The 55,857-nt window shown below is 60.1% G+C and carries 55 protein-coding genes, 2 tRNA genes and 1 riboswitch (2 of these 58 only partly in view); of the genes, 23 read left to right on the top strand and 34 right to left on the bottom strand.

Features of this window, described 5'->3' with window-relative positions; all coding sequences use genetic code 11:
* Window positions 1-44, bottom strand: the start of a protein-coding gene (gene hisC / locus AC2CHD_RS19915; protein ID WP_229449943.1) for a histidinol-phosphate transaminase. 1,057 nt of this gene lie to the left of the window's left edge; the window shows 44 of its 1,101 coding nt (coding positions 1-44); it begins with the start codon at window positions 42-44; its stop codon lies off the left edge, out of view.
* 117 nt (window positions 45-161) lie between these two features.
* Window positions 162-239, top strand: a riboswitch (SAM riboswitch).
* A gap of 53 nt (window positions 240-292) precedes the next feature.
* Here hisC and metA point away from each other — a divergent pair.
* Window positions 293-1,213: a homoserine O-acetyltransferase MetA gene (gene metA / locus AC2CHD_RS19910; protein WP_484555038.1), complete on the top strand. Its 921-nt coding sequence runs from the start codon at window positions 293-295 to the stop codon at window positions 1,211-1,213.
* Between the two features lie 187 nt (window positions 1,214-1,400).
* A complete protein-coding gene (locus AC2CHD_RS19905) occupies window positions 1,401-2,366 on the top strand; it encodes an omptin family outer membrane protease (RefSeq protein ID WP_484555037.1) in 966 nt (321 codons plus the stop codon).
* 22 nt (window positions 2,367-2,388) lie between these two features.
* Here the strand turns inward: AC2CHD_RS19905 and AC2CHD_RS19900 are convergent, their stop codons facing one another.
* From AC2CHD_RS19900 to AC2CHD_RS19890, 3 genes are all read right to left on the bottom strand, one after another.
* Window positions 2,389-2,724: a DUF1330 domain-containing protein gene (locus AC2CHD_RS19900; protein ID WP_484555036.1), complete on the bottom strand. Its 336-nt coding sequence runs from the start codon at window positions 2,722-2,724 to the stop codon at window positions 2,389-2,391.
* Window positions 2,725-2,787: 63 nt separating this feature from the next.
* Window positions 2,788-3,873, bottom strand: coding sequence for an NAD(P)H-dependent flavin oxidoreductase (locus tag AC2CHD_RS19895; protein ID WP_484555035.1), 1,086 nt, complete (start codon window positions 3,871-3,873; stop codon window positions 2,788-2,790).
* Window positions 3,874-3,876: 3 nt separating this feature from the next.
* Window positions 3,877-4,641: a class I SAM-dependent methyltransferase gene (locus AC2CHD_RS19890; protein ID WP_484555091.1), complete on the bottom strand. Its 765-nt coding sequence runs from the start codon at window positions 4,639-4,641 to the stop codon at window positions 3,877-3,879.
* 104 nt (window positions 4,642-4,745) lie between these two features.
* Between AC2CHD_RS19890 and gloB the strand changes: the two genes are divergently transcribed.
* Window positions 4,746-5,513 (top strand): hydroxyacylglutathione hydrolase, encoded by a 768-nt coding sequence (gene gloB / locus AC2CHD_RS19885; RefSeq protein WP_229449938.1) that lies wholly within the window; start codon window positions 4,746-4,748, stop codon window positions 5,511-5,513.
* Window positions 5,514-5,515: 2 nt separating this feature from the next.
* On the opposite strand, the gene yddG is transcribed toward gloB, so the two are convergent.
* Entirely contained in the window at window positions 5,516-6,406 is an 891-nt protein-coding gene (gene yddG / locus AC2CHD_RS19880) for an aromatic amino acid exporter YddG (protein ID WP_229449937.1), read from the bottom strand.
* A 22-nt stretch (window positions 6,407-6,428) separates the two neighbouring features.
* Window positions 6,429-7,196: a DUF3108 domain-containing protein gene (locus tag AC2CHD_RS19875; protein WP_229450100.1), complete on the bottom strand. Its 768-nt coding sequence runs from the start codon at window positions 7,194-7,196 to the stop codon at window positions 6,429-6,431.
* 254 nt (window positions 7,197-7,450) lie between these two features.
* Between AC2CHD_RS19875 and rpmB the strand changes: the two genes are divergently transcribed.
* Window positions 7,451-7,747 carry a 50S ribosomal protein L28 gene (rpmB, locus tag AC2CHD_RS19870; protein WP_007010112.1) on the top strand — a complete coding sequence of 99 codons (297 nt, stop codon included), beginning with the start codon at window positions 7,451-7,453 and terminating at the stop codon, window positions 7,745-7,747.
* Between the two features lie 139 nt (window positions 7,748-7,886).
* The gene (locus tag AC2CHD_RS19865; protein ID WP_484555034.1) at window positions 7,887-8,519 is read left to right on the top strand and encodes a queuosine precursor transporter; all 633 of its coding nucleotides are present in this window, start codon (window positions 7,887-7,889) and stop codon (window positions 8,517-8,519) included.
* Window positions 8,520-8,522: 3 nt separating this feature from the next.
* Here the strand turns inward: AC2CHD_RS19865 and AC2CHD_RS19860 are convergent, their stop codons facing one another.
* Genes AC2CHD_RS19860 through AC2CHD_RS19835 form a run of 6 tightly spaced genes read right to left on the bottom strand, consistent with a single transcriptional unit; the run spans window position 8,523 to window position 15,581 of the window.
* Entirely contained in the window at window positions 8,523-8,987 is a 465-nt protein-coding gene (locus AC2CHD_RS19860; RefSeq protein WP_229449935.1) for a MarR family winged helix-turn-helix transcriptional regulator, read from the bottom strand.
* Complete coding sequence (locus AC2CHD_RS19855; RefSeq protein WP_484555033.1) at window positions 8,984-9,568, bottom strand: amino acid synthesis family protein; 585 nt, start codon at window positions 9,566-9,568, stop codon at window positions 8,984-8,986. Before AC2CHD_RS19855 ends, AC2CHD_RS19860 begins: the two co-directional genes overlap by 4 nt.
* Window positions 9,561-10,463, bottom strand: a complete 903-nt coding sequence (locus AC2CHD_RS19850; RefSeq protein WP_484555032.1) for a UPF0280 family protein — start codon at window positions 10,461-10,463, stop codon at window positions 9,561-9,563. Before AC2CHD_RS19850 ends, AC2CHD_RS19855 begins: the two co-directional genes overlap by 8 nt.
* Window positions 10,460-11,986 (bottom strand): 6-hydroxynicotinate reductase, encoded by a 1,527-nt coding sequence (locus AC2CHD_RS19845; RefSeq protein ID WP_322340450.1) that lies wholly within the window; start codon window positions 11,984-11,986, stop codon window positions 10,460-10,462. Before AC2CHD_RS19845 ends, AC2CHD_RS19850 begins: the two co-directional genes overlap by 4 nt.
* Window positions 11,986-14,730, bottom strand: a complete 2,745-nt coding sequence (locus AC2CHD_RS19840; RefSeq protein WP_484555031.1) for a molybdopterin-dependent oxidoreductase — start codon at window positions 14,728-14,730, stop codon at window positions 11,986-11,988. Before AC2CHD_RS19840 ends, AC2CHD_RS19845 begins: the two co-directional genes overlap by 1 nt.
* Window positions 14,727-15,581, bottom strand: coding sequence for an FAD binding domain-containing protein (locus AC2CHD_RS19835; RefSeq protein WP_484555030.1), 855 nt, complete (start codon window positions 15,579-15,581; stop codon window positions 14,727-14,729). The genes AC2CHD_RS19840 and AC2CHD_RS19835 overlap by 4 nt, the downstream gene beginning before the upstream one ends.
* A 166-nt stretch (window positions 15,582-15,747) precedes the next feature.
* Here AC2CHD_RS19835 and pncA point away from each other — a divergent pair, with 166 nt between their 5' ends.
* Window positions 15,748-16,347 (top strand): bifunctional nicotinamidase/pyrazinamidase, encoded by a 600-nt coding sequence (pncA, locus tag AC2CHD_RS19830; protein ID WP_484555029.1) that lies wholly within the window; start codon window positions 15,748-15,750, stop codon window positions 16,345-16,347.
* Between the two features lie 183 nt (window positions 16,348-16,530).
* On the opposite strand, the gene AC2CHD_RS19825 is transcribed toward pncA, so the two are convergent.
* From AC2CHD_RS19825 to AC2CHD_RS19795, 7 genes are all read right to left on the bottom strand, one after another.
* The gene (locus AC2CHD_RS19825) at window positions 16,531-17,238 is read right to left on the bottom strand and encodes an ABC transporter ATP-binding protein (RefSeq protein WP_484555028.1); all 708 of its coding nucleotides are present in this window, start codon (window positions 17,236-17,238) and stop codon (window positions 16,531-16,533) included.
* 1 nt (window position 17,239) lies between these two features.
* The gene (locus tag AC2CHD_RS19820; protein WP_484555027.1) at window positions 17,240-17,980 is read right to left on the bottom strand and encodes an ABC transporter ATP-binding protein; all 741 of its coding nucleotides are present in this window, start codon (window positions 17,978-17,980) and stop codon (window positions 17,240-17,242) included.
* Entirely contained in the window at window positions 17,968-18,933 is a 966-nt protein-coding gene (locus AC2CHD_RS19815; protein ID WP_484555026.1) for a branched-chain amino acid ABC transporter permease, read from the bottom strand. Before AC2CHD_RS19815 ends, AC2CHD_RS19820 begins: the two co-directional genes overlap by 13 nt.
* The gene (locus AC2CHD_RS19810) at window positions 18,930-19,811 is read right to left on the bottom strand and encodes a branched-chain amino acid ABC transporter permease (RefSeq protein ID WP_484555025.1); all 882 of its coding nucleotides are present in this window, start codon (window positions 19,809-19,811) and stop codon (window positions 18,930-18,932) included. The genes AC2CHD_RS19815 and AC2CHD_RS19810 overlap by 4 nt, the downstream gene beginning before the upstream one ends.
* A gap of 140 nt (window positions 19,812-19,951) precedes the next feature.
* Window positions 19,952-21,256 (bottom strand): ABC transporter substrate-binding protein, encoded by a 1,305-nt coding sequence (locus AC2CHD_RS19805; RefSeq protein WP_484555024.1) that lies wholly within the window; start codon window positions 21,254-21,256, stop codon window positions 19,952-19,954.
* A gap of 296 nt (window positions 21,257-21,552) precedes the next feature.
* A complete protein-coding gene (locus tag AC2CHD_RS19800) occupies window positions 21,553-22,962 on the bottom strand; it encodes a hypothetical protein (RefSeq protein ID WP_484555023.1) in 1,410 nt (469 codons plus the stop codon).
* Window positions 22,959-23,714 carry a GntR family transcriptional regulator gene (locus AC2CHD_RS19795; protein WP_484555090.1) on the bottom strand — a complete coding sequence of 252 codons (756 nt, stop codon included), beginning with the start codon at window positions 23,712-23,714 and terminating at the stop codon, window positions 22,959-22,961. Before AC2CHD_RS19795 ends, AC2CHD_RS19800 begins: the two co-directional genes overlap by 4 nt.
* A 238-nt stretch (window positions 23,715-23,952) precedes the next feature.
* Here AC2CHD_RS19795 and AC2CHD_RS19790 point away from each other — a divergent pair, with 238 nt between their 5' ends.
* The 3 genes from AC2CHD_RS19790 to AC2CHD_RS19780 all read left to right on the top strand — a co-directional run bounded on the left by AC2CHD_RS19790 (window position 23,953) and on the right by AC2CHD_RS19780 (window position 26,718).
* Window positions 23,953-24,939: an ABC transporter substrate-binding protein gene (locus AC2CHD_RS19790; RefSeq protein WP_484555022.1), complete on the top strand. Its 987-nt coding sequence runs from the start codon at window positions 23,953-23,955 to the stop codon at window positions 24,937-24,939.
* Window positions 24,940-25,002: 63 nt separating this feature from the next.
* The gene (locus AC2CHD_RS19785) at window positions 25,003-25,782 is read left to right on the top strand and encodes an ABC transporter ATP-binding protein (RefSeq protein ID WP_484555021.1); all 780 of its coding nucleotides are present in this window, start codon (window positions 25,003-25,005) and stop codon (window positions 25,780-25,782) included.
* Window positions 25,783-25,785: 3 nt separating this feature from the next.
* Window positions 25,786-26,718: an ABC transporter permease gene (locus AC2CHD_RS19780; protein ID WP_484555020.1), complete on the top strand. Its 933-nt coding sequence runs from the start codon at window positions 25,786-25,788 to the stop codon at window positions 26,716-26,718.
* Between the two features lie 18 nt (window positions 26,719-26,736).
* Here AC2CHD_RS19780 and AC2CHD_RS19775 read toward each other — a convergent pair whose 3' ends face one another.
* The 4 genes from AC2CHD_RS19775 to AC2CHD_RS19760 all read right to left on the bottom strand — a co-directional run bounded on the left by AC2CHD_RS19775 (window position 26,737) and on the right by AC2CHD_RS19760 (window position 29,345).
* The gene (locus tag AC2CHD_RS19775) at window positions 26,737-26,937 is read right to left on the bottom strand and encodes a Trm112 family protein (RefSeq protein WP_484555019.1); all 201 of its coding nucleotides are present in this window, start codon (window positions 26,935-26,937) and stop codon (window positions 26,737-26,739) included.
* Window positions 26,938-26,971: 34 nt separating this feature from the next.
* On the bottom strand, window positions 26,972-27,643 hold the full coding sequence (locus AC2CHD_RS19770; RefSeq protein ID WP_223021691.1) for an LON peptidase substrate-binding domain-containing protein: 672 nt from the start codon (window positions 27,641-27,643) through the stop codon (window positions 26,972-26,974).
* A gap of 66 nt (window positions 27,644-27,709) precedes the next feature.
* Entirely contained in the window at window positions 27,710-28,741 is a 1,032-nt protein-coding gene (trxA, locus tag AC2CHD_RS19765) for a thioredoxin (RefSeq protein WP_484555018.1), read from the bottom strand.
* Window positions 28,742-28,832: 91 nt separating this feature from the next.
* Window positions 28,833-29,345, bottom strand: coding sequence for a prolyl-tRNA synthetase associated domain-containing protein (locus AC2CHD_RS19760; protein WP_229449918.1), 513 nt, complete (start codon window positions 29,343-29,345; stop codon window positions 28,833-28,835).
* Between the two features lie 199 nt (window positions 29,346-29,544).
* Between AC2CHD_RS19760 and AC2CHD_RS19755 the strand changes: the two genes are divergently transcribed.
* Window positions 29,545-29,619: transfer RNA gene (locus AC2CHD_RS19755), tRNA-Gly, on the top strand.
* A gap of 210 nt (window positions 29,620-29,829) precedes the next feature.
* On the opposite strand, the gene AC2CHD_RS19750 is transcribed toward AC2CHD_RS19755, so the two are convergent.
* Window positions 29,830-30,225, bottom strand: coding sequence for a VOC family protein (locus tag AC2CHD_RS19750; protein ID WP_229449917.1), 396 nt, complete (start codon window positions 30,223-30,225; stop codon window positions 29,830-29,832).
* A gap of 194 nt (window positions 30,226-30,419) precedes the next feature.
* Here AC2CHD_RS19750 and AC2CHD_RS19745 point away from each other — a divergent pair, with 194 nt between their 5' ends.
* The 5 genes from AC2CHD_RS19745 to AC2CHD_RS19725 all read left to right on the top strand — a co-directional run bounded on the left by AC2CHD_RS19745 (window position 30,420) and on the right by AC2CHD_RS19725 (window position 38,202).
* Complete coding sequence (locus tag AC2CHD_RS19745; protein WP_370633395.1) at window positions 30,420-31,430, top strand: TAXI family TRAP transporter solute-binding subunit; 1,011 nt, start codon at window positions 30,420-30,422, stop codon at window positions 31,428-31,430.
* 114 nt (window positions 31,431-31,544) lie between these two features.
* Window positions 31,545-33,623, top strand: a complete 2,079-nt coding sequence (locus tag AC2CHD_RS19740) for a TRAP transporter permease (RefSeq protein ID WP_484555017.1) — start codon at window positions 31,545-31,547, stop codon at window positions 33,621-33,623.
* Window positions 33,624-33,721: 98 nt separating this feature from the next.
* On the top strand, window positions 33,722-34,690 hold the full coding sequence (locus AC2CHD_RS19735; RefSeq protein ID WP_484555016.1) for a helix-turn-helix domain-containing protein: 969 nt from the start codon (window positions 33,722-33,724) through the stop codon (window positions 34,688-34,690).
* Window positions 34,691-34,772: 82 nt separating this feature from the next.
* Window positions 34,773-36,188 (top strand): aldehyde dehydrogenase family protein, encoded by a 1,416-nt coding sequence (locus tag AC2CHD_RS19730; RefSeq protein WP_484555015.1) that lies wholly within the window; start codon window positions 34,773-34,775, stop codon window positions 36,186-36,188.
* 28 nt (window positions 36,189-36,216) lie between these two features.
* Window positions 36,217-38,202 (top strand): copper amine oxidase, encoded by a 1,986-nt coding sequence (locus tag AC2CHD_RS19725; protein ID WP_484555014.1) that lies wholly within the window; start codon window positions 36,217-36,219, stop codon window positions 38,200-38,202.
* A gap of 72 nt (window positions 38,203-38,274) precedes the next feature.
* Here the strand turns inward: AC2CHD_RS19725 and AC2CHD_RS19720 are convergent, their stop codons facing one another.
* From AC2CHD_RS19720 to AC2CHD_RS19705, 4 genes are all read right to left on the bottom strand, one after another.
* Window positions 38,275-38,757 (bottom strand): GlcG/HbpS family heme-binding protein, encoded by a 483-nt coding sequence (locus AC2CHD_RS19720; RefSeq protein WP_484555013.1) that lies wholly within the window; start codon window positions 38,755-38,757, stop codon window positions 38,275-38,277.
* An 87-nt stretch (window positions 38,758-38,844) separates the two neighbouring features.
* Window positions 38,845-39,453: a response regulator transcription factor gene (locus tag AC2CHD_RS19715; RefSeq protein ID WP_484555012.1), complete on the bottom strand. Its 609-nt coding sequence runs from the start codon at window positions 39,451-39,453 to the stop codon at window positions 38,845-38,847.
* Window positions 39,450-41,003 (bottom strand): sensor histidine kinase, encoded by a 1,554-nt coding sequence (locus AC2CHD_RS19710; RefSeq protein WP_484555011.1) that lies wholly within the window; start codon window positions 41,001-41,003, stop codon window positions 39,450-39,452. The genes AC2CHD_RS19715 and AC2CHD_RS19710 overlap by 4 nt, the downstream gene beginning before the upstream one ends.
* A gap of 31 nt (window positions 41,004-41,034) precedes the next feature.
* Window positions 41,035-41,952 (bottom strand): LysR family transcriptional regulator, encoded by a 918-nt coding sequence (locus AC2CHD_RS19705; protein WP_484555010.1) that lies wholly within the window; start codon window positions 41,950-41,952, stop codon window positions 41,035-41,037.
* 108 nt (window positions 41,953-42,060) lie between these two features.
* On the opposite strand from AC2CHD_RS19705, the gene ilvD reads away from it, so the two are divergent.
* The 4 genes from ilvD to AC2CHD_RS19685 all read left to right on the top strand — a co-directional run bounded on the left by ilvD (window position 42,061) and on the right by AC2CHD_RS19685 (window position 46,824).
* Window positions 42,061-43,734, top strand: coding sequence for a dihydroxy-acid dehydratase (gene ilvD / locus AC2CHD_RS19700; RefSeq protein ID WP_484555009.1), 1,674 nt, complete (start codon window positions 42,061-42,063; stop codon window positions 43,732-43,734).
* 72 nt (window positions 43,735-43,806) lie between these two features.
* Window positions 43,807-44,805 carry a TRAP transporter substrate-binding protein gene (locus AC2CHD_RS19695; protein WP_484555008.1) on the top strand — a complete coding sequence of 333 codons (999 nt, stop codon included), beginning with the start codon at window positions 43,807-43,809 and terminating at the stop codon, window positions 44,803-44,805.
* Between the two features lie 184 nt (window positions 44,806-44,989).
* Window positions 44,990-45,535, top strand: a complete 546-nt coding sequence (locus AC2CHD_RS19690; RefSeq protein WP_229449906.1) for a TRAP transporter small permease — start codon at window positions 44,990-44,992, stop codon at window positions 45,533-45,535.
* Between the two features lie 5 nt (window positions 45,536-45,540).
* On the top strand, window positions 45,541-46,824 hold the full coding sequence (locus AC2CHD_RS19685; RefSeq protein WP_484555007.1) for a TRAP transporter large permease: 1,284 nt from the start codon (window positions 45,541-45,543) through the stop codon (window positions 46,822-46,824).
* 17 nt (window positions 46,825-46,841) lie between these two features.
* On the opposite strand, the gene AC2CHD_RS19680 is transcribed toward AC2CHD_RS19685, so the two are convergent.
* The gene (locus tag AC2CHD_RS19680; RefSeq protein ID WP_484555006.1) at window positions 46,842-47,720 is read right to left on the bottom strand and encodes an SMP-30/gluconolactonase/LRE family protein; all 879 of its coding nucleotides are present in this window, start codon (window positions 47,718-47,720) and stop codon (window positions 46,842-46,844) included.
* A 215-nt stretch (window positions 47,721-47,935) separates the two neighbouring features.
* Here AC2CHD_RS19680 and AC2CHD_RS19675 point away from each other — a divergent pair, with 215 nt between their 5' ends.
* A complete protein-coding gene (locus AC2CHD_RS19675) occupies window positions 47,936-48,709 on the top strand; it encodes a helix-turn-helix domain-containing protein (protein WP_484555005.1) in 774 nt (257 codons plus the stop codon).
* A 42-nt stretch (window positions 48,710-48,751) separates the two neighbouring features.
* Here AC2CHD_RS19675 and AC2CHD_RS19670 read toward each other — a convergent pair whose 3' ends face one another.
* Window positions 48,752-49,549: an IclR family transcriptional regulator gene (locus tag AC2CHD_RS19670; protein WP_484555004.1), complete on the bottom strand. Its 798-nt coding sequence runs from the start codon at window positions 49,547-49,549 to the stop codon at window positions 48,752-48,754.
* Window positions 49,550-49,776: 227 nt separating this feature from the next.
* Between AC2CHD_RS19670 and AC2CHD_RS19665 the strand changes: the two genes are divergently transcribed.
* Window positions 49,777-50,472, top strand: coding sequence for an MOSC domain-containing protein (locus AC2CHD_RS19665; RefSeq protein WP_484555089.1), 696 nt, complete (start codon window positions 49,777-49,779; stop codon window positions 50,470-50,472).
* Window positions 50,473-50,547: 75 nt separating this feature from the next.
* Here AC2CHD_RS19665 and AC2CHD_RS19660 read toward each other — a convergent pair.
* Window positions 50,548-50,623 (bottom strand) — tRNA-Thr (locus AC2CHD_RS19660).
* A gap of 642 nt (window positions 50,624-51,265) precedes the next feature.
* On the opposite strand from AC2CHD_RS19660, the gene AC2CHD_RS19655 reads away from it, so the two are divergent.
* Both AC2CHD_RS19655 and AC2CHD_RS19650 read left to right on the top strand, forming a co-directional pair.
* The gene (locus tag AC2CHD_RS19655) at window positions 51,266-51,754 is read left to right on the top strand and encodes a (2Fe-2S)-binding protein (RefSeq protein WP_484555003.1); all 489 of its coding nucleotides are present in this window, start codon (window positions 51,266-51,268) and stop codon (window positions 51,752-51,754) included.
* A gap of 15 nt (window positions 51,755-51,769) precedes the next feature.
* Complete coding sequence (locus tag AC2CHD_RS19650; protein ID WP_484555002.1) at window positions 51,770-52,570, top strand: FAD binding domain-containing protein; 801 nt, start codon at window positions 51,770-51,772, stop codon at window positions 52,568-52,570.
* Window positions 52,571-52,675: 105 nt separating this feature from the next.
* On the opposite strand, the gene dgcN is transcribed toward AC2CHD_RS19650, so the two are convergent.
* The 3 genes from dgcN to AC2CHD_RS19635 all read right to left on the bottom strand — a co-directional run.
* Window positions 52,676-53,671, bottom strand: coding sequence for an N-acetyltransferase DgcN (gene dgcN, locus AC2CHD_RS19645; protein ID WP_484555001.1), 996 nt, complete (start codon window positions 53,669-53,671; stop codon window positions 52,676-52,678).
* 135 nt (window positions 53,672-53,806) lie between these two features.
* On the bottom strand, window positions 53,807-55,357 hold the full coding sequence (locus tag AC2CHD_RS19640) for a TRAP transporter large permease (RefSeq protein WP_484555000.1): 1,551 nt from the start codon (window positions 55,355-55,357) through the stop codon (window positions 53,807-53,809).
* Window positions 55,354-55,857: the 3' portion of a TRAP transporter small permease subunit gene (locus AC2CHD_RS19635; RefSeq protein WP_229449899.1), read on the bottom strand. 6 nt of this gene lie beyond the right edge of the window; only the last 504 of its 510 coding nucleotides appear in the window; the start codon falls outside the window, past its right edge — the gene reads right to left on this strand; the stop codon is at window positions 55,354-55,356. The genes AC2CHD_RS19640 and AC2CHD_RS19635 overlap by 4 nt, the downstream gene beginning before the upstream one ends.

The raw sequence follows: 55,857 nt of genomic DNA, 5'->3' as shown, positions 1-55,857 counted from the left end.
TCCATGACACCGGGCTTCGGTTCGGGACGGACGGACGTGCTCATTGAATGGTCCTGTTTTGAAAAACGGTTGAACGGATCCTCAACCCTTCGGAGAAAATCCGTCCGTTGCTTTAGACCATGACGGCGATTGACGCAAAGAAAACACCATCCTAAATAAAGGCCTCTCTTCGTGGTGATTTGGCCGGTCGGCTTGCAGCCACGTAAAACAATTCGCTAAAAGGCCGTGCGAAGCAGAATTTGCTGAGACCGGTCGCGATTTCGCCGCCGGTCTTTTTTGTTGGAGCAAAACGATGCCGATCAAGATACCCGACCAGCTTCCCGCCCGCGACGTTCTCGTGCGTGAAGGTGTGTCCGTGATGGACGAGCAGACAGCGCTGCGGCAGGACGTCCGCCCTCTGCAGATCGGTCTCCTCAATCTTATGCCCAACAAAATCCGGACCGAAACCCAGTTCGCCCGCCTGATTGGCGCCTCACCTCTGCAGGTGGAATTGACCCTCGTGCGCATCGGCAACCATCGCGCAAAGAACACACCGGAAGAACACCTCATTTCCTTCTACCAGACGTGGGAGGAAGTGCGTGACCGCAAGTTCGACGGCTTCATCATTACCGGTGCGCCCATCGAGCTTTTGCCCTTCGAAGAAGTTACCTACTGGAGGGAGCTCGAGGAGATTTTGGATTGGACTCTAACCAACGTCCACTCTTCATTTTTTATTTGCTGGGGAGCCATGGCGGCTGCCTGGCATTTCCATCGCATTCCCAAATACACACTGGAGAAGAAGGCTTTTGGCGTCTTCCGGCACCGCAACAACGCGCCCGCCTCACCTTTCCTCGCCGGTTTCTCCGATGATTTTGCAATTCCCGTTTCACGGTGGACCGAAGTCCGCTCTTCAGACATCCCTGCTGATCGCGGCCTTCAGGTGCTCATGGAATCGGACGTCACCGGCCCGTGCCTCCTGACAGAAGAAACCGGCAATCGGCTCTATATGTTCAATCACATCGAATACGATTCCACCTCGCTCAAGGAGGAATATGACCGCGATGTTGCAACAGGAACCGAGATAGCCGTCCCGCATGGGTATTACCCGGACGACGATCCGAGCCGTCCGCCGCTCAACCGCTGGCGCTCACACGCGCACCTGCTCTTCGGCAACTGGATTAATCAGGTTTATCAGTCGACGCCTTATGAGCTTGAACAGATCGGTCAGCGCTAGTAAACGCACACCGCTCCTTTCGTCCTATAGGTTGCCAGACGCGCGATAAAAACAGCGGGTCGAGAAGGAGCGACTACTCGAAATACAACTTATTATTGCATACTATAATAATACACTAAAAAATTTAAGACAGTGATTTGATTGAGCTTTTTCAGCAGCTCTTGATTTCGACAATGGATAGCAACCGATGCACAAGTTTTTCATTTCTACAGCTTTTTTAATTTCCGTTCTGCCGACATCGGCACCTGCGGCCGATCTAGCAATCCCCGACAGGCTAGAGGTGACCTCGCAGGACCGTGCAATCACCTTCATCGGAGGCGTAGGCTACACGTTCCTCGAGGCTGAAGAGATCGTCTACGATTCTGTCGGAAATCGCATCAGCGCGCTTTTCTGGGAGAGTGAAGCGCCTGTGCTGACCGGGGGCTTACGTGCGCGCCTTGCAGGCCCATGGACATTGGCGGCCAATGCGACAGTAGGGTTATCCGGGAACAGCCGAATGGAGGATTACGATTGGCTCGATGCGTCGCCAAGCTATGCCTTCAACGACTGGAGCGATCGCTCCGTTCACCCTGATACGGATCTGGACCATTATTTCACCGGTGATATCGCACTCGGGCGGGATTTCGAGATCCGGGATTCAGTCACTCTTAATCTGCATGGCGGCTTCAAATATACGGATGTCAAATGGACCACTTTCGGTGGATCGTTTGTCTACAGCGAAGAAGGTTTCCGTGACGAACAGGGCGACTTCCGCGACGGTGAACGCGGCATCTCTTACCAACAGAAGTTTCCCGGAGTGTTTATTGGAGCAGAAGCCACTTCCAGGCACAAAGGCTGGACCTTTTCCCTCCAGGCACGTGGCGGTCTGAATTTCAAGGTCGAGGACGAGGACCACCACTGGTCGCGCGACCTTCGATTCAACGGTGATTTTGGCACCCTGCCATTTGTGTCTTTATCTGGACGCGTAGAACACAGCATCAACGGGAATGCGAGCCTGTTTCTCGCTGGAAGCTTTGATCAACACTTTGATAGAATAGGCGATGTGCGGATTTCGGAAATCGCTTCGGGCGCACCGGTCGAAGCAATCCGAAATAGTGGGGGCCTGGGGTTCCGTGCAATCACGCTCTCTGGCGGTTTCAAGATGAGGTTCTGAGCCAACCCAGGCCCGGCGGACTTCACGCTTCTTGGACTGCGATCAGAATATCGCTCGCCTTATGGCCGGGATCGACCCCATCAATCAGCAGGATGTCGCCATCCGCGTGATCACTGCGTAAGCGCTTGATGACCTGATAGGCTGAAGACGCATACCAGTCGTCGGCGTTTTGACGACTAGGGAAGGCGATCACGATCAGATCGCCCTCCCAATTCCCTTCCTTCACGTCCGGTCGAGCGCCATGGATGATGAATTGCCCGCCAAACGGCTCCAGCGTTTCATCGATACGCTCCAGATACTCGATGATGGCCGGGCCCAATACGACATTGCGAAGATGACCGATGGCATAAGCTTGCATGGACGGCACCCCTCTCTCAGAAACTGTTGAGAGCACATTGGAGTGCCTTCCGAAGGTATCCAATTACCCCAGAGGTAAAGGCTGTCCTCGAAGGAGTTTCTCCGCATCACGGGCCAGTTTGACGGTCAGCTCGCCAGCCGGCATTGGAGCGGAAAGAGCCGCTGCCTGCCCCGCCCAGAGCGGCGAAAAATCACTCACACCCGCCTTCTCGGCAGCCGCGCGCAATGGCCCTACAGCAGCCGTCGCCAAAGGAAAGGCCGGAGCCTCCTTGCTCATTGGGCCTACTTCGGTGACATAGCGGTTCAGCAACCCTCGGGCTGGGCGCCCGGTAAACACATTGGTGAGCACCGTGCGATCGTCCCGTGCCAGCGCCAGCGCATCCCGATGTCCCGGGCTGGTCAGCGCCTCCGGCGACTGTAGATACGCCGTGCCCACCTGCACGCCCGACGCACCGAGCATGAAGCAAGCGGCCACCGCCCGGCCATCGGAGATTCCGCCTGCCGCAATCACAGGAACGGAGACCGCATCCACCACCTGTGGCACCAGCGCCAGCGTTCCCGGCTGCGTGGCGATGTCCGGCTCGAGAAAAACACCTCTGTGGCCTCCGGCTTCCGCGCCTTGCGCGATGATGGCATCGCAGCCGTTTTCTTCCAGAAAGCGTGCTTCCGCGACGGTCGTGGCCGACGCTATGATCTTTGCACCTGCTGCCCGCACACGCTCCACCAGGCCGGTGTCCGGCAAACCGAAATGAAAACTTACCACCTCCGGGCGGAATTCCTCCACAATGGCGCAGCTTTCCTCGTTGAACGGGTTTCTACCCGCACCAGCGGGTGCCGCATCCGGATCGATGCCGAACTCGGAATAATATGGTCTCAATCGCTCGCGCCACGCCGCTTCCCGTTCTGCATCGGGCGTCGGTGGCACATGGCAGAAGAAGTTCAGATTGACTGGCCTGTCCGTGCGCTGCCGGATAACCCCCATTTCAGCGCGGATCTTCTCCGGCGTCAGCATGGCGCAGGGCAAAGAGCCAAGTCCGCCAGCCGCGCTCACCGCAATGGCGAGCTCTGAGCCAGCTGACCCTGCCATCGGCGCGAGAAGAATGGGCAGCTCGATCCCAAACAATTCGGTGATTCGCGTATCCCTCGCCATCGATCAACACTCCCTTTCCCGATTGCGCCGGACGGCACCAACGCGCGTGGCACCCTGTGGTGACAGAACGGGCACAAAAACGCGACGTGATGCGCGGGCCGTCACCGGCAGCCCCTGATAAAGCCGCTTTTCAGCCTCCACCACCAGAACGCCGGCGAAAATCGGCCAGAACCGCCGTCCAGCCTGTTCCAGCAACTGGTGAAATCGCAAAACAAAGCGCCGTTCAGAAGGGGGAAAATGGAGCGCATCGCCCCACGCCGTCGCCGTAAAGTTCGCGTCGCGGAGCGCTTCTGCCAGCTGGGTTCTCGAATAAGGGCGGCCGGTGCCGAAAGGGGTATTCTCGAACCGCGCCCACATGCCGCGGCGATTGGGCACGGCGATCACGAGCCGCCCGCCCGGCGCCAGAACGCGCCAGACCTCCAGAAGTGCCTGCTGTGGATTTTCGGTGTGTTCCAGCGCATGCACCATGAGCACCCTGTCCACTGAAGAATCGGGCAGTGGAAGCTCCTCCTCAAAGACCAGTGCCGTGGTTGAGGGTTGCCCCGCCGGCCATGGCACTGCCCCCTGCATGGCCGGCATGAACGCAAATGCGCGTTCCGCATCAGCGCCGAAGCGGTCGAGCCATGGCAAGGTGTAGCCAAGACCCACCAGTCGTTCACTGGCGCTTTTGGACCAGATGGACGACAGGGCCAAAGCCAGCGAGCGCTCCGCCAGACGGCCAAGGAGGGAAGAATAGAAAGCGCGAAGTGCGACGATGTCCGAGATCATGGCCGTGACGGTACCGCCCTTCCACGACACCGGCAAGAATTGTCGCACCCGGCGTGACAAGCCGCCGCCCTCGCCCTATCGTCCGGCCATCAACGGAGAGACCCATGGCCCTGAAAATCGAGCAGTTCATGTGCCGAAGCGATAATTTCGGCATTTTGGCCCATGACACAGAAACGGGCGAAACAGCCCTGATAGATGCACCGGAGGAAGGCGCTATTCTTGCGGCCGTGGAACGCACCGGCTGGCGCCCCACAATGATCCTCACCACGCATCATCACCCGGATCACGTGGAGGCGAATTTGGCGCTCAAGGAGCGTTTTGGCTTGTCCATCACGGGCCCCGCCGCAGAAGCCGACCGCATACCCGGCATAGACCGCACCGTCAGTGAAGGTGACACGGTTACTGTGGGCAAACAAAACGCGACGGTGATCGAAACCCCCGGACACACGGCGGGCCATGTGAGTTACCATTTCTCCGACGCTGGCATCGTGTTCACTGCCGACACATTGTTTGCGCTCGGTTGCGGCCGCCTTTTCGAGTGCAAGCCGCCCGTGATGCTCGCCTCACTCAAGAAGCTCGCCGCTCTTCCATTGGAGACGGTCGTCTATTGTGGTCATGAATACACGGAAGCCAATGCCCGCTTCGCCTTGACGGTGGATCCAACCAATTCTGCGCTCAAAGAGCGTGCAAAGGAAATCTCGCGTCTTCGCAGTGAAGGCAAACCCACATTGCCCACCACGATGGGCAAGGAAATGGCGACAAACCCGTTTCTACGCTGGCACGATCCGGTCATCCGACGCAATCTCGGTATGGAAGACGCAAGCGACGAAGCCGTCTTTGCCGAGATCAGGAAACGCAAGGATATTTCCTGATATTACGATGCTGCACCGGCTTCCCGCCGGCGTGGCTTCAAAATCATGTTCTTCGCAGCAAGCACAGCACCAAAGGTGATCAGAAGACAGGCGGCAATGATGTTTGCAGTTGGCTCTGCAGCGCCGGCAGCAATCAGGATCAACGTCGAAAGAAGCGGCGCGGCATAGCTTGCCGCTCCCAACACCTGAATGTTGCCGCGTTTGACCCCATAATCCCAGGCGTAGAAGGCCGCCCCCACCGGCAAAAGGCCGAGGCCGAGCACATTCAGCCATTCCCCGGTTGAAGCCGGCCAGACCGTCTCCTCCAGTCCGAGATGGCAGAGCGCTGAAAGCACAGCCGTTGCCCCGCAGAACCACGTGACAATGCTGGTTGGCACGGCGTCAAACCGGCGTGACAGAAGCGAATAGCCGGACCAGAAAAGAGCACAGGCTCCCGCCGCCGCATAGCCGAGCGCATAGCGGCTTTCAAAGCTGAACCCGCCGCCCTTGGTGATGATGAGCGCCGTGCCAGCAAGCCCCAGAAGCGCCCCCGCAATATGGTGCCAGCCAAGCCGCTCCCCCGGCATCAACGCCGAGCCCAGAACGATCAGCAGTGGCCAGAGATAGGCGATGAGGCTCGCCTCCACCGCTGGCGCGTTACGCAATGCAGTGAAGTAAAAGAAGTGATAGCCGAAAAGCCCCGCAATACCGATGAGCCAGACCACCGGTGGCACACGAGCAGCAGGCTCCGCCGGTGGCACGGCGATCCTCATCACAAGCCCAATCAGCGTGGCCACCGAAAAGGCCAAGGCTGAAAGGAGGAAGGGAGGAACCTTCCCTGTACCAGCCGTAAAAAGCGCCAGTAACGCCCACATGACGACCGCCGTGAACCCGATCAACGTGGCACGTGCCAATTGTCTCTCCCTGAGGACTCTTCTAGTCGACTGGCCGGCCTTGAATATGGACGGTTCCAATCTTGGTTCCGATCTGCGCCAGCACGGGCGTGTGATGACCACGTGTGCCAAGCGGTTTGAACGCAACCAATATACGAGCCTTGTCGCGCAGGAAAGCAATTGTGGAGCGCCCCTTGCGGTAGCCGGAGATCGGAATGAAACGCGCCTTGCAGGTGATCAGATCACGCCCGATTCGCTCCCCCTTGGCCGCAGGTGAAAAGACGATGTCGGCACGCATTTCACCATCGAAAACCTTGAAGCGGCGGTTGCAGACACCGGACGCGCCCTGCACGGGCGAGAGCAATGCGGCCAGCGGATCGAGTGCATCCGTGAGATCGTCTTTCGAAACGGCGACCCAATCCTTTCCGCGCTTCTTGGGCTTCGGCGTTATCACCGTCTTTACAACCTGCCCCTTTTCATAGTGGATTGACGTGGTCTCCCGCTTCTTTCCGCTCGTATAGGCGAGCTCGTAGGAAGAAGGCACCACGGATTGATTTGAAAGCTGACCTTTCGACGTCACGCGCCCATCGGTTCTGTCGAAAAGGCGGGCCACGCCCGCGCTGGCAAAACGCCCCGAAACCTCGAAACGATCTTCTTCGAGCCGGCTTGTGAAATCAGCCTTGCCGATGGGAATTCCAAACAGCGATGCGCTGTATCGAAAGCGGTGTGTTTCTCCGCCTTCGGCTCCGGCATTTCCAGCCGCGCCCAGGAAAAAGGTCGCGAGAAAAATTCGAACAACGACAGGCCGCATCACGAGCCGTGCCCTCCAGCATGCCGGCAAACCGGCGCGTCCCTCCCCTTGCCTTAAGAAGAATAATACGGCAAATCTTTGGAAAAGGGCCATGGAGATTGCCTCTACCGCGGCGCAGGGTGCTTGACCCACACGCCAAATATCTCTATGGAACGGCAACTTTTTCCATAAGGCCGCCAACAACCGACCGCGCGCCGCCAGTTTCAGGTGCGGCAGTTGGGTATGGACGGGCCAAGACGATGAAGGTTTGAAAAATGTCCCGCGCCTGCGAACTGACCGGCAAAGCCGTAATGACCGGCAACAATGTGAGCCACGCGAACAACAAGACGCGTCGTCGCTTTCTGCCCAATCTGTGCCATGTGACGCTTCAGTCCGAGGCTCTTGGCCAGAACGTGCGCCTGCGCGTTTCCGCCAATGCCCTGCGCACGGTGGAGCACCGCGGCGGTCTCGACGCGTTTCTCGTTAAGGCAAAGGCCAACGAGCTGTCCCAGCGCGCTCGCCTGCTCAAGAAGCAGGTCGAGAAGAAGATCGCTGAGCAGGCAGCAGCCTGAGGCCATCGCCGCAGCGTGGCTGCGGCCCGGCAAAGAAAATCACCGGTCCGCCAAGACCGCGCAGTTCATGAATGGGCTTGTGCTCCTATGATTTGGCGCTTTTGGCGGGCTTTCTGGTTCCATCACCCAGGATAAAAAAATGCATCGTCTCTATGCGATCTGGCCCTTCATGGCCGCCATGGCGTTCATAGTCACCGCCTCGAATTTTCTCGTTCAATATCCGTTTCAGCATTTCGGCCTCGGTGATTTGCTCACCTGGGGCGCGTTCACCTATCCGGTGGCGTTTCTGATCAACGATCTGACGAACCGCCGCTTCGGCCCCGCTGCCGCCCGACGCGTGGTTCTGTCCGGTTTTCTGCTTGCGGTGGTTCTTTCGATCTGGCTTGCCAGTCCGCGCATCGCGATAGCCTCAGGCGCGGCTTTTCTCTTCGCGCAATTCATTGATGTTTCCGTGTTCAACCGGCTTCGCGGCACGGCCTGGTGGCGCGCGCCGCTGATCTCCACCTTGATCGGCTCCATGCTGGATACGGTGTTGTTCTTCTCACTCGCATTTGCAGCGCGGTTTGCGTTTCTCGACACCGCTTTCGGCCTGGAAGACGGTTCTCTCGCCTTCCCGGTGTCGCTGTTTGGCACAGGCCTTGAAGCGCCGCTCTGGCTATCGCTGGCGCTTGGCGATTTTGCAGTGAAGATCCTGATTGGCCTTGCCATGCTTGCGCCCTACGGCGCCCTGTTGACCATTCTGCGCCCTGGGCCGGCCGTTAGCCAGCGATAACGCTCATCCCTCAGCGAGCTTTGTCAGAAGCCGCAAAAAGGTTGCGGTCTCGCGCGGGGTGAGCGGCGCGAGCGTTTCTTCGCTTACGTCCAGCGCATCGGGAAGCAGCGCTTCAATGAGCGCTTTCCCGTCATCGCTCAGGCTCACCACCAGCCGTCGCCGGTCGCGTCCGTGTGGCTCGAGCACCACAAGATCACGCGCCTTGAGCCGGTCGATCACGCCCTTGATGGTGGCGGCGTCCATCGCCACCAGCTGGCCAAGCTGATTCTGGGAGGTCGCTCCCACCTCGTAAAGCTTGGCCAGAGCCGCAAACTGCGGCGGCGTAAGATCGCTGATGCGGGAAGCGAAGATCGACAGATGGCGCTGGTTGGCCTTGCGCAGGATAAAGCCGACCTGCTCGCTCAGATCATAAGCATCGGCGGATTTTCCACCGGCCAGAACCCTGAGCTTGCTCTGCTCTCCACTCATCTGAGGCCGTCCTCACCTTTCACGTCTTCCGCTTTCAAGCCGCCCATGCGTGCATGGATACGCGGACCACACGCCATGGCAAGTACAAACAGGATTTCATCAGGACGAGGGCCGTCTGCCAACCCCACTTCCATCGCATCGAAATGGCTGCGCACATAGGCAGCATTGATGTGCCCGAGCGGAATGTCGATGCGCGCACCGAAGGCCCCCACTTTCTTCGAAGAGGGGACAATCGCCTTTGAATCGCCAAGCCGCTCACGCATCGCATAGCCGCCCGGCACGTGCCAAAGCGCACCGTGCTCCAGCTCTCCGTCAGTGCCGACGATCGCGCCCTTGCCGAAACCGTCGATCACGAAAATATCTCCCCCAAGCGCCGCAATCAGCCGATCCGTCATATCAAGACCGAGAGGTTTCAAATCCTCCATTGCGCTTTCAAGCTCTTCTACATATCCGCCCGCAAAAGGGTTTTTGACCAGCGCGAGAGCCGCCGCCCGGCGGCGAGGCCCAGCCGGAGCAGGACCGCCCTCATGGAAGATTTCTTCGGTGACAAGCGCAATCTTGCGCAAGGTGAATTCAGGCATGGATGGAACCTTTTTGTACAACAGAATGAGCAGAAGCGGTCGAATGCGTCGGAATTTCCAGCGCGATTGAGCCGCATTCCCGGGTTTCTCTCTCTAAAAACAGGGCAGCCGCCTCAATAAGGCCACGCTCACGCATGGCCGACGCGGTGGCAAGTCCCCTGTCGAGGGCAAGCGCAACATCGGCAGGGGAAAGCAGCCCCACCGTCTGCGTCACCTGGCGATTGCGCAAATCACTGTCCGGGTCAATCTCGTTTGCAGGGACACGCTTCACGGCTGGATGCCCCGGCAGATCGATGTCATTGGCGATCAGCGTCGCCGCCACGTCCGCCGCCGCCGCCGAAGGGGCAAGCACCGTCACGGCATCCGCAATCCCGAGCGAATGGCTCCTGCCGCGCCAGCCACTGGTCGCAATGCCACGAACCGGGTCGCTGGCGCTCACTGCGATGCGATCCGCCATGCCATTCCCCGTGCCTGCGATGGCAATGTCCAGCGTCTCGCCCTCCGCGAGGTAAAGCGCAACATCACCGCCATTGTTCACGTAAGCCCGCGCCAGCGCCCGGCCCTTCAAAAGTGCCGCCAGAACTTCATCGGCGACACTGCCGGCCACAGCGGCCATCGGCGTAACGAAAGCGGGCACATGCGCATGCACCGCCCTTTCCATACGCTGCGCGGTGGAGCCGCAAAAGCGGCGGAGCCTCGCACCAGCCGGACTGCGCAGGGCCGGCAATTCAGTCACCAGTTCATCAAGGATCGTCTCAAACCGCGCCACGGCCTGCCGATAGGCCGAAAGCCGCTCCTGCTCTTGCCCAAAAACCTCGACGATCAGATCGATGGGCCCATGGTTCAGATGCAGGCGTCTGCCATCGGCAAGCCAACTGGCGGTCGCACCACTCATCGCTTCGGTTCCCGGCGCAATTGCTGGAGCGGCGGCCAGGGATTGGAAACCACAGCCCCCCGCGCCTCACGCGGGTTGAAATATTCGCCACCCTTTTCCAGCACGTCCTCGACGCTGCGGATTTCATCCGCATAGCCACCGAGCCGCACGTAATCCTCACGCCTGAGCGTGAATTCGATCGGTGCGACCAGCGCGGGAGTCGGCACATAGCCAAAGGCGTTTTCCGGCGTGCGCATCACATCCACCATGATGGTGATGCCGCCACCCGGCCACACATAGACTGGCGCTCCGCCAACCGTGACATAGGTCTTGAGCCCCTGAACGGAGCGCGTCAGATTGACCGGGTTCTCCGTCACGCCGGCGCGCAGGCTGCCACCTGCTCCACCCATGAAAAGCACGGTGCACAGCGCCGGCTCGCAGTTCTGCTCGATCAGATCGACCGATTTGCGCAACCGCTCCGGAAAGGGCTTCTTGACCGGCTGAAGCGCCTCATCAAGCTCGTAATAGGCAAACTGCTCGCCCGTGGTGGAAACCATAAGCAGGGAGAGGCCTGGCCGCGCGCCCTTCTTCTCGTTGAAGGGACCAAGAATATCGAGCGGGTCGTCAATGGTCGTCCCGCCCCATCCGAGCCCCGGCTCCGACACCTTGAAATAACGCCCCGGCGTGGAACGGCGGCCGATGATCTTGATGCCTGTATCCTCCCAGCCGATCACCTTTCCCGCCTGATGCTCGGAGACGACACCGGTAATGTGGTCATCGACCACGACAACCTCGTCCACGAGGCCCTTCCACTGGGTGGCGAACATGCCGATGGTGGCCGAGCCGCAGCCCACCCGCATGCGCTCTTCACGCGTTCCGTCGATCACCGGCGGCTGTCCGGCCTGCACGACAACGCTCGCGCCCCCGTCAATGGTCAGTTCCACCGGCTTCTTGTTGCACAGATCGAGCATCGCCTGGCACGTGACGCGACCCTCCGCCTTCGATCCGCCGGTCAGGTGATGCACGCCGCCGAGCGAGAGCATCTGGCTGCCGTATTCGGCGGTGGTGACATGGCCGACCGCTTCACCATTCGCCCGCACCGTGGCCGCTTCGGGCCCCAGATGCCGGTCCGTATCGATCTTCACCTTCACGCCGCAATAGGAGAAGATGCCCTCCGTCACCACCGTGACGAGATCGACACCCTCCACCTCCTGCGAAACGATGAAAGGGGCGGGCTTGTAATCCGGATAGGTGGTGCCGGCGCCCACCGCGCTCACGAAGCGGCGCTTCGTGTTGACCAGTTCGCCATCCCATGGCGCTTCGCCTTCAAAGGGGACAACAGCATCCCCCTCCTCGGCGGCATGTTCAAGGATCGTCACCGGATCACATCGGGTAATGCGCCCGCCGAAATTGCCATAGCGGTCGCAGGCACCCGTGCGCCCCTCGGCGATATAGCACATCACCGGGCAGGCATCACAGCGCAGCTTTTCGTCCGAAGGCTTCTTCGGCGGCGTGACCTCAAAACGCTCGGTGAGCTCGTTCATCACCCGTTCTCCCGTGCCCGGATCGCCGCCAGAATGCGGCTCGGCGTTGCCGGCACTTTTGCAACTTCGATGCCCACCGCATGGCGGATTGCATTGAGGATCGCCGGCGCGGTGGGGATCAGCACATGCTCGCCCAGCCCCTTGGCGCCAAAAGGTCCTTCCGGGTCCGGCACTTCCACCAAAATGGTCTCGACCGGCGGCACATCGCCAATGGTGGGGATCAGATAATCATGCAGGTTTTCCGTGCGCCCCGGCACATATTCCTCCATCAGCGCAAGGCCAATGCCCTGGGCGATGCCACCCTCGATCTGCCCTTCCACGAGAAGTGGATTGATCGCACGGCCCACATCATGCGCCGCCGTGATTTTCAGAAGCCGCACCGTGCCGAGCGTGGTGTCAACTTCGAGCTCCACCAGCTGCGCGCCATAACCGTAGACCGCATAGGGAACACCCTGCCCCTTCTCGTCGAGTGCGGTTGTGGGTGGATCATATGTTTCCTCCGCCGAAAACACATAACCATGCGCATCGGACTCAATATCGGAAAGCACCACACGCCGACGCTCCGTCCCCTCGCTGATCACCAGCGCGCCATCCTCCAGCGCAATCTTCGCTCCATCCGATACATTGGCAAAGCGCAGGATCTTTTCGCGCAGAGCGCGCCCCGCCTTTTCGGCAGCCTTGCCCGTCACATAGGTCTGGCGCGAGGCCGATGTCTTCCCGGCATCCGGCGTGACACCCGTATCACCGCCCACAAGCTGAAACGCCGAGAGCGGCAGGCCGCTCGCATCAGCGCAGATCTGCGTCACCACCGTGTTCGATCCCTGGCCGATATCCACCGCGCCCTGATGCAGCATCACCGCACCGGAAGCCGTGATCCCCACACGAATGGTCGAAGGGTTCGGCAGCGCGGTGTTGCCGCAGCCATACCAGCAGGACGCGACACCGATGCCCCGCCGCACCCTGCCCTCTCGTGCATTGGCCTCATCTGCCTCAGCCTGCGCCCGCGTCCAGTGCGGCTTCAGCGCCTCGAGACACTCACGGATGCCGACGCCGGAAAGCACTTGCCCACAAGTGGTCCTGTCCCCATCGGAAAGCGCATTCTCGATGCGGAATTCCAGCCGGTCGCGTCCCAGTTTTTCCGCCAGCCGGTCATAGAGCGTTTCCTGCATGATCGTCGCCTGCGGCACACCGAACCCGCGAAACGCACCCGAAATCGGACCATTGGTGTGAATAGCCCGCCCCGTGGCGCGATAATTCGGTGTGCGATAGGGACCGGAGGCGTGAACCGGAACGCGGTTCGCCACCGTCGGCCCCCAGCTTGCATAGGCCCCGGTGTTGAAATCCCCCTCAAACACCATGCCAGTGACGCGCCCCGCCTCATCGGCGGCAATGGAAGCGCGCATCGTTGCCGGATGCCGTTTGGTGGTGGAGCGCATGGAATCGCCCCGCGTATAGACAATCGCCGCCGGTCTCCCGGTCTTGAGCGCCACCAGCCCCACCAGCGGCTGCAGGGAGACGTCAAGCTTGGAACCAAAGCCGCCGCCCGTCGCCAGCGGCACGATGCGCACCTTCTCCGGCGGCAGGCCGAGCACCTTCGCCGTGTCGTCGCGATCCATATAGGGCGCCTGCGTGCAGGCCTTGATGACCAGCATGTCGCCATCCATCATCGCATAGCCCGCTTCCGGCTCGATATAGGCATGTTCCACATAGGAGGTCTCGACCTCACCGGAGACCGAGACAAATGCTTTGGAAAGCGCGCCTTCCGGGTCGCCGCATTCCACGAACCCTCGCGTCAGCTCATTGCCCGCCCGCCCCTCATGCAGATCCGCAAAGCCTTCCCGCTGGGCCTCATCAGGCGTCAGCGCATGGGGCAGTTCCTGCCAGCGGATCGGAAAGGCATCCATATCGAGTGCCTCGATTGCATCGCGCTCGCCCGCAATCAGCGCCACCGCCTCGCCGCGAAACCGCGCCCGGCCCTCGGCCAGCGCCGGCTGATCGGCGAAAGGCGGGATGACGCCAAACCGGTTTTCGCCTGGAATGTCGGCTGCCGTGAAAACCGCGACAATGCCCGGATGTGCCGCAATGAACGCCTCCGTGTCACCGATCTCGAAATCGGCATGCCAATGCGGCGACCGCACAACCGCGACCGACAGCGCATCGGCAGGTCGCTCATCCGCGCCGAAAATCTCCGTTCCCTTCACCTTGCGCTCGCCATCGAGCCTGATCGGCGAGGCGCCAACCGCATGACCCTGCTCGACCATACTGGCGTCGACACCCACGGAGCGGTTGGCATTCATCACCGCCTCGATGATCTTGCGGTAACCGGTGCAGCGGCACAGAACACCACCCAGGGCGTCCTGAACCTCAGTCTCAGACGGTGTCGGGTTCTGCTCCAGAAGTGCTGCCGCGCTCACCAGAACACCCGGTGTGCAAATCCCGCACTGGGCCGCCCCGTGGCGTAGAAAGGATTCCTGAAGTGCCGAGAGGCTGCCATTTGAAAGCCCCTCCACCGTGCGCACTTTTTTGCCCGAAAGGCCGGCGGCCGGCACGAGGCAGGCGCAGACCACCGCGCCATCCACCATCACCGAACAGGCCCCGCAATCGCCGGCGTCACAGCCGACTTTGGTGCCAGTCAGCCCCAACTCATCGCGCAATACGGAAGAAAGCCGCTGTAACGGAGAGACCTCGGTCACGATCGACTTGCCATTGACTTCCAGTGATACGGACAGGCTTTTCCCGCTCATGCCGCCACCTCGCTGTGCCCTGCACCCTGCCATGCCTGCTCAAGCGCACGGATCACGATCTCCCGCGCCGCCTCGCTCCGATAGGCGGCGGTGCCTCGCACATCGTCGATGGGGGAAAGCTCCGGAAACGCGTATTCCATCACGGTCTGGCGCATCTCAGATCGTTCGACACCTTCCAGCCGCGATTCCAGCCCCGAAAGGCGCTGCGCCACGGCGGAGCATGAACCGACACTGATGGCCGCTTTCACGACCCGCCCTCCGTCAGGCACAACCCGGGCAGCGGCCATGGCGATGGAAATGACCAGATAGCGCCGCGCGCCCAGCTTGACGAAGCCAGAGGCACCGCGCGTTGCGGCCTTGGGCACTCGGACAGCGGTGAGAAGTTCATCATCCGCTCGCGCGGTCTTGCGATTGCCCAGAATGAAGTTCGCGAGCGGCAGGTGTCGCCCACCCCTTACCGAACGCAATTCCACCTCCGCATCCAGAGCCAGAAGCGGCGGAACGCCGTCAGCCGCCGGTGAAGCGTTGCACAGGTTTCCGGCCACCGTCCCCGTGTTCTGGATCTGCACCGAGCCAACCTCCCCGGCTGCCTGTTTGAGCATATCGAAGGCAGGCGGCAGCCCCGCAGCGATCACCGCACTCCAGCTCGTCCGCGCCCCGATCACGAAATGCGTCTCGGTCTCTTCAATACCGCTCAATGCCGATAATCCGTTTATGTCGAGCACATCGCTTTTCAGCGGGCCCGCACCGAGTGCCGGATAGAAATCCGTGCCTCCGGCAAGTATGGTCCAGCGCTTCGTGCATAAGAGCCCGAGCGCTTCCTCCAGTTCGGTCGGTCTGGCATAGTCCATGCTGCGCCTGCCTGCCATTTGCGATGTTGTTCCCAGGCCCCTGCCGATGCAATGCCAGCGGGGCTCAAATTTGTTTGTACACGAATGATACGCTCCTCAGCACGCTTGTCAAAGGGGAACATTCGGTCCACCTTCGCGACGACTTCATGCGAGAGGGAGACAAGGCATGGCCGACGAGGCGCTGATCGTGATCGATGTGCAGAATGATTTCTGCCCCGGAGGAGCGCTTGCCGTTGAAGATGGCGACGCGGTGGTTCCGGTCATCAACGGGCTGATCGAGCGCTTCGACCATGTGGTGCTGACCCAGGACTGGCACCCGGAAGGCCATTCGAGCTTCGCCTCCTCGCATCAGGGCAAGGCCCCGTTCGAGACGATCGAAATGCCCTATGGCACGCAGACGCTTTGGCCCGATCACTGTGTGCAAGGCACGAAGGGCGCCGCGTTTCACGAAGGGCTGGCGTGGGACAAGGCGGAGCTTGTCATCCGCAAGGGTTTTCGCAGCGCGATCGACAGTTATTCCGCCTTCTTCGAAAACGACCACGAAACGCCGACCGGCCTTTCGGGTTATCTGCGCGAACGTGGCATCACCAGGGTGACGCTTGCCGGCCTCGCCACGGATTTCTGCGTAGCCTATTCGGCCATCGACGCGCGCCGTCAGGGTTTTGAGGCCACCGTCATCATGGATGCCTGCCGCGCCATCGACCTCGGCGGCTCACTTTCCGCGATGACTGCGAAGATGAAAGAGGCCGGTGTGACGCTGGCGTGAGTGGTGGGCTTGCTGAGTTAGGAGCCCAGCGCCCTCGCCCTTCGACAAGCTCAGGATGAGGGCTGTTGAAGCGTAGCCCCTGTCATCAGCACCACCGCGGCTGCACCGACACTGCAGTCGCGCTGAAGTAACCCTCATCCTGAGCTTGTCGAAGGGCGAGGGTGCTTGGCGCTTCCGCCTCCGTCACCCCACGCCCACATAACGGTGCACCATCTCGGGATCCTCCCGCAGCCGCTCGACATCCACCGTCTCGCGGTTGCGCCCGTTCTCGATGAAGGCAACGCGATCCGCCACCGGCAGCACCGCATCCACCCGCTGCTCAACGAGAATGGTGGAGACCCCGCGCTCGCGCAGCCCGGCCACCGTCTCGCGGATGCGCGCGATCATGGAGGGCATCAGCCCTTCCGTCGGCTCATCCAGAAGCAGCACCTGCGGCTCCAGACACAGCGCCCGCGCCATGGCCAGCATCTGCTGCTCGCCGCCGGAAAGCGTGCCGGAGCGCTGTTTGAGACGCTCGCGCAACACAGGGAAGAGATCGAGCACACTGTCGCGCGTGGCAGCGCCCTTGCCGCGCGTCATCAGACCGATCTCGATGTTCTCGCCCACCGTCAGCTCGGAAAAGAGCCGCCGCCCCTGCGGCACATAGGCGACACCGGCCTTCGGCACCTCGTGCGGTGCAAGACGGTTCAATTCCACATCGCCAAGCCGGATGCGCCCGGCGGTGGCAGGCACCAGTCCCATGATCGTTTTCAGCGCGGTCGTCTTGCCCGCGCCATTGCGGCCAAGCAGGCAAAGCACCTCGCCCTGCCGCAATTCCAGATCGAAGCCGCGCAGCACCTGCACATGGCCATAGGCGCTGTCGACATGTTCCATTGTCAGGGCAGCCGTCATCTCAACCTCCGAGATAGGCCTGCTGGACGGCCTGGTTCGCGCGGATTTCGGCAGGTGCGCCCTGCGCGAGAATGCGCCCCTGCTCCATCACCGTGATGCGCTCGGCAAGCGCCATGACCACATCCATATTGTGTTCGATAAGAAGCACCGTCGCCTCCTCGCCGATCTGGCGCACCAGCGCGATGAAATTCTCGATCTCGCTGTCGGAGAGGCCCTGCGTGGGCTCATCGAGGATGAGAAGACGCGGACGGAGCGCCAGCCCCATCGCCACTTCGAGAAGTCGCTGGTGGCCATAGGAGAGATTGCCGGCCACCTTGTCGGCATAGTCCCCAAGCCCGACCTTCTGAAGCGCGTCCATGCCGTGCTCGGTCAGCGCGCGGGAGGAGAGCCCCCTCTCATGATCGTCGATCAATTGCCGCTGCACCGCCAGCGCCACATTGTCGAAGGCCGTCAGATTGGCAAACACGCTGGTGATCTGAAACGTGTAGGCGATGCCGGCACGGACCCGCCTGTGGGCGGGCATCAGCGAAATGTCCTGCCCGTCGAAAACGACGCGTCCCTCGGTGGGCGCGACACGCCCACAAATCAGGCTCACAAAGGTCGTCTTGCCGGCCCCGTTCGGCCCGATGATCGCGTGCGTCTCGCCTTCCGGCAGCGAGAAATCCACACCATCCACCGCCCGCAACCCGCCGAAGGAGCGGCCAAGCCCATGGGTCTCAAGAAGCGGGTTCACGGCAGCCATGGCAACCACCTTTCACGCACCGTACCGATGATGCCTTTGGGGAAAAACAGGATCACGCCGATCAGCACCAGACCGACCACCATGAGATGCGCCGTGGTGTAGCTCGACGCGGTGTCGATAACATAAAACATGAACAGCGTGCCGATCAGAGGCCCGAGCGTCGTCGCCGCCCCGCCGACCAGCACCCACAGCAGCGGCAGGATGGAATACTGGATTGCCGCAAAGCCTGACCCGACATAGCCGAAGAGCACCGCATAGGCCGCACCCGAGGCTGCGCAGAAAAGCCCTGAAAGCACCACCGCCATCAGCTTGTTGACGAAGACGTTATAGCCCAGCATGCGCATGCGCTCCTCGTTCTCGCGGATGGCGATCAGAGACCGGCCATAGGGTGCGCGCACCAGAAACAGGATCGCAGCCAGAACGATCGCGAACAGCGAAAGCGCCACGAGATAGCGCGTCGACGGGTCCGAGAGATCGAGCATCCCGCCGGGAAAGCCCAGAACCCGTGTTTCCTGTGGCAGAACGAGCCCCTCCTCGCCGCGCGTATAGGTCGTGAAATAGAGGGTCATCAGGTAAAAGACCTGCGCGAACATCAGCGTCACGATCATGAACGCGACGCCGGTCGTGCGCAGCGCCAGAAAGCCAACGGCGAGCGCCACCACCACGCCGGCGGCAAGCCCGGCGCCGAAGGCCGGCCACACGCTCCATTCCAGATGATAGATGGTCAGCCCGGCCCCATAGAGCCCGGCGGCAAAGAACATTGCATGACCTAGGCTGAGCAGGCCCGTATAGCCAAACGCCAGATTGTAGCCCATGGCGAAAACCGCCAGCACCAGAACACGCGCAAACACGCCGCGATGATATTCCGGCAGGAGGAAGTTGAGTGCCAGCAGCGCGAGAACCACGCCCACATGCAGCGCAATGGATTTTGTCGAAGGGGTCAGTCTGGTCATCGTGCCGCCGCTCCGAACAGGCCCTGCGGGCGGAAGACGAGGATCATGGAGACAGCCAGCGTCGCCAGCATCTTGGCGAGTGTCGGCGAGAAGAACATCGAGATGATGCCATCCGACAGGCCGATCAGCACTGCCGCCAGCACCGTGCCGCGCAACGATCCCAGACCGCCGATGATCACGACAATGAAGGATAGAAGAAGCGGATCGTGCCCCATCAAATAATGCGCCTGCTGGATCGGCACGATCAGCACGGCGGCAACGGCGGCAAGCCCCGCCCCCAGCGCGAACACGCCGGCATAGACGCGTCCGACCGGAATGCCAAAAGCCTGCGCCGTCTCCCGGTCGAACTGGGTCGCGCGCATGACAAGGCCGATCTTCGTGCGTGTGAGCACAAACCACGTCGCCAGCATCATGACGATGGAAAACCCGATCACGGACAGCTTGTAGGCAGAATAGCCGAACCATGGCAGTTGCATGCGATAGTGGAACGGCGCCTCCACCGGTCGCGCTTCGGGGCCGTAGAATGTCAGTGCCAGCTGCTGGATGATGTAGAGCAGGCCAATCGTGGCGACGATGGTCGCTTCCGGCTCATACTTCAGCCGGCTCAAAACCAGCCGCTCGGCAACGAATGCGATGGCGGCGACAACAAGCGGGCTCAGCACCAGCGCCACCATGAAGCCGATTGCCGGATGCCCGCCGAACAGCGAGGCAACCCACCAGGCGAGCACCGCGCCCAGCATGTAGAACTCGCCATGAGCGACATTCACCACACGCATGACACCGAAGACCAGCGAAAGGCCGAGCGCAATCAGCGACAGGACAGCCGCCGTCACCAGCCCTTCAAGCGTAGCGAGGAGAAAATACGGACCGAAGGCCATTCACAAATGCACTTTCATGAAAGGAGCGGAAGGAGAGCCGCCGAGCCATCCCATGGGAAAGCCGCAACGCTGACATCTCCCTCTCCCCGCCTGCGGGGAGAGGGTAAGGGTGAGGGGCAAACACCGCCCGCCTCGATGTTTTAAAACGACATCGCCGTGTAATCAGCCTCGGGCTCGTAGGCTCCATCCTCGATGGAGGTGCGGTGCACCACTTCCAGCTTGCCGTCCTTCACCTGGCTTATGCTCTGTTCGCCAAAGACCTGGTGGATCTTGCCGTTGAACAGCTTCTTGCCCTGCGGATGGTCCGGCCCGGCCTCCATCTCGGTCATTGCTTCGGTCGCCTCGATCATCGCAGCGCGGTCATCCGGCCCCTTGTAGTCGCAGGCTTCCATCGATGCCTTGATGATGTTGAGCGTCTCCCAGCAGCCGAACATATGGGCTGCGGTTGAAACATCCTTGGCGTCATTGGCGCTGGCGCCGTTCTCGTCGATGCCCACGGCCTCGCGATAGGCGGTCACATAGTCCGGCTGATCGGGCTGCGCATAGCGCGGCATGCCTTCCCAGAAATGGCTGCCCTCGAGGAATTCCAGACCCGGGCTTGAGATATCGACGGCTTCGAGCGAATCGATGAAGCCGAAGAGCTGCGGCCCACCGGAGCCGAAGAACTCGCCCATCTCCTTCACAAAGGTCAGCACGGCCGGCCCCACCATCACATGGTAGATCACATCCGTGTCACGCGGGATCTGCGGGAAATAGCGGGTGAACGAGGTTTCGGTCGGGGGGATCGGCACCTTGGCGACCACCTGCCCGCCCTGCGCCTCGATGGCCGGAGTGAAGAAATCGCGGTGATCATGGCCAAACGCGTAGTCGGGATAGACGAGCGTGACCTTCTTGCCGAGATTGTCGGCAATCCACGGCGCTACGGAGCGCGCCTGCGCCTTCACATCGGTGATGCCCGGCTGCACGCAATAGCGGTTCATCTTGCCCGAGGCCACGTGATAGCCCTCGCTCACCACGTAATATGGGATCTTCAGCTCGCCCGCCGCCGGCGCGGAGCCGACAACCACGTGGGAAAACAGCGTGCCATAGACCAGGTCGACCTTGTGCTGATTGGCGAATTTCTCCACCACTTCCGCGCCGCGCTTCGGATCGGTGCCATCGTCCTCGATAATGATCTCGAGCGGGCGTCCATTGATGCCGCCGGCATCGTTGATGCGCTTGGCGGCTGCGGTCGTCACGCGCTCATACCAACGGCCATAGGCCGCACCGATGCCGGTGCGATGGCATTGGAAACCGACCTTGATGGGCTCGGAAGACTGCGCCTGGCCATAGCGCACGAAGCCGGGTGCAGCCACCAGACCCGCCGCGGCCCCCAACCCCTTGAGCGCGGACCTGCGCGTCAGACCGCCGTTTAAATTAATCAGAGACTTGCGATTTTCACTCATGCCGGTTCCCCATTGTTGTGATCGTTTGACCGAGCATTTCCAACGGTTGGAAGCATTTTCCAGCGTCGGAAAAATCACTTGTGTACAAACTAAATCACCAAACCTTTCCCTTGGCAACAGGACATGCCGCAAGGGAATTACGGCTCTGTTTTAGTGCATTTCGGGCTTAAGCGGAATTGCCGATGGGGGACAAAATCTCGAAGAAACAAAGAGTTACCACAGTGCAGAAAAGGTTGGAATTGCCTGCGCGTGAACACGTCCTGCAAGGAAATTTATTCCAGCATGTGTGTAATTCTTCAGCCCGCAGTTGGCGCGGACAGCAACCAGAGACCAAAAACCGTGTATCCGACCATGAGAGCCGCAAGCGGGATCTGGCTGATCGTGGCGCGTTGAGCCAAGCCGAAATGTCGATACGCGATCAGATGCGACAGAACCACCGCCAGCACATGCCCGCCAATGATCGCGAATGCCTGTGCATTCCAGATGATCCACGCCGATTGCGCCCCGAGCGTCGCGCCCGCCTGCACGTGCAGGCCTGCCGTTCCAAACAGGTTCCAGCCGCGCATAAGCGGGTCGGAAAGCGCGGCCAGCGCATACTGGCTGTTGATGGTGAAACCCACCAGATAGTGCGAGAAATGATAGGCAAGCGCGATGGGGATGATCGACCACGCGAGATGTCCTGCCAGTTCTAGCCAATCGTCTTCCCCGGCTAGCCGGCAGCCAAGCCACACCGCAGCCATGAACGCGGAAAACAGCAGTCCAAACATGACGATTAGCCCGAGCGAACTCGCCCCGACCACAGCCGAACGCCCCGGGAACTCCAGCGGATTGATGCCGATGAGATCGAGCCAGAAGAATGTGTGCTTGAGTCCGTCGAAGGAAACCGAGCTCAGGGCGAACAGAAGAAAGGCGATGCCGGAAAGAGACAGCGCTGCCACACCGTCAAGCTTGTAGCCCGGCAAACCAAACACCAGCTTCCGCCGCCTTTCTCTTTCGCTCAGCGCAAGGAAAGAGAGGCGCGAAAGCATGCCGAAAAAGAGCGTCAGGAACTCCACCCGGCGGCTCCACGCTGCGTGTCCGAAAAGAACCATGCCTGCAAACGTGAACACCCAGTAGATCGACACCGCAACCGCGAGCCGCTCTGGGTCCGCCGGGGCCAGATACACCAGCTCGAACCACGCGAATCCGAACAGGGTGAAAAACGCCGGCCAACGCCCCAGCACCTCGGGCATGCGCCAGAACCCCAATTCAGGCAGCCCCAACCTCACAAGCAGTCGCCAGGGTCCGTACCATGGATTGATCCAGGCCCAGACATTCCCAATCACGCCCTGAACGATGGTCACCCCCACCCAGAGCAGAGTCCATACGACCAAAGGCAGCGGATTTGAGAGCGGATCGCGGCTGCCCGAAAACCCGGCAAACACAAGCCCCGCGAGAATGAGAAAGGAGGCAAAGCTGCTCGCCGCCCGACCATCGAGAGGCACGAAAAACAACGCCAAGCGCCGCGCCAGAAGCCGCTCGAAACCCTCAATCGGAAGAAAAACAAGAACAAGAAAGCTCAGCGCAACAGCCAGCATGCCGCCGAACAGATAATAATCCGTCGGCAAAAGCAGCACATAGCCGCGCTCAGATGCATGAGCCCAGGCCCCTCCGACGGAAGAACACAGCGCAGCACCCGCAAGAGCGGAGCGCGCGACTACCTTCATGCCTTGGACCCGGCGGCCCCTGCGCCATCCAGATCGGCAAGGGTAAAGACGTCGACCGTCAGCCCCACATGCTCTTTCATCAGTGCCAGCGCCCCCTCGAGATTGCGGTCAAGGGCAAACTCCATGAGTTGCGTATGCTGGTCAAGTGACATGGCTGCATCGAGCGCCGCGATGGCCGCTTCATGACCATCCTCAGCCCCCGCAGCCGCACGCAGTGTCGGTGTAACAGTCAGGAAGATATGGTGCCGGCAGAGCTGCCCCCAGATCTGCGCATAAAAATGCTTGAGCCAGGTCGCATCAGCCGCGGAAAGCAGAGCCTCGTGAAAGGCCTGATGGCGTTCCACCCAGTCATGCAGGGCGTCGTCGGAAAGCCCTTCAGCGGGTATCTGGCAGCGTGAAAGGCGATAATGCGCGGTCACCACCGCAGCCTCCCAGTCGGCATTGCCCTTGCGAATGGATTCTTCCAGAAGTGTGGTTTCAATCGCCAATCGCGCCTTGGAAAGGTCCTCCAGCTCCGCCCGCGAAACCGGCGCAACCGAAAAGCCCCGATTGCTTTCAGCCGTCACGAGCCGTTCGGCCTCCAGCCGGGAAAGCGCTTCCCGCAGCGGTGTCCAGCCGAAACCATAGGCCTTCCGCAAGGCAGCGATCCGCAAGGGCGCACCCGGCATCAGCCTTGTTGCGAGAATATCGCGCCGAAGCTGGTGATAGGCTGCTTCAGTCTTCGTCAGCGGCTCCGAGCCATCCACCACGATTTGATGCAACTCTGCTCCTCCTCGAAAACAAAAGTATATATAATTTCATCCCTGTTCAACGATTATATATAGTGTTTGACAGGCATTGCCCCGACGATATGATGGCCCTTCAACGGATGGGGAGGACCATCCAGCAGAGGTTGCAGCGAGAAGCTGCGAGGTCTCTGATTTGTGTTTGGCAAGGACGCAGTTTGCTGACTGCTCCGTTTTTGCAGGCCCTGGCCATGGGAGGAATGAGATGACTGTAAAATCACGCTTATCGTTGCGCAGCATTGTCGCTGCCGGTGCAATTATGCTCGGTCTTGGCGCGGCCGGCGCCGAGCCAATCCGCATCGGCATCGCCAATTTCGGCGAGCATCCGCAGCTCAACACCGCGATCCAGGGCTTCAAGGATGCCCTTGCTGCCGGTGGCTATGAGGAAGGCAAGGATGTTGTCTATTCTGAAAGCCACACCAATTTCGATGCCTCGCTCGTACCGCAGATGATCGCGAAGCTTCAGGCCGAGGGCCCCGCCCTCATGTACACCGTCACGACGCCCGTTTCCCAGATCGCCAAGAAGGCGCTTGCTGGCTCCGGCATCCCGATTGTCTTCTCCGCTGTCACCGACCCGGTGGCCGCCAAGCTCGTTCCCTCCTGGGAAGCCGGCGATGAAGGCATGACCGGCGCAACCGACCTGCAGGATGTTGCAGCCGTCATGGAATTCGCCAAAAAGCTCGTTCCTGACGCAAAGCGCATCGGCCAGCCCTACAATCCGGGCGAGGCCAACGACGTCGCGCTCCTTGAAAAGGTTCAGGCTGCCGCGCCGGATGCCGGGTTCGAGGTTGTGCCAGTGGGCGTCGACAATGTGAACGACATCCAGCAGCGCATTGCCTCTCTCGCCGGTAAGGCCGACGTGATCTACACGCCCGCCTCAAACCTCCTTCAGCCGGCCATTGCCGCCGTTTCGGCCGCCGCAAGGCAGGCCGGCATCCCGATCATCAATTCCGATGACGGCGCCGTGTCCGATGGCGTTGTTCCGGCAAGCTTTGCCGTGAACTATCAGCAGGTCGGCCTCAACGCCGGCAAGATCGCCCTGCAGATCCTCGATGGTACCGACCCCAAGACCATCCCGCCGGTGAATCCGGCCTATGAGGACCACGCTCCGCGCATCTCGAAAAAGGCCATGGCCGCCTTTGGCATCGAGATCCCCGAAGAGTTTGCCGACTGCGACTGCATCGTCGAGTAATCCGGTCAGCCAGAGACGCGGCGCCTTCCAACAGGCGCCGCGTTCATTTCATGGGAGGTGCCGGTGCTGGAAATCCGTGCCGCACGCAAAGTGTTCTATCGGGGACAACCCGACGAGAAGATCGCCTTGAACGGGCTTGATCTCACCCTCAATACCGGAGAATTCGGCGTCGTGATAGGCTCCAACGGAGCCGGCAAGAGCAGCATGCTCAATGCCATTTCCGGTTCGCTCGCACTCGATTCCGGACAGATCCTCATCAATGGCGACGACATGACGGGCCTGCCCGTTCACAAGCGCGCCAAGCGCATTGCACGCGTGTTTCAGGACCCCATGCTCGGCACCGCCGCCAGCATGACGGTGGCCGAAAACATGCTGCTTGCCGAATTACGCAATTCCAGGCGCACCCTTCGCCACGGTCTCAACGCAAAGCGGCTGGCCGACTACCGCGAACGTCTTGCCATTCTGGGCCTCGGTCTTGAGGACCGCCTCAACACCCGTGTCGATCTTCTGTCCGGTGGGCAGCGCCAGTCGCTATCGCTCATCATGGCCGTGGGGGGATCGCCCGATCTCCTTCTCCTCGATGAACACACGGCAGCGCTGGACCCCCGCACCGCCGATATCGTCATGGACGCAACCGTTCGTGCAGTGGAGGCCCTGAAACTGACCACACTCATGGTCACCCACAACATGCAGCATGCCGTCGATTACGGTCATCGTGTCATCATGCTCAATGCCGGCCGTGTGCATCTGGAAATCGGCGGAGAAGAAAAGACCAATGTGACCGTCCCCGACCTGATTGGCCATTTCGCCACCAAGACCGACAGCATGTTGCTCGCGAGCTGACCCATGATCGATTTTCTTCAAGCAACGTTAGGAAGCTTCGTCGCCCTCATCCCGGTCACGCTTGCGCAGAGCCTGATCCTCGGCTTCGTCGTCGCCGGCATCATGATTCCCTTCCGCATGCTGAGCTTTCCCGATCTCACCAGCGAGGGCGCGTTCCCGCTCGGCGGCTGCGTGTGTGGCGTGGCGCTCGCCTCCGGTCTCGGCCCCCTCACAGCCATCGGACTGGCCTTGCTCACCGGCTTCATCGCCGGCTGCTGCACGGCCTTCATCCATCTGCGTTTCCGCATCCACACGCTTCTGGCCGGCATCCTGGTGATGACCATGCTCTACAGCGTGAACCTGCGCATCATGGGCCGCTCCAACCTTTCGGTATTCGGCACGGAAACCATCTTCGACTGGGTGCCGTTCGTGCAGCCGGGTTTCCCGCTCGCCAAGATCATCGCCGTTGGCGTCATCACGCTGGCCATCTTCCTGGCACTCAATTTCTTCTTCACGACCGAGAAGGGAACGGCAGTTCGCGCCGTCGGCGCCAACCCGGTAATGGCCGAAGCACAGGGCATCAATGTCTGGGCGGCAACCATCGGCGGCATCGGGCTTGCCGGCGCGTTTTCCGCGTTCAGCGGCGCATTGATGGTGCAGTCGCAGGGTTTCGCCGACGTGAATATGGGCCTCGGCATCCTCATCAACGGTCTTGCAGCCCTGATGATCGGCGAGGCCATTGTCGGCAAGGCAACCGTGTGGCGGCAGTTGCTCGCCCCCTTCGCCGGCGCGATGGTCTATTACCAGCTTGTCTCGCTCTGTCTGGCAGCCGGCATGCCGCCGCCCGATCTCAAGCTCGCCACCGGCGCATTCGTGCTGTTGATGCTGGCCCTGCCCACGCTGCGCGCAGCGCGCGGCCGGCAGGCGGCGACCCCGCGCGAGAGCTTCCGCGAATAGAAGTGGCAAGGTGCGGCCTCAATCGAGGGGCCGCGCCTCCGAGGGCAGCATGATGGGGATTCCGTCGCGCACCGGATAGGCAAGCTTTGCGCTTTTCGAGATCAATTCGCTGTTCTCAGCGTCCCAGCGCAGAGAGCCCTTGGTCAGCGGACAGACGAGAAGTTCCAGAAGCTTGGGATCCAGCGCCGTCCCGTTTCCGTCTTCATCTTCAACCTGCATCGGATGCTCCAGCGTTTTTTTGCAGCCCACCGGGCTATTGGAGCCGGTGCCCGGCTTCTCCACCGCCCTGCGCCAAAACAATTTCCGTAATTGCGATCAGTGTGTCCGCCCGGGTTTTCAGATCGGGTGCTTCCAGCAGCGCTTGTTTTTCAGCCGGTCCATAGGGCACCATCATCGACAGCGCATTCACGAGACTCGCATCTTCCGCTTGATGTACACTGTCCCAGTCCGCTTCCAGATTATTGGCATCGAGATAAGCGCGCAATGCCTTCAGAAGTGCGCTGCGGTCCACCTCTGGTTCATCCGGTCCATCATGCAGATCGGCCTCGAAAGGCAGTATGCGGCACTGGCGGAACGGTGTCTTGACCTTCAATTCCTCCAACACCCTGAAACGGCAGATCCCGATCAGTGTTATGAGATACCTTCCATCACCGGTTTCCGAAACCGAGCCGAGGCGCCCGACGCATCCCACATCACAGAGTTCAGGTTCGCCATCAACCTTTTTCGCCCCGTCGAGACGCGGCTGTACCATTCCGATCAGCCGCGATCCGGAGAGCGCGTGGTCGGTCATCGCGAGATAGCGCGGTTCAAAAATGTTCAGCGGTAATCGCCCACCCGGCAAGAGTAGGGCCGCCGACAGTGGAAACACAGGGATCACGCTGTCGATATCCCGCCCACTGCGGTAGGAGCTATTGCCTGCCTTCACATGATATCTCCCGATCTTTCCCCGATATCTGGAGCAGTCCTCCCAATAGGCAAATAATCGAAAGGCTTATGAGAACAGCAATGACGAGAGTTTACGTCGTGCTGCCAGGGTCGCCGGGTCTGTGGCGCCCCATGCTTCAAAAAATTTGAGAAGCTGGGCCCGCGCGCCGTCATCCTGCCATTCTCGGTCGGTGCGTATGATGGTCAGTAGGCTTTCGGCGGCGGCCGCACGATCGCCCTTGGCATTCTGCAAAAGCGCCAGATCAAACCGCGCCTGATGATCGTTCGGGTCCGAAGCGAGGCGCTGCTCCAGCGCGGCGCTGTCACCCAGCTCGGCAACCTGTTCGGCAAGCGCGATCTTGGCCTGCACGGCGGCGATGGGTGCGGCCTCTTTGTGCTTTTCGGGAACCTGTGCGAGCACTTGCGCGGCCTGTTCTTTCTGGCCAGCCTCGAAGAGCAGATCGGCCAGTCCGCCGATCGCCTCCACGTTTTCGGCATCCCGTTGCAGCACAGCCGAGTAAATCTGCGCTGCCATCTGCTGGTCGCCATTGGCGATAGCTTCCTTCGCCGCTTCGAGCGCACCGGCGATTTCATCGCCGCCGGTTCCGGCTGTCAGCTTTTCGATGAATGCTTTGACCTGGCTTTCCGGCAACGCCCCCATGAAACCATCCACCGGCTGCCCGTCCTTGAACGCAAAGACTGCCGGGATCGATTGAACACCAAGCTGTCCGGCGACGGCGGGATGCTCGTCGATGTTCATCTTCACGAGCTTCACCTTGCCGCCGGCCGCGCGCACAGCGTTCTCGATGATTGGGGTAAGTTGCTTGCAGGGGCCGCACCACGGAGCCCAGAAATCCACCAAAACGGGTTGATTGCGCGATTCCTGGATAACGTCGGCTGCAAAATTGGCGGTCGTCGTGTCCTTGATCAGGTCAGCGGCCGGTGGTTGCGGCGCGTCCGAAAGCGAAAACCCCTGACCGACCGGCGCGTCCGGTTTGGAAGCTGGCGCGCCCCCTCCAAAATCCACATTGGTTGTATATTGCCCACCCGCGGCACCATAATTCTCAGGCTTTCCGTATGGATTGTCGCCGTTGGTCATAAAGGCCCCTTCTCTGCTTTCCGTTCGGCGTGGTCCATGGCATCTGCCAGCTTGCCGATAAAGGTATGTGTCGTCGCCCCAGATGTGGCGATCACTCGGTCACTTTCAAGACAAGCGGCGGATGTCCAGCCGCTTCAAGAAAACGCATGAGATCATCGCGGCCGATCGAAGTGGTCGCTTCGTTGGTCAGCGGATGCGCATTGATGGTCTCATTGTCTAACAAATCCGCGTCGAGCACCACTGTTACCTTGTTCTGATCGTCATTCACGACCCCGAAGACGGTCACAGATCCTGGCTCGACCCCGAGATACTCCATCAACTTTTCAGGCTTACCGAAAGAAACCCGGCTCGCTGCGTCGATCTTGTGATGAATGGTTTTCAGATCCACCTGCGCGTCCTCATCCACGGTGACGAGAAAGAAATTGTCTTTCTTGTCCTTCAGAAAGAGGTTCTTCGTATGCCCACCGGGGATTTCTCCGCGCAATGACTGCGAATCGGCGACCGTAAACAGCGGAGGATGGCGATGGGTTTTCACCTCAATGCCAAGTTCCTGCAGGTATTCCAGCAGCGCCTCAGATGATTTTGCCACGACAGGGCCTCGCATGGTCGCTAATCATTGAAGAGGTTGGTAACCGTCCACAGCCTGTAAAGGCAAGTCCGGAAACACCGCAAACGCCCCTCTCCGCCAACCGTCTTCGTGCGTTGCGAACGGAATAAAAAAAACCGCAGCGGACCTGTCGATTTCCTGTTGCATTTGCCGGCGAGATCAGACTATAAGCGCGCCGTCGGAAGCGACAAGCCGAGCGGGCGTAGCTCAGGGGTAGAGCACAACCTTGCCAAGGTTGGGGTCGTGAGTTCGAATCTCATCGCCCGCTCCAGTTTTCCTTGCGACATGAACGACTTACAGGCTCGGGTCTCCCGGGCCTTTTTGCTGTCTGGAGCATTTTGCAGTCAGGTGGGATCACCTGACGTCCGCGCAAATGCGGGAAAACTGATGGATTGAGCGGAGCAGCGCTTCCGTGAAACGGTGAACCGCTCTGGATGCCGGGGAGCGGGCGGGCGGGCCACTCAGACGGGCCCTTTTCCCCTCAGCGATAGCGACCGTGCTTCTGCAAAACTTCGATCTTGTACCCGTCAGGGTCCTCGACAAAGAAAAAGCGGGCGAGAAGTGAGCCCTCGCGCTCGAATGCCTTGATGTCGCGCGGCTTCAGGCCGGCCTCCTTGAAACGGGCGTGCTCAGCATCGAGATCATCCACGGCGACCGCCAGATGGCCATAACCGTCACCCAATTCATAAGGCTCAGTCCGTCCCTTGTTGACGGTCAGCTCAACTTCGAAATCGGCTTCCGCATTGCGCAGGTAAACAAGGGTGAAACCGTCGAAATCGAACCGATCGGCCACCTCCAGTCCGAACGCAGTCTTGTAGAACGCGACCGATTTCTCCTCATTCAGGACGCGGATCATGGTGTGAATGCACTTGGCCAAATTGCCTCCAATTCGCTCTTCCACAGAGACTTGCAGCGGGGGCAAGTCCCATTGTTCCGGTTCGAGACCCGGCTAGGCGGTGTCCCGGTGCAAATGTGATAGAACACATTAATGGGCTATCATCAAAGATTGATGGCTGGCACAATGAATGCTAGCTCATAGAGAGTTTCATTCTTATTGTCTGGGAGGATCCCGTGAACAGACGGCGTTTTGCGATTATTGGAGCGGTTTTGTGCGGTATTGCCGCAAGCGGCATGGCCCTTGCACAGCAGCCCCAGTTTTTCCGCATCGGCACCGGCGGCACCGCCGGAACCTACTACCCGATTGGCGGCCTCATCGCCAATGCGATCTCCAACCCACCCGGCTCCCGCCCCTGCGAGGAAGGTGGCTCCTGCGGTGTGCCCGGCCTGATCGCCACGGCACTTTCGGCCAATGGTTCGGTGGCGAATGTGAACGCAATTGCCGGCGGTTCGCTCGAATCCGGCTTTTCGCAGTCGGATGTCGCCACTTGGGCATACAGCGGCACCGGCATCTGGGAAGACCGTGAGCCGGTCGAAAAGTTGCGCGCGATCGCCAATCTCTATCCGGAGACCATTCACCTTGTGGCGAGCGCCGAAAGCGGCATCGACAGCGTGGATGACCTGAAAGGCAAGCGCGTCTCGCTCGATGAGCCGGGCTCCGGCACCCTCGTCGACGCCCGCATCATTCTCAACGCCTACGGCCTTTCCGAGGAGGATGTGGAAGCGCATTACCTCAAACCTGATCAGGCAGCGGAACGTATGCGCGACGGCGCGATGGACGCCTTCTTCTTCGTTGGCGGCTTCCCCGCTGGCGCCATTGCCGAGCTCGCCAGCCAACACAAGATCACGCTCGTCTCCATCGCCGGCGATGAGGCAGCAAAGGTCACGGGCGAGCATGGTTTCTTTGCCTCCAACACTGTACCCGGCGGCACCTATGAAGGCGTCGACGGCGACGTGACCACCCTTTCCGTCGGTGCTCAGTGGATCACCAGTGCGGATCAGCCTGAAGAACTCATTTATGAGATCACCAAGGCTCTGTGGAACGACAACACCCGCAAACTCCTCGATGCCGGCCACCTCAAGGGTCGTCAGATCACCAAGGAAACCGCGCTTGACGGTGTGGGCATCCCGCTGCATCCGGGCGCGGAAAAGTTTTACCGCGAAGCGGGCGTGCTGAGCGAATAACGCTCAGAAAACTCGATGACGATTCATGGACCCGACCTGTATGACCACAGGCCGGGTCCATCTCTATCCGCCATCGAAATGCAGTTATGATGATGTCCAGAGAGGCTTTGCAGGATGGCCAATTCACCTGATACCGATCGTGCCGAAGCGCTGACCGAAGAGGAAATGAAGGCGCTTGAAGAGCAGTTCGATTCCGAAGTCCGCTTCAGACCTCTGCCGTCACTGCTCGGCTGGGTCGCCGGCGGTGCCCTCTTCATTCTCTCTTGCTATCATTATTACACATCGGGATATGGCATCCCGCAGGCCACCACCCATCGCGGTCTGCATCTGGCCTTCACCCTCGCCCTGATTTTTGTCTTCTTTGCCGCATGGCATCAGCCGCGCGAACCCCGCCGCGGGTTGCTCTACCCGCTTGGCCTTCCCGTTCTCGACTGGATCTTCGCCATCGCGGGCGCTGTATCGGCGCTTTATGTTCCCTGGATTTTTAACGAGCTGGCCTTCCGCGTCGGCGATCCGCTGCCCATCGATGTCGTGATGGGCACCGTGCTGATCGCAGTGTTGCTTGAAGCGACGCGGCGTGCCATGGGTTGGCCCCTGCCCGTCATTGCCCTGCTTTTCATCGCCTATGCCTATTTCGGCCAGTCGATGCCCGGCATTCTCGCCCATCCGGGCGCGAGCTGGGACAACATCGTCAACCATCTATACCTGACCAGCCAGGGCATTTATGGCACGGCGCTCGGCGTCATCTCCACCTATGTATTCCATTTCGTTCTGTTCGGTGTGCTCGCCACCCGTATCGGCCTCGGGCAGCTCTTCATCGATCTCGCATCGGCTCTTGCCGGCCGCTATTCCGGCGGCCCCGCCAAAGTGTCCGTGCTCTCCTCCGCCATGCTCGGCTCGATCTCCGGTTCATCCATCGCCAACACGGTCACGACAGGCTCGCTCACCATCCCTGCAATGATCCGCATCGGCTATCCACGCCACTTCGCGGCAGCCGTCGAGGCGGCAAGCTCCACCGGCGGCCAGATCACCCCCCCCGTCATGGGCGCGGTCGCCTTCCTGATGATCGAATATCTGGGCGTGCCGCTCACCACCATCCTGACCGCCGCGCTGGTGCCCGCCTTCATGCACTTCTTCGGCGTTCTGGTGCAGGTGCATCTTGAGGCGCGCCGCCGTGGCCTGCGTGGCCTCACCAAGGATGAGCTGCCGGTCGCCTGGACGGTCTTCAAGGCGGGCTGGCTCACCACGCTCCCGCTCTTCGTACTGGTTGCCATCCTTCTCTCTGGCAAAACCCCCTATCTGGCTGCCTTCTGGGGCATCACGGCTTGTCTGCTCGTGCTCGTCATTCAGAATTTCCTGCGCCACGATGTGAAAACGGCCATCACCGAAAGCATCCGCGAGACCTGGGAAGGCTTCGTGGTCGGCGCGAAATATTCGCTTTCCGTCACGGCAGCTGCCGCCCTCGTCGGCGTGATTATCGGCGTCGTCACGCTCACCGGCGTCGGCTTCAAGATCGCTTATATGGTCACTTCGGTTGCTGCTGGCTGGGCGCAGAGCGTGGCAGACAGCCTCGCCTTCCTGCCCTTCGAGCTCTTCAGCGTCGCCACGCTCACCCTGCTCTTCACGCTCATCATGACGGCCATCGTCTGCGTGTTGATGGGCTGCGGCATTCCCACCACGGCCAATTACCTCATCATGATCGCGGTCGCGGCCCCTATTCTCAGCCTGCTCGGCGTCGAGCCCATCGTGGCCCATTTCTTCGTGTTCTATTTCGGCGTTCTGGCAGACATCACGCCGCCGGTTGCGCTTGCGGCCTACGCCGCGGCCGGCATTGCCGGCGCGAACGCCTTCAAGGCCGGAAACACGGCCTTCCGGTTGGGCATGGGCAAGGCGCTGGTGCCTTTCGTCTTCGTCTTTTCGCCTTCCATGCTGCTTGTCACTGACAGTTTCACCTGGAACGAGTTTTTCCTTGCAACGATCGGCGCAATGCTGGGCATCTGGATGCTCTCGGCAGCCTTCACCAGTTGGCTCTTTGCACCGTTGCGCGTCTATGAGCGGCTGCTTCTTGCCTTCGCTGCCATCCTGTTTGTCGCTCCGGATCTTTACGCCACACTGGCTGGGGCGGTCATGGTTCTACCGGTGTTCCTGCGGCAGATGATGGTCCGCAGGCAGGAAAGTCCTTCTTCTTCCTGAGACTGGTCAAGCCGCCGGCTTGCCGAGCCGGTGAAAGCTGATTACGCTTCCCCCCGCCCTTATCTGCATGGAACACAGAACAGGGCGGGAGGAGATTTATGCTGTCTGACGAGACAAACAGCCTGACATCGCTCGATGCTTTTCAGGCTGGTGTGCGCAATGTTTGCGGGCAGTTTCTGGTTTCGCCGCCGGATGGCGCGCGTGATATGCGCGGCCTCATCACCTTGAAGCAACGTCAGGCGCTCGCCGTCGCCGTGGTGCGCAACAGCGCTGCACGCATCAACCGGGACTGGCGCTGCATCCGTCAGGATTCCGCCGAGCACCTCTTTCTCGTCCTGCAAAAGTCAGGACACTCGGTCATGCGTCAGGGGGATGCCGATGTGCGTCTGGCACCAGGCGACTTCATCATGATCGATTCGGCCTATCCCTCGCGCTTTCTCTATGGCGATAGCGGCAGCCTGCAATACTCCGTCCATCTGAACCGTTCCGAATTCGCGCACCGTTTTGGTACGGCAGCACTCGGCGGTTGTCCGATCCCCGGCTCCACCGAGATCGGCATGGCCCTTCGCGCCACCATCGACCGGCTTGTGAATGCGGAAGATGCAGCCGCCCAGCAACATTTCATCGGCGAAGCGTTCTTCAATCTGATGGGGGCCTATCTGTGCGGGCTCGAAGCCGGCAGCCTTGCTTCCTCTCGCACAAGCGATGAGCTGCTTGTCGCCAAGGCGCGCGCCTTTATCCGCCAGCGCTTCCGCGATCCTGAATGCACCCCGGCGAGCGTTGCCTCGGCAATGGGGGTGAGCCTGCGCGCTCTGCAGCGCCGGTTTCAGGCTGCGGGCTCCTCATTGTCGGATTGCCTGATCAGCACACGGCTCGATTATGTCTGCGACCGCCTCACGGGCCAGAAATATGCAGGCACCTCGGAGCGGATTTCCAGCATTGCATTCGATGCCGGCTTCAATGACCTGTCCTATTTCAATCGCCAGTTCCGGGCGCGTTTCAGGGTCCCACCCGGCGAATACCGCCTCCACGCAGCGACGTCATCGGCCAAGAACCCGACGCAATAGTCCAAGACCGTTGGCCTGATGCGCCTCCACTATGACCGATTGATGCCGCCTGGAAAGCGGCGCTGTCGGGAGGAGGAAAACAATGGCCGATACGGCACCGTTTCACAACATCATCAATGGGCGCGCTGCACCAGCCACCGAGACACAGCCAGTGCTCGATCCGGCAACCGGCGCACCTGTCGGCCACATGCCGCTCGGCACACGCTCCGACTTGGACGATGCCCTCAAAGCCGCTCGCGCTGCCTTTCCTGGCTGGGCCGCAACCAGCGACGAAGAGCGCAAGGCAGCCTGCCTGAAGATTGCCGACCTCGTCGAGCAGAGCATTCCCGAGCTTGCTCCGTTGCTCACCGCCGAACAGGGCAAACCCATCGGCGGGTTTGGCTCCCAGTGGGAAATCGGCGCAGCCGCCGCATGGACACGCCATACCGCCAGTCTCGACCTGCCCGTCTCCATCCTGCAGGACAACAATGAGGGGCGCGTGGAGGTACACCGCAAGCCCATTGGCGTGGTCGGCTCCATCACCCCGTGGAATTTCCCGGTGCTCATTGCCGCCTGGCACATCATTCCTGCCGTGCGCGCCGGCAATTGCGTGGTCATCAAGCCCTCGCCCAACACGCCGCTCGCCACCATCCGTTTCATCGAGCTCATCAATCAGGTGCTGCCGGCCGGCGTGGTCAACATCGTCTGCGGCGCAGATGAAATCGGCGCGGCCATGTCAGCCCATCCCGACATCGACAAGATGGTGTTCACCGGCTCCACCGGAACCGGCCGCAAGATCATGGCCTCGGCCGCCGAAACCGTGAAGCGCCTCACGCTTGAGCTGGGCGGCAATGACGCCGCGATCGTGCTGCCAGATATCGACCCGCAAGCCATTGCCGAAGGGCTCTTCTGGGGCGCGTTTTTGAACAACGGCCAGACCTGCGCCTGCATCAAGCGGCTCTATGTGCATGAAAGCATTTATGATGCCGTGTGCGATGCGCTTGCAGCCCTCGCCGAGGCCATCCCCATGGGCGACGGGCGGCAGGAGGGTGTCGCTCTCGGCCCCGTCCAGAACGCGATGCAGTTCGAGCGCGTGAAAGAGTTGGTGGAAGAAGCGAAAGCACAAGGCGCCCGCATCCTTACCGGAGGTGCACCATCTGGCGGCAACGGGTATTTCTATCCCGCGACCATCGTCGCCGATGCCGAGCACGGCATGCGCCTCGTCGATGAGGAGCAGTTCGGTCCCGCCTTGCCGATCATCCGCTATAGTGATGTCGAGGCCGTGATCGCCCGTGCCAATGACAATCCGAACGGGCTTGGCGGGTCGGTCTGGTCTCAGGACACCGAGCGCGCAAAGGCGCTGGCCCTGAAGCTCGAATGCGGCACCGCGTGGATCAACAAGCATGGCATGATCCAGCCCAACGCACCATTCGGCGGCATCAAGCAATCAGGGGTCGGCGTACAATTCGCCGAGGCGGGGCTGATGGAAAATACGGTCGGCCAGACCATCATCATGTGACAACCGGGACACAGGAGGAGCAGATAACATGAGAAGACACTTATCGACCACATGCGCAGCCCTCGCGCTCACCGCCTTATGTGGTGGCGCACTCGCCCATCCGCTGGATGGCCTCTCGAAAGAAGAGATCGCCGAGGTCGTCACCATCATGAAGTCCGATGATCGGATTTCCGACGAAGCCCGTTTTCCCCTGATTGAACTGAAAGAACCCGAAAAGGACGATGTGCTTGCCTGGAAGGAAGGCGATGAAGGCCCCCGCGCCGCCACCGTCCATGTGATTTCCGGCAACGACACCTACAAGGCCGAGGTCGATCTGGTTTCCGGTGAAATCAGCGATTTCGGCCCCATTGGCGGCCAGCATATGGTCCTGCTTGAAGAGTTCATCGGTGCCATGGATCTGGCGCTCTCTGACGAAACTTTTGTCGCAGCGCTGGCAAAGCGCGAGCTCAAGCCGGATGACGTCTTCTGCCTTCCGCTCACAGCCGGTTCCTTCGACATCGAGGCGGAAGCCGGCCAGCGCCTCATGAAGGTACCCTGCTACGTCAATCCGACCGGGTCCAACTTCTACGCCAAGCCCATCGAGGGGCTCTATGCCGTCGTCGATCTCGCGGGCAAGTCTGTCGTCGAGGTTATCGACACTGGTGTCCTTCCAGTGCCGCAGGATGCCTGGGGCTACACCGAAGAAGAGGTGGAGGCCCGCACTGGCTCCCTGCGGACCAAGAGCAATCCCGCAGTCCTGCGCCAAGACGGCGAGCCCAACTTCACCATTGATGGCAGCATGGTGAACTGGGACATGTGGCGTTTCCGCTGGCGCGTCGACAAGCGCCCCGGCGTCGTCTTGTCCAACATAGAGGTGAACGACCGCGATACATGGCGCTCGGTGCTCTATCAGGCCCATCTGTCGGAAGTCTTCGTGCCCTACATGGACCCGGACAAGGGCTGGTATTGGCGCACCTATATGGACAGCGGCGAATATGGGTTCGGCATCTTCTTAAGCCCGCTCAGGGCGGGTGTCGACTGCCCCTCCTACGCCCGCTTCCTGCCCGCCAACGTGCACGACGATATGGGCAATCCGATCGAGATCCCGGATGCGCTCTGCATCTTCGAGCGCAATATCGGCGACCCCGCATGGCGGCACTACGAGATCTTCGCCCAGAGCGAGGATCAGGCCGTGCCGGCAGAAGGTCGCCCGGCAAACGAGCTCGTGGTCCGTTCCGCCTCACAGGTCGGCAATTACGACTATCTCATCGACTATGTGTTCGAGCAGAATGGCCGCATCCGCGTGATGGTCGGTGCGACGGGTCTTGATGCGGTAAAAGGTGCGGCCTCTACCTCTATGGCGGACGCAACGGCCGAGCAGGAAACCCGTTACGGCACACTCATCGTGCCGAATCTCGTCGCGCCAAATCATGACCACTTCTTCAACTTCCGGCTCGATTTCGACATTGATGGCCAGGACAACGTCTTCATGCGCACTGGCCTTGTGAAAGGCGAGGTCGCAGACGATCTGCCCCGTCGGTCCATGTGGGTGACGAAAGCGGAGATGCCAAAGACGGAGATGGAGGCACGCTACCGGGTCAATCCGGCAACACCGGCCATGTACCACGTCATGAACATGAGCCGGAAGATCGGCGTCGGTCATGCTCCAGGCTACATGATTCTGCCGCAGAACAGCGTCGCATACAGCCCGCTGGACACCGAAAACGACATGCCCGCGAAACGCAACGCCTATATCGACTACACATTCTGGAACACCCCCTATGCGGTCGACGAGCGCTATGCGGGCGGGGAATACGCTTTCCAGAGCGACGGCACGGACACGCTTGCCGAATGGGTGAAGCAGGATCGCAGCATCGAAAACACCGACATCGTGACCTGGTATACGATGGGCTTTCATCACGTCCCGCAAATGGAAGACTGGCCGGTCATGTCGACGATGTGGAAGGGCTTCACGCTGAAACCGTTCAACTTCTTCCCGCACAACCCGGCACTCACAGTGCGTCTGCCGAAATAGGCTCCAACGACACGTAAGACAAATAGGGCGCAGTCTTTCGGCTGCGCCCCTGTTTTCCCACACCGTCAGCGGCTACTCAGCGCCGATGGCGTCGAGACCCGCGCGGGCGCAGGTCGCGTCAATATCGCCCGAGGGCGCACCGCCGACACCGATGCCCGCCACCAACGCGCCGCCGATGCGCACAGGAAGACCACCGGCCTGGATGACCAGGCGGGAGTCCATGTCGCGCAGGCCGTCATTCTGCGGGTTCTCGCCAATGAAATTCGCCAGACCCGCCGTGTCGCGGCCAAGACTTGCAGAGCTGAAGGCCTTGCCGACACTGCTGCCAGTCGTGTGCGGGCCTGAATTGTCCGCTTTCACCAGCACCTTGGTCGCACCGCTTCGTTCCACCACGGCAACGCTCACCGCATAACCTTCGGCAGCGCAGGCCTCGAGTGCAGCTTGAGCGGCCTTTTGTGCCATGTCGAGCGGGAGATAGGGCGTGGTCGGCAGATCCTGGGCCGAGGCCGCGGTTGCGGCCATAAACGTGGCGGAAAGAACAATCGATCGGATCATCGGGGACTCCATGGTTTTCGATGTCAGATCTCTAGCAACCCGCGCATTGGCGATGCATCGGTAGGTTTGCCGCCGATATCCGTAGTTCTACGGAGTTTGGCCCGCCTGCAGCCAGAATCGCGTCATCTCTGCTGCCGACGTCGTTCCAAGTTTCGCACCAATAGACGCGCGGTGGCTTTCCACCGTGCGTGGCGACAATTCCAGCGAAGCGGCAATCTCCCTGGTGGTGAACCCGCCTGCAATGCATTCCAGAATCTCCTGTTCGCGCGCCGTCAGACTTGCCAGAAGGTCGGCCGTCTCAGCGCGTTCGGCGGCGGCCCGTTCGGCGTGGTCCAGCATGTTCTGCGCTTTCTGGATCGCATCGATCAGATCCTGCTCATCCACCGGTTTGCTCAGAAAATCCACCGCGCCATTGCGGAAAGCCTTACGGCAGGAATCGATATCTCCATGCCCACTGATCACCACCGTCGGCCACTCCACGCCGAGTGCCAGAAGCCGCTCCTGCAGCTTCAACCCGGATATCACTGGCATGCGAATATCAAGCACCAGACAGCCCGGCGGCAGTTTTCCAAGCGCCGCGAGAAAAGTTTCCGGGTCGGGAAATGCCTTTACTTCCACACCCACCGTATTGAGAAGCAGTAAGAGTGCTCTGCGCACCGCTTCGTCGTCATCCACCAGATAGACAGGCCGGCTCACGCTGCGACCTCCGCTTTCATATTCACGAGGTTCAGCCGAACCTGAAACCAGGCTCCCTCCTGCGAAGGCTTGAGCTCGATCTCCCCATCCATCCGCTCTGCGAGCCGCTGCGAGAGCGCCAGGCCGAGCCCCGTGCCATGGCTCTTTCCGGTAACAAAGGGCTCAAAAATCTGGGCGCGGATCTCGGCATCCACACCGGGACCGTTGTCGCGCACATCAAGAACCGCCAGGCCCGCCTGCCGGCTGCTTTCGATCATCACCTCGCCTCGCCCCTTCGGCATTGATTCCAGGGCTTCAAATGCATTGCGAACGAGATTGAAGATCACCTGCTCCAGTTCCGTCTGATCGGCGCGCACCGGCAACGCGTCGCGCTCGAGAATAAGCCTCAAGGTCATCGCACGCTTGCGCGCCTCCGGCATCAGGAGTGCTTCCACGCCGAGTATGGCCGCATTGAGATCGGTCACCGCCACCGGGTTGCTCCGCACCGGCCTGATCCACTCACGCAGATGCGCAAGGATATCCGCTCCCCGCCGCGCCTGGCCGATCAGTTCGTCAAGCACCGAGGCGACGGCCCCTGTATCGCCATTGCGCAGAAGCCGCTTTCCTGCCTGAGCCTGGCTCAGCATCGCCGTCAGTGGCTGCGTGAGTTCATGGGCGATGCCACTTGCCATCTCGCCCAGCGCATTGACGCGGGAGGCATGGGCCAGACGCGTTTCCTGGGCGCTTAGTTGTGCTGCCTGTTCAGCCTGACGCCGCCGGACCCACTGCTGCCACAGGACAAGGCCTGCCAGGAAAACCGCCGACATCAGGATGAGTGCCGGTGCGAGCTTGGCAGGAGGAAACAGCGACGCCAATGTCTGAGGAACGGCAATCTCGAGGACAAGCGGCTGTGAAGCGCTCCCCAGCCGCTGCCGGAAGGCAGTATCGCCCGCGGTTTCCTTCCCCACAAGCTGTGTTCCATCGGGAAGCGCCAGCGAGAGGTTGACCGACGGTTCCAGCCCATGACTGCGTTCTGGTTCAAGCAACCCCCGACCGTCGATGTCGAGCGCCAACCCATAACGCGCAGCATCCGTGTTCGGACTGCGCTTGACGAGCAGGTAGCGCCCCGCCGCCCCTGGCGTCGGCCTTAGAGCCAGCTCACCTTGGGATGTCAAAGCGGCCTCACGAATAGCGTCCGTCACCGCCGGATTGCCCCGATCAAGCGTGTTGACTCCCGTCTCGCCGACCTTCAGCGGAACAAGTTCGATCGCCACGATCCTTGGGTAGAAACGATGGATCGTTTCGGCCACTTCCAGGAAGAGATCAAAGCGGTTTTCCCCCGCCGAAACAGCGACTGCCGATAGCGCGGTCAGGTGCGCATCGTGTTGGTCTGCCCGCTGTGAGGCTAGGCTGTGCAGAGCCCTGCCTTCGGCCGCCAACCGCGAAGACAACCGCCAGCGCTCATTCGCAACAACGGCCGCGACCGTCAGAACAGCGAGCACAAGCCAGGCACCGGCGAGCATGAGAGACCTGCTTGCCTGGGGGCTTTGTTCGGGCGCATTCTGCTTCATGCGCGCGATTTTGAGGAACAATCCGTCTTTTTCAAGCTCCGTGCGCCGGAAACATTTCGACAATGATATCAGCCAAGTGATGCAGCGCCGCACTCGCGTTGGCGCTGCGCCAGGCAAAACCGATCTCGATCTCGGGCTGCTTTTCTGCAACCCTGAAATAGGCGACACCCGGCCGGACCAGCCGACGCATTGTGCTCGGCACGAAAGCAATACCAAGCCCAGCCGATACGAGATTAATGATCGTCTGCATCTGCACGGCCTGTTGCCCCGCAACCGGCACTGCGTCGCGCTCAGCGAAGTAACGCGTCACCAGATCATGAAGCGCAGGTGCGCTTTGTCGCGGGAACAGAATAACCGGCAGATCGCACAAAGCGTCGAAATCGAGCTTCCCTCCCCGCGGCACCACACGTCCGGAGATCACCCATTCCTCCGGCACCGCAACCACCAGCTTATCCCTTTCAATCGCGCGATAGCGCAGAGGCGAGTGCAACGCTCCGCGCGGCGGAGTGATGATGATGCCGGCATCCAGTTTCCCCTCAAGCAGTTCGGCAATCTGGACATCGCTGGTGGCTTCGTGCAGCACCAGTTCCACTTCCGGAAACCGCTCTTTGAAGCGGCGCACAAGTGCAGGCAGGAAGCTGTAGCTGACGAAGCTGATGAAAGAGAGGCGTATCGTACCCACTTCACCGCGCGAAAGCCGCTGCGCCACCTGCGGCAATGCATTCGCTTCCTCAAGCACGCGCCGGGCGTGAGGCAACCACTCCTGTCCCACCGGTGTCAGCATCACGCTTCGCCGTGTCCGCTCAAACAGCGTCAGCCCCAGATCGGCTTCCAATGCCTGTATGCTCTGGCTGAGCGGAGGTTGCGTCATGCCAAGACGTTCAGCCGCGCGGCCAAAATGAAGCTCCTCGGCAACGGCAACGAAATGCCGGATCTGGCGAATATCCATACAATCTCATTCGAAAAACAAATCAATAAGATACGATATATATATTTCTCATATCTTTCAAACTCTCCTAGCCTTTCGCGCACATTGAGTATGCGCCGGGAAAGAGCCATGACAGCCAACGACCGATCGAAGACCATCACGCAGGGCATCGAACGCTCGCCCAACCGCGCCATGTACTATGCGCTCGGCTATCGGGAGGAAGATTTTTCTCGTCCGATGATCGGCATCGCCAATGGCCACTCCACCATCACGCCTTGCAATGCGGGCCTCCAGCCCTTGGCCGATGCTGCCGTCGAGGCTGTCCGCGAAGCTGGCGGTAACCCGCAGACCTTCGGCGTGCCCACCATTTCCGACGGCATGTCTATGGGCACAGAAGGCATGAAGTACTCACTGGTCTCGCGCGAGGTCATAGCCGACTGCGTGGAAACCACTGTGCAGGGCCAATGGATGGATGGTGTTCTCGTCATCGGTGGCTGCGACAAGAACAAGCCCGGCGGCATGATCGGTATTGCCCGGGCCAACGTTCCCGCGATCTATGTCTATGGCGGCACAATTCTCCCCGGTCGGCTGAATGGCAAAGATCTCAATCTCGTCTCTGCCTTCGAGGCCGTCGGAGCATTCAAAGCCGGCAGGATCACCCGCGAAGAGTTCGATGCCATTGAACGCAACGCCATCCCCGGCACTGGGGCCTGTGGCGGTATGTACACCGCCAACACGATGAGCGCATCCTTCGAGGCTCTGGGCATGTCCCTGTTGGGGTCCTCAACGATGGCCAATGTCCACGAAGAGAAGCGCCAATCCGCTGCCCGTTCGGCCCATGTCCTGCTTGATGCAGTGCGGGCGGGCCGCAGACCCCGCGACATCATCACCCGCCAGAGCGTCGAAAATGCCATCGCCCTCGTCATGGCAACAGGCGGGTCCACCAATGCCGTGCTGCATTATCTTGCCATCTGCCGTGCCGCCGAAATCGAATGGTCACTCGACGATTTTGAGCAGGTGCGCCGCAAAATACCGGTCTTGTGTGATCTGAAGCCGTCAGGCCAATACATGGCAGTCGATCTCCATCGCGCCGGTGGTGTCCCGCAGGTGCTCAAGATTCTGCTTGAAGCCGGCCTTTTGAATGGAGATTGCCTCACGATCACCGGGCGCACCCTCGCACAGGAGCTTGCCGGGATCCCTGACAGGCCCTCCGAAGCACAGGACGTCATTCGCCCCATCGAGAAGCCGCTTTATGCGCAAGGCCATCTAGCCATTTTGAGAGGCAACCTTGCCGAAGACGGCGCGGTCGCCAAGATCACTGGCCTTAAATCCACCAGCATCACTGGTCCTGCCCGCGTCTTTGAAGATGAGCAATCGGCCCTGGATGCAATTCTATCGAACAGGATCCGCCCCGGCGACGTGATGGTTCTGCGCTATCTTGGCCCAAAAGGCGGACCCGGCATGCCCGAGATGCTTGCCCCCAGTTCTGCTTTGATAGGACGCGGTCTGGGCGAAACGGTAGGCCTCATCACAGATGGTCGCTTTTCCGGCGGGTCCTGGGGTTTTCTGGTCGGTCATGTAACTCCTGAAGCTTTTGAAGGTGGCACCATCGCACTCGTCGAGGAGGGAGACAGGATCACCATCGATGCAGACCGGCACCTCCTTCATCTGGACGTGAGTGAGGAAGAGCTTGCACGGCGGCGCACCGGCTGGTGTCAGCCCAAGCCGCGCTACCACACCGGCGTTCTGGCCAAATTCGCCAAACTTGCTGGTCCTGCCAGCCACGGTGCATTGACTGAATAGCCGCGATAGGCCACAGCCTTTCAGCGAATGGGAGACCTGAATCGCAACGAAATTTTACAACGGGAGAGAGAGATGAAATTTTCCGCAAGATATACGGCGCCGTTAGCGGCAATTGTAACCGCGCTTGCCATCGTCGCCGGCACATCCGCCGCTCAGGCCCAGCAGGAAATCAAGATCGGTTACGCGCTCGCACCCACCTCGCATTATGGTGTCGCAGCCGAGAAATGGCAGGAAGTCGTCGAGGCAAAGACCGATGGCCGCTATTCCTTCCGTCATTTTCCGTCCTCTGGTCTGGGTGGTGAACGCGAAGTAATCGAGGGCCTTCAGATCGGCACGATCGAGGCCACCATCGTGTCTTCCGGAACGCTCAGCAATTTCGTGCCCGAAACCGGTGTGTTCGACATCCCGTTCCTGTTCCGCGACCTCACGCATGCACGCAAGGTGCTGGACGGCGAAATTGGTCAGAACATCCTCGCGAAGTTCGACGACGTCGGCCTCGTGGCCCTCGCCTGGGGTGAACAGGGGTTCCGCCATATCACCAACAATCGCAACACGATCGGCAAGCCCGAGGATGTCGCCGGGCTCAAATTGCGCACGATGGAAAACCCGATCCACATCACCGCGTTTGAGACGCTGGGCGCGGCGCCGACACCGATGGCATGGCCGGAGGTCGTCTCGTCACTTCAGCAGGGCACGATCGACGGCCAGGAAAATCCCCTTTCCGTCATCACCTCCGCTAAGCTTTCCGAAGTGCAGAAATATCTGACGCTCTCCGGCCACGTCTATTCGCCGGCGATGCTGCTTGTTTCCCGCCAGCTTTGGGACGGTATGAACGATGAAGACAAGAAAGCTTTCGAGGAAGGCGCAACCGAGGCCGTCAAAGCCATGCGCGCCTATGTCGACAATGTTGAGTCCTCGGGCGTGAAGCAGCTCAGGGAAGAGGGTATGGAAGTCGGCGAACTGACCGCCGAGCAGAAAGCCGCCTTCCAGCAGGCCGTTCAGCCGGCCTACGAAAAATACTATGAACAGTACGACAAGGCGCTGATCGACCAGATCATCGCGACCGAATAAGACTCCCAGCGTTTGGAACTCCGGGCGACGGTCCGCGCGACTGCCGCCCGGAGTTTTTGCTTTATGCCGCATTTTTCGCCTTAGGCTGGTTTCCACGCTTCATCATGTTGGTCTAAACAGGATGGGTTCTGCATGCTGTGGTGCTGCGGGGACAGCCGCAGGACGCGCAGGTCGGGGAGGATCGGTGAAAACTTTTGAGCGATATTTCATAGCCCTCAACAAATGGGCTCTGGTGCTGTTGCTGGGCGCCATGGCGGTCATCGTTTTCGCAAACGTGACGCTGCGCTATCTCACAAATTTCTCCATCACCTGGTCAGAGGAAGTCGCCCGGTACCTGATGATCTGGATGACCTTCCTCGGTGCCGGCCTCGCGCTGCGTACGGGTGGTCATGTGGCCGTGAGCAACTTCCAGGAGATGCTCGGGACAAAAGGCCAACGCGCCGTGCGCATTCTCATCCTGTGCCTTCTTCTTGCTTTCTTCGCCATCATGATCTGGATGGGAATGAATTACATGGATCGCGCCCGTTTTCAGCTCACGCCGGCGACGCGCGTATCTTTCAGCTATATCTACGCTGCCATGCCGATAGGCTTTGGCCTTCTTATCGTGCATTTGCTTTTGATCGCCCGTCCCTTCGTGATGGAGAACCGGTTCGCTGAAATCGAAACCGATACGCCGTCAGCCGCCCTACTTGAGAGCGGAGACACTCATATCGTGGCCAACCGGGACTAGACGCCGTGGCATTGATCCTCTTCGCTTCTTTTTTCGCCCTGCTTATCATCGGCATGCCGGTGGCCTTCTCGCTGGCGCTTGCTGTGTGGGCGGCGATCAGCCTCGGCAGCACCTATCCGCAGATCGTCATCGTCAAGGAGATGTTTTCCGGCCTCGATAGTTTTCCGCTGATGGCCGTGCCGTTTTTCATCCTCGCGGCGGAGCTGATGTCGAGCGGCGCTATGACCCAGATCCTGCTGCGCTTCGCTTCGCAGTTTGTCGGCCATTTCCGAGGCGGACTGGGTTATGCAAATGTCGTCTCCTCCACCATGTTTGCGGGCATTTCGGGCTCTGCCCTTGCGGATGCCGCCGGCCCCGGTGCCATGATGATCCGCATGATGGAAAAGGATGGCTACGACAAATCCTATGCGAGCGCGCTGACCGCATCCGCGTCGGTTGTCGGCCCCATCATACCGCCTTCCATCATCATGATCCTCTATGCCATGCAGGATGAGAACGTGTCCGTCATCGCCCTGTTCATGGCTGGCATCATTCCCGGGATACTGATTTCGCTCTCGATGGCCGCAACCAATTGGTATGTCTGCCGCAAACGGGGATTCCGAAGCAGCGCCCCGCGCCCCACCCTGCGCGAGGTGATGCGCACAAGTGTTCAAGCCCTGCCGGCCATCTTTCTTATTGTCCTCATCATCGGTGGTATCCGCAGTGGATTGTTCACACCCACAGAGGCCTCTGTGGTGGCCGTGTTCTATGCGCTTTTGTGCGGCATGTTCATCTATCGTTCGTTGAGAGTGCGCGACCTTCCCGACATTCTCTTTCGATCTGCACTGGTCACGGTCGCGATCCTGTTGATCCTCGCTGCCGCACGCGCATTTGCTTGGATCATCATTATCGAAGGCATTCCTCAGGCCATTGCTTCGACAATTGTTGCTTGGGAGCTGAGTCCAGTCCTCTTTCTTCTGGCGGTAAACGTGCTCCTGCTCGCCTTTGGGCTGTTCATGGATCCCCTGCCCGGTGTCATGATCCTTGTTCCGATCCTTGGCCCTATCGCCTATTCGCTGGGCATAGATCCCATACACTTCGCCATCGTGGTCATCGTCAACCTGACGCTCGGGCTCCTCACTCCACCGGTCGGCGCGCTGCTTTTCGTGGTGTCATCGGCCGTGAAAATTCGTGTCAGTGAAATGATCCGGGAAATGCCGCCGTTTCTGGTGGTTCATCTTGTCGTGCTCCTCGCCCTGACCTTCATCCCGGCGCTATCCACCTGGCTCCCGCATCTCAGTGGATACTGAAACACGGAGAAACCATATCAGCCGATAACAACGTCGGGTTCGAGTTTGCCCATCGCCTTGCCCAGATCACCCAGGAATACGCTGCCGGCAGAAGCGCCATCCGCACTGTCCGGGTCTACGTCGATGGAAGCGGATGTAACCAGAAGCTTGTCAGCCTTGGGTCCAACGAACGCCGGACAGGTGATGAGTGCTGCCGGCAGGACGACCTTGCGAAGCAGCACACCCTGCGCCGAATAGATCTCCACGCCATGACCACCCCACCGGGCAACCCAGAGATTGCCCTCGGCATCGACCACCGCGCCATCCGGCTCGCCGTCACTGGATGGTTTTGCAAACGGAAACGGCTCGCCCGCCGGAAATCCCGTCTCAGGGTCGAGCGGCACCTGCATGATCTGAAGTGTCGGTGTGTCCGTAAAGTACCCCACTCGGCCATCAGGCGAGAAGCAGATCGCATTGGTGACCGTAATATCGGAATAGAGCCGCCGCACCTCGCCCTTCCGATACCAGTATATCGAACCGGCACCCTTTTCCGCATTCTTTCCCATCGTCCCGATCCAGAAGGCTCCGCTGGGATGAACACGGGAATCATTGGACCTGGTTCGCGGGTTGTCTTCCTCCAATGAACGGTGGAGCGTTAGGCTTCCATCCTCGACATTCCGCAGATAAAGACCGCTTTCGGTGACGAGCAATTGTCGCGCGTCATCCACGCGGGCAACCGCAGAAGAAAGCTCTGGAAGATTATGTGAGCGCGTCACCCCGTCAGCGAAACGGTGCTCGAACAGAACCTTGCCCAGAATATCGAACCACCAGGTTGTATCGCTGTGCCGATCGTAAGTCGGCCCCTCGCCAAGCACACAGCGTTCCGCCTCCAGGCGCATCCAATCTGTTCCGGCCACGGTTTCCCTCCCGATTGATCCATCAAGGATTGCCTTACCCTTCTTTCACAAATCCCTTCAAGGAGCCGACAGAAAGGAAAATATCTGATCGTTCGATCACAATCCTGCGATCTATGGGCATTTCAGGCCCCCGAAAGACGCCAGCGTATTGATATGGTGGTCCCGATCGGCCTAAAAATCGTGTTGGGGGCCTTTCTATCAAGGCAAATCACACGGTGAAGAGACAGACAGACGAAGGTAGTAGCAGCACAGTCGCTTTAAAAAACGGACTTGGATTGGTTCGATTGCTTTCGGATGAAGGCCCGATGACGACCAATGAACTGGCCCAGCGTTTATCGTTGAGACACGACACCGCCGCCAGGCTCTTAAAGACGCTGGAAATTCACGGCTTCGTAGAACAATCCAGATTTGCAGAACGCTTTCAGCCTGGCCGCACCGCCAGCGCTCTTTCCGAAAAATTCCTGAGAGAAACCCCGGTCAGCGAGATCGCACGTTCGGTCCTGCAGGCCCTTGCTGACAGGCACAATGCCACGTGCATCCTGGCCGTGGATGATGCAGGTGAAGCGCTTTCTCTTGTTGTTTGCAACGGCCTAAATCGCGTGAGCTCCCCTTGTTGCCATGTCGGCTCAGCCTACCCGCTCACAAAAACAGCGGCAGGTCATGCTCTGCTTTTCACCACTCGGGGCGAAGCAGAAGATGTCGAACAGATTGAGGAACCAACCACCACCGACACCGAGGCTCTTCGGGAGAGCTTTTGTTTTTTTCGGGCATCCGGCTGTTTCAGATTGATGCTTGAGGAAGAAAACGTCCTCCTTATGGCCGCCCCCTTGCATCTCAACAACGCGGTTCTGGCACTGGAGATCGTCTTGCCAGCGAGCGCTCGCTCCGAAAGGGATTCAGCCGGTCCGATGAAGGACCTGCTTGCAGCGGTCGAGCTGATCCAGCGCAAATGCGCGGCAATGGGCGTTCGATACCTGGAAGACTCCTGATACAAGCCCCGCCGGGAATGTGGCGTTTCTTTCGGATACGATTCAGGCGCTCGCGCGCCCGGATGTTAAGGCTGCCGAAAGCCTCACAAGCTCCTGGCCGAGCTCCTTTAACATTGGAAGCGGCATTTGCCCCCGGGGAGCACCACAGCCGAGCGACATGACAGCAGGCTGGTCGGAAGGCTTGAGCGGCACCGCCACGCCGTGGATATCAGGATGCCACCCTCCCAGTGAAAGCGTAAACCCGCTACCGGCGATCTCGGCCAGCCCCTGTTCGACCTGAGGCTCAAGCATATGCCAGTCTTTGCCGTGATGCCGTGCAAGATCGCTCAAAAAGGAGTGACGCTGCTCCGGCTCCAGACCAGCAAGCAATGCATGCCCCACCGGCGTTCCGGCAATCGACACTCTGGAGCCCGCCTCCAGCCGCAAGGTCACAAGGGTCGCTGTGCTGTGGCAAACCTCCAGATGCAGGGCTTCGATCCCGTCCAGAACCGCAAGTGCTGTATGCACACGAAATCTGTCTGCGACTTCTTGGAGATGAGGGCGTATGAATTCGATGATTTGCGTCTCGCTCCGAGCGCCATAACCAAGCCGAACAACACCGGGTGCAAGGCGGAAACGCCGACGACTGCTGCTGTAGTGTAGCAACCCCATCCCTGTCAGCGATTTCGTCAGTCGGGCGACAGTTGCCGCGGGAAGCTCAGTGCGCCCGGCGATATCCGAATTGCTGAGCCATACAGGTGCATCGGCGAACACAGAGAGCAAACGCAATCCGCGCGATAAGGCAGGCGAAACCGAGGGTTCCCTTCGGTCCCCTCGCTGCAACAATTTTGTGGTCGCCATACCTTCCCCCTCAGGTCAACGGCCATGAACGAGCCCTGAGCCTATCAAAAACTCTGCTTCTCCGGCAACGCCCGCCAGGCACGGGCAGGTTTCGCAGCCTCCCCGATTTTTCCACAGGCGCGGATCACCACGACCCGCCAACTGGCCCTGCCGCACGCGGCGGGCGCGAGCTATGCTGGACGGGAATTCAACCCACACACACACAACGGAGCCCGTTCGTGTCCGAAATCGACAAGACACCGCTGCAGGCCATACTGACAGGCAAGATTGCCCCGCTGGGTGACCGAAACGTTCCCAGCGGGATCAACAAGCGCGTCGTCCAAGGTCCGGTATGGTTGAGCACGACGGGCTTCGTCGGCGACCATCAGGGCGACACCAAGGTCCATGGCGGCCCGGACAAGGCCGTTCACCATTATCCGCGCGACCATTACGCTAGCTGGTGTCAAGAGATCGGCAACCATCCCCTCCTCGCATCTGCCGGCGCCTTCGGCGAGAACCTGTCCACCTACGGGCTGACAGAGGAGACCGTGGCTCTTGGCGATGTTTTCCGGCTCGGAAACGCGGTGGTGGAAGTCTCTCAGGGCCGCCAGCCCTGCTGGAAACTGAACAGCCGCTTTGGTGTCAACACCATGGCCTACCAGGTTCAGAAAACCGGCCGAACCGGCTGGTATTATCGGGTTCTGGAGGAAGGCGAGGTTTCATCGGGAGATATTCTCGAGCGCATTGAGCGCCCCTTGCAGGACTGGCCGCTCAAACGCCTTTGGCGGATCCTTTACGTAAAAACCCTGGATCGTGATGAACTCGAACAGATGGCAGCGCTCGAAAAACTTCCGGACGGATGGCGGCGCTATGCCCAACGCCGCCTCGCGTCGGGCAAGGTCGAAGACTGGGATCGTCGCCTGAAGGGTGATAAGCCGGTTTGAAGGATAAGAACCCGAGTCCCGCGTTCAGACGGGCAATCACGAATTGTCCGGAGAGTTGTGTGGGAGACCTGTAAATGGTGCCGCTTGTCAGACTCGAACTGACGACCTCCGCATTACGAATGCGATGCTCTACCAACTGAGCTAAAGCGGCCCTTTTCTCGCACCCCGCCAAACCCGGTTTCGAAAGGTCCGCGAAGCACTTCACCGTGCACATACCCGCCCCGGCAGGCTTTCGCAACCAAATTGTCGAGCAAGTCTGCCAATCAAACCGGAAGACCGGTCCTCAAACCCAGTGGGCCCGGCGAGCGGCAGCCTGATAGCCTCATTCGCTTACCAGATCAAGCGCCCGAGTTGAATTTTCGCGCGTTCCATCAAACGCTACAACACGCGCAACCGGATAACACTTCAAGCATAAATCGAAAATTATTGAATATTTTCACAATTTCATTCAAATTTATTGAAGGAGGATGCGATGCATAAATCAGCGATAATTCTTTCGATGCTCATCTCCATCGGCGCTCAGGAAGTCAGAGCTTCGGAGATGATCTTCCATTGCCGCGCGTTTGGTGCGATTCTTGAAATACAAAGCAGTTCCCCATGGCGAGCGTACACAGAGGCTTACAGTTTCCTCATCCAAAAAGGGTTTCCGCACCACCCTCAAACCCTTCGGGCCATTAGCTGCCGGCTTCACCGCGCTTGAATTTCTGCAGGGCATGGACAGGACAGCTGCATAGGTTAAGTTGATAACCAACCAGCGTATCAGCCACCGAAAATTCCAGTAGGCAGGTATTCCATGACAGACGTGACGATGACGGTGAACGGAAAAACGGTTTCGGGCACCGTCGAAGGCAGAACCCTGCTCGTGCAGTTTCTGCGCGACAATCTTGGACTGACCGGAACGCATGTGGGATGTGAGACGTCGCAGTGCGGAGCTTGCACGGTTCATATGGACGGTCAGTCGGTCAAGTCTTGCTCCATGCTCGCCGTGCAGGCCGAGGGCGCATCGATCACCACCATCGAAGGTTTGGCCAAGGGCGACGACCTTCACCCCGTTCAGGCCGCTTTCAAGGAACACCATGGTCTCCAATGTGGTTTCTGTACGCCGGGCATGATCATGGCCGCGACAGACATGATACGGAGGCACCCTGAGGGGCTCGACGAAAAGACGGTGCGTGAAGAGCTCGAAGGCAATATTTGCCGCTGCACCGGCTATCACAACATCGTCAAGGCAATCATGGCTGCTTCCGAGGCGATGTGCAGCACCGCCAACAAAGCTGCATGACCCGGAGACCAGACAATGTATGACGTCAATTATCACCGCGCTGGGTCGATAAACGAAGCCCTGAGCCTGCTCGAAACCGCCGAGGATGGTAAGTTCTTAGCAGGCGGACAGACCCTGATCCCCGCCATGAAAACACGTCTGGCCGCACCATCCGACCTCGTGGATTTGCGTCACGTGGCCGAACTGAAATCAATCTCCATTACCGATAGAGAAATCACTATCGGTGCGGGCGTCACGCATGCGGAGGTCGCTGCGAGCAGCGAGATCCGAAGCACATGCCCCGCTTTGTCTTATCTCGCCTCCCTCATTGGCGACCCTCAGGTTCGTCATATGGGGACGATCGGCGGCTCACTTGCAAACAATGACCCCGCCGCCGACTATCCCGCAGCAATGCTCGCCCTGGCCGCAACCATCATCACAAGCCAGCGCGAAATCGCAGCAGAAGATTTCTTCACTGGCCTGTTCGAAACGGCTTTGGATGACAATGAGTTGATCACCGCCATTCGCTTTGAAGCTCCGGAGAAAGCCGGCTACGGCAAATTCCCCAATCCCGCTTCGCGCTATGCGATGACCGGCGTTTTCATCGCACGGAAGAGTGAAACCGTCCGTGCCGCTGTTACTGGCGCCGGTGATGACGGCGTGTTCCGCTGCTCCGAACTGGAAGGCGCCCTGAGCACCGATTTCAGCGCAAGCGCGTTGGATGGCCTCACTGTGCCAGCGGAAAATTTGATGACCGATATCCACGCAAGCGCGGACTATCGTGCCAGCCTCATCGTCGCCATGGCAAAGCGTGCTGTCACGATGGCAAACGGTTGACTGCGGAAGCTGCTCCTTCCAGGCATCTGCTTGATCCTGCTGCCCCGCATGATTGTCACGGGGTAGAGTGACGCGTCAGCCTGACAGGGCGAGTGCTGTCCGCCCTCAGCCCAGTGCGTCGACGAGACGCGCAGCGCCCTGACGGAACGGATCAGCCGTGGGAAGCCCCATACGAGCTTCGATCTCCTCGAGGCAGGCCTTTGCCTCGGCATCGCTCAGCGCTGCAGTGTTCACCGAGATACCCACCACCTTGACGTCCGGGTTGACCACACGCGCTGTCTGCAGCGCGAGATCACGCAATGCCTCCAGCGTGGGAAGCTCATAGTGCGGCAGACCTCGCATGTGAGTGCGCGTCGGCTCGTGACAAAGCACCAGCGCATCGGCCTGTCCGCCGTGGATCAGGGCCATGGTCACGCCGGAGAACGATGGATGGAAGAGACTGCCCTGTCCCTCGATGAGATCCCAGTGATCGGCATCATTGTCCGGCGTGATGTGTTCGACAGCCCCGGCCATGAAATCAGCCACCACCGCGTCAAGCGGAACGCCCGAGCCGGTTATCAGAATGCCTGTCTGGCCTGTAGCACGGAACGTGGCTTTCATACCGCGCTCACGCATTTCGCGCTCCATGGCGAGTGCGGTGTACATCTTGCCGACGGAGCAATCCGTTCCAACCGCCAGACACCGCTTGCCAGTCCGTCTTTTGCCGTCCGCGATAGGGTACTCTTCCTGAGGCACGCGAACGTCAAAAAGTTGCGTCCCCGCTTTCTCGGCGGCCGCCACCAGAGCAGGCTGTGCTGTCAGCCGGTTGTGCAGTCCGGAAGCGATATCCATGCCGGCCTCAGCCGCTTCCACGAGGGTCGCCATCCAGCTCTGTGAGATAACGCCGCCGCGATTTGCGGCCCCCACCACGAGCGTCTGAGCGCCGGCTTCCTTCGCTTCGGCGATGGACATTTCCTTGAGTCCCAGATCCGCCTTGCAACCATCGAGACGGAGCTGGCCCACACAGAACTCCGGGCGCCAGTCCTTGATCCCTTGGGCGACCTTTGCAGTCAGGGCATCGGGGGCATCACCAAGAAACAGGAGATAGGGCGTCTTAAGCATGAGCGGGCGCTCCCTTAGAGTTGTTTACCGGCTCATCAATGATCCAGACACCCCTTGTCAAGCTGCGGTGGTCCAGACAGGGCCTTCTGGATCAACACTTGAGCAGCGGCTGAGCCAGCTTTCACTGGCTTTGGCCTAAAAGATCGTTCCGGGCAGCCAGGTCGAAATCGACGGCAGCAGCCAGATCACGCCCATTCCGACGATTTGCAGGATGATGAATGGAATGACGCCGCGATAAATCTGTCCGGTGGTGATTTCTTTGGGTGCCGCCGCCCGCAGGTAGAACAGCGAGAAACCGAAGGGTGGGGTCAGGAACGATGTCTGCAGATTGATGGCGATCAGGATCGAAAGCCACAGCGGATCATGTCCCATGAGGATCAGGATCGGCGCCACCAGCGGAAGGACGATCACCGAGATTTCCACGAAATCGAGGAAGAAACCGAGAATGAAGATCATCGCCATCACGAAAATCAACGCGCCCTGTGGTCCACCCGGCATCGAATGAAGAATATCCTCCACCCGGGCATCTCCACCCAGTCCCCGAAAAACCAGCGAAAAGACGCTTGCCGTCAGGATCGTGGCAAAGATCATCGCCGTCACCGTCATGGTGGAGGTGACAATGGGGGTAAGGATACCTCGCCTGCGCGCCCTGCCGATGGATATGACGATGGCAATGACGCCAAGCACCAGTAGCCCGGTCGTGAGCGCCGCCATGCCCCACTCGAACAAACCGGCATCGCTGCGCTGCAGACGCACGGGAAAAAGGCCGGCAAGCACGGCCACGGCGCCAAGGGCAGCCGCGCCCAGCACAATCAGGCGGCCATTTCCCTCACTGCGGACACCGGCCAGAAGCAAGGCGCCGATCGCGCCCACACTGGCCGCTTCGCTTGGTGTGGCAACCCCACCGAGAATGGAGCCCAATACAGCAACGATAAGCAGTACAGGAGGAATCACCGCGCGCTGCACCTCTTGGCGGCCGGGTCTGTCACCGGCCTCCATTAACGCGGGAGCCGTTTCCGGTTTCAGTGCAGCCCGCGTCATCAGGTAGGCGATATAGACAGCGACAAGCGTCAGTCCAGGCAACAGGGCTGCGGCGAAGACCTGTCCCACGGAAATCGTTTCAATGGTGAACTTGCCCTGCTCATACTGCGCCTGCTGATAGGCGGTGGACATCACGTCGGACAGGATGATGAGCAGCGTCGAAGGCGGTATGATCTGGCCAAGCGTTCCGGATGTACACACAACGCCTGAAGCAAGCTTGGGATCGTAGCCGTTGCGCACCATGGTGGGCAGCGCAATAAGCCCCATAGCCACCACCGTCGCGCCCACAATCCCGGTGGAGGCGGCAAGCAGCGCTCCCACCAGCACCACCGAAACGCCAAGACCTCCACGTAAGCCGCCGAAAAGCCGGCCCATCGTCTCGAGCAGTTCTTCCGCGATGCGGCTCTTTTCAAGCACCACGCCCATGAACACGAAAAGGGGGATGGCGATGAGCACTTCATTGGTAAGCGTGCCGAACACACGCTGCCCCAGCGCCCCCAGTAGCCCGACGTCGAACTGACCCGTCATCCAGCCCAGGAAGGCGAATAACGCAGCGGTTCCAGCCAGCATGAAAGAAACCGGATAGCCGATCAGGATCGCGACGATGAGGGCCGCAAACATCAGGATGTCGAGGGGTAAGGTCATGCGCCGGGATTTTCTTCACGAAGACGCGCAAGATCGCGCAGAATGCAGGCAAGCCCCTGAACGATGAGCAACGCACAGAACGCGGGGATCAGCGACTTGAGCAAGAAGGAGGCGGGAATGCCGCCGACGGAAATCGCCCCCTCCATGATTGACCAGGAGTTGCGAACCGAAGGCCAGGAGAACCAGGCGATCATGACTGTGGAGGGGATGAGGAAACAGAGCGCCCCGAAAATGTCGATGCGCGCCTTTCCGCGTGGTCCCAGCAGGCCGTAGAAGATATCCACGCGTACATGGCCGTCGACCAGAAGCGTGTAGCCGGCTGCGAGCATGAACAGCGTGGCATGCAGATAAAGCACGGTCTCGTTCATGAAGATGAAGCTGATGCCGTACACATAGCGCAGCACGACCGTTCCAAACTGAACCAGCACCATGGCAAGCGCCAGCCAGCGCACGGCCGCGCCCACCGCCCGGTTGATCTGGTCTAATCTGTCTGCAAGCCC

Source organism: Nitratireductor sp. ATLC21 (assembly GCF_057196525.1).
This window is presented reverse-complemented; position numbering and strand designations above follow the sequence as displayed.

What these genes read in the sequence shown, in the direction of transcription:
- metA (WP_484555038.1), top strand. Translation starts at nt 293, where the DNA reads ATGCCGATCAAGATACCCGACCAGCTTCCCGCCCGCGACGTTCTCGTG.
- AC2CHD_RS19905 (WP_484555037.1), top strand. Translation starts at nt 1,401, where the DNA reads ATGCACAAGTTTTTCATTTCTACAGCTTTTTTAATTTCCGTTCTGCCG.
- AC2CHD_RS19900 (WP_484555036.1), bottom strand. Translation starts at nt 2,724, where the DNA reads ATGCAAGCTTATGCCATCGGTCATCTTCGCAATGTCGTATTGGGCCCG.
- AC2CHD_RS19895 (WP_484555035.1), bottom strand. Translation starts at nt 3,873, where the DNA reads ATGGCGAGGGATACGCGAATCACCGAATTGTTTGGGATCGAGCTGCCC.
- AC2CHD_RS19890 (WP_484555091.1), bottom strand. Translation starts at nt 4,641, where the DNA reads ATGATCTCGGACATCGTCGCACTTCGCGCTTTCTATTCTTCCCTCCTT.
- gloB (WP_229449938.1), top strand. Translation starts at nt 4,746, where the DNA reads ATGGCCCTGAAAATCGAGCAGTTCATGTGCCGAAGCGATAATTTCGGC.
- AC2CHD_RS19875 (WP_229450100.1), bottom strand. Translation starts at nt 7,196, where the DNA reads ATGCGGCCTGTCGTTGTTCGAATTTTTCTCGCGACCTTTTTCCTGGGC.
- rpmB (WP_007010112.1), top strand. Translation starts at nt 7,451, where the DNA reads ATGTCCCGCGCCTGCGAACTGACCGGCAAAGCCGTAATGACCGGCAAC.
- AC2CHD_RS19865 (WP_484555034.1), top strand. Translation starts at nt 7,887, where the DNA reads ATGCATCGTCTCTATGCGATCTGGCCCTTCATGGCCGCCATGGCGTTC.
- AC2CHD_RS19860 (WP_229449935.1), bottom strand. Translation starts at nt 8,987, where the DNA reads ATGAGTGGAGAGCAGAGCAAGCTCAGGGTTCTGGCCGGTGGAAAATCC.
- AC2CHD_RS19855 (WP_484555033.1), bottom strand. Translation starts at nt 9,568, where the DNA reads ATGCCTGAATTCACCTTGCGCAAGATTGCGCTTGTCACCGAAGAAATC.
- AC2CHD_RS19850 (WP_484555032.1), bottom strand. Translation starts at nt 10,463, where the DNA reads ATGAGTGGTGCGACCGCCAGTTGGCTTGCCGATGGCAGACGCCTGCAT.
- AC2CHD_RS19845 (WP_322340450.1), bottom strand. Translation starts at nt 11,986, where the DNA reads ATGAACGAGCTCACCGAGCGTTTTGAGGTCACGCCGCCGAAGAAGCCT.
- AC2CHD_RS19840 (WP_484555031.1), bottom strand. Translation starts at nt 14,730, where the DNA reads ATGAGCGGGAAAAGCCTGTCCGTATCACTGGAAGTCAATGGCAAGTCG.
- AC2CHD_RS19835 (WP_484555030.1), bottom strand. Translation starts at nt 15,581, where the DNA reads ATGGACTATGCCAGACCGACCGAACTGGAGGAAGCGCTCGGGCTCTTA.
- pncA (WP_484555029.1), top strand. Translation starts at nt 15,748, where the DNA reads ATGGCCGACGAGGCGCTGATCGTGATCGATGTGCAGAATGATTTCTGC.
- AC2CHD_RS19825 (WP_484555028.1), bottom strand. Translation starts at nt 17,238, where the DNA reads ATGACGGCTGCCCTGACAATGGAACATGTCGACAGCGCCTATGGCCAT.
- AC2CHD_RS19820 (WP_484555027.1), bottom strand. Translation starts at nt 17,980, where the DNA reads ATGGCTGCCGTGAACCCGCTTCTTGAGACCCATGGGCTTGGCCGCTCC.
- AC2CHD_RS19815 (WP_484555026.1), bottom strand. Translation starts at nt 18,933, where the DNA reads ATGACCAGACTGACCCCTTCGACAAAATCCATTGCGCTGCATGTGGGC.
- AC2CHD_RS19810 (WP_484555025.1), bottom strand. Translation starts at nt 19,811, where the DNA reads ATGGCCTTCGGTCCGTATTTTCTCCTCGCTACGCTTGAAGGGCTGGTG.
- AC2CHD_RS19805 (WP_484555024.1), bottom strand. Translation starts at nt 21,256, where the DNA reads ATGAGTGAAAATCGCAAGTCTCTGATTAATTTAAACGGCGGTCTGACG.
- AC2CHD_RS19800 (WP_484555023.1), bottom strand. Translation starts at nt 22,962, where the DNA reads ATGAAGGTAGTCGCGCGCTCCGCTCTTGCGGGTGCTGCGCTGTGTTCT.
- AC2CHD_RS19790 (WP_484555022.1), top strand. Translation starts at nt 23,953, where the DNA reads ATGACTGTAAAATCACGCTTATCGTTGCGCAGCATTGTCGCTGCCGGT.
- AC2CHD_RS19780 (WP_484555020.1), top strand. Translation starts at nt 25,786, where the DNA reads ATGATCGATTTTCTTCAAGCAACGTTAGGAAGCTTCGTCGCCCTCATC.
- AC2CHD_RS19775 (WP_484555019.1), bottom strand. Translation starts at nt 26,937, where the DNA reads ATGCAGGTTGAAGATGAAGACGGAAACGGGACGGCGCTGGATCCCAAG.
- trxA (WP_484555018.1), bottom strand. Translation starts at nt 28,741, where the DNA reads ATGACCAACGGCGACAATCCATACGGAAAGCCTGAGAATTATGGTGCC.
- AC2CHD_RS19760 (WP_229449918.1), bottom strand. Translation starts at nt 29,345, where the DNA reads ATGCGAGGCCCTGTCGTGGCAAAATCATCTGAGGCGCTGCTGGAATAC.
- AC2CHD_RS19740 (WP_484555017.1), top strand. Translation starts at nt 31,545, where the DNA reads ATGGCCAATTCACCTGATACCGATCGTGCCGAAGCGCTGACCGAAGAG.
- AC2CHD_RS19735 (WP_484555016.1), top strand. Translation starts at nt 33,722, where the DNA reads ATGCTGTCTGACGAGACAAACAGCCTGACATCGCTCGATGCTTTTCAG.
- AC2CHD_RS19730 (WP_484555015.1), top strand. Translation starts at nt 34,773, where the DNA reads ATGGCCGATACGGCACCGTTTCACAACATCATCAATGGGCGCGCTGCA.
- AC2CHD_RS19725 (WP_484555014.1), top strand. Translation starts at nt 36,217, where the DNA reads ATGAGAAGACACTTATCGACCACATGCGCAGCCCTCGCGCTCACCGCC.
- AC2CHD_RS19720 (WP_484555013.1), bottom strand. Translation starts at nt 38,757, where the DNA reads ATGATCCGATCGATTGTTCTTTCCGCCACGTTTATGGCCGCAACCGCG.
- AC2CHD_RS19710 (WP_484555011.1), bottom strand. Translation starts at nt 41,003, where the DNA reads ATGAAGCAGAATGCGCCCGAACAAAGCCCCCAGGCAAGCAGGTCTCTC.
- AC2CHD_RS19705 (WP_484555010.1), bottom strand. Translation starts at nt 41,952, where the DNA reads ATGGATATTCGCCAGATCCGGCATTTCGTTGCCGTTGCCGAGGAGCTT.
- ilvD (WP_484555009.1), top strand. Translation starts at nt 42,061, where the DNA reads ATGACAGCCAACGACCGATCGAAGACCATCACGCAGGGCATCGAACGC.
- AC2CHD_RS19695 (WP_484555008.1), top strand. Translation starts at nt 43,807, where the DNA reads ATGAAATTTTCCGCAAGATATACGGCGCCGTTAGCGGCAATTGTAACC.
- AC2CHD_RS19670 (WP_484555004.1), bottom strand. Translation starts at nt 49,549, where the DNA reads ATGGCGACCACAAAATTGTTGCAGCGAGGGGACCGAAGGGAACCCTCG.
- AC2CHD_RS19655 (WP_484555003.1), top strand. Translation starts at nt 51,266, where the DNA reads ATGACAGACGTGACGATGACGGTGAACGGAAAAACGGTTTCGGGCACC.
- AC2CHD_RS19650 (WP_484555002.1), top strand. Translation starts at nt 51,770, where the DNA reads ATGTATGACGTCAATTATCACCGCGCTGGGTCGATAAACGAAGCCCTG.
- dgcN (WP_484555001.1), bottom strand. Translation starts at nt 53,671, where the DNA reads ATGCTTAAGACGCCCTATCTCCTGTTTCTTGGTGATGCCCCCGATGCC.
- AC2CHD_RS19640 (WP_484555000.1), bottom strand. Translation starts at nt 55,357, where the DNA reads ATGACCTTACCCCTCGACATCCTGATGTTTGCGGCCCTCATCGTCGCG.